At 65.1% G+C, this 57,671-nt stretch carries 41 protein-coding genes (1 of these 41 running past the window's edge); 20 read left to right on the top strand and 21 right to left on the bottom strand.

Translation table 11 applies throughout. The features are described 5' to 3' along the window. Positions 1 to 462 carry the 3' portion of a hypothetical protein gene (locus PVZ78_RS25690; protein WP_273829487.1) on the top strand. The gene continues 126 nt to the left of window position 1, outside the view, so only the last 462 of its 588 coding nucleotides appear in the window; its start codon lies beyond the left edge, outside the window; the stop codon is at positions 460 to 462. Here PVZ78_RS25690 and PVZ78_RS25685 read toward each other — a convergent pair. Beyond that, on the bottom strand, positions 459 to 1,304 hold the full coding sequence (locus PVZ78_RS25685; protein ID WP_273829486.1) for an HNH endonuclease: 846 nt from the start codon (positions 1,302 to 1,304) through the stop codon (positions 459 to 461). The genes PVZ78_RS25690 and PVZ78_RS25685 overlap by 4 nt on opposite strands. A gap of 275 nt (positions 1,305 to 1,579) precedes the next feature. On the opposite strand from PVZ78_RS25685, the gene PVZ78_RS25680 reads away from it, so the two are divergent. Continuing rightward, on the top strand, positions 1,580 to 2,401 hold the full coding sequence (locus PVZ78_RS25680; protein WP_273829485.1) for a metal-binding protein: 822 nt from the start codon (positions 1,580 to 1,582) through the stop codon (positions 2,399 to 2,401). A gap of 296 nt (positions 2,402 to 2,697) precedes the next feature. On the opposite strand, the gene PVZ78_RS25675 is transcribed toward PVZ78_RS25680, so the two are convergent. The 13 genes from PVZ78_RS25675 to PVZ78_RS25615 form a co-directional block, all read right to left on the bottom strand. Then, the gene (locus tag PVZ78_RS25675) at positions 2,698 to 3,423 is read right to left on the bottom strand and encodes a hypothetical protein (protein ID WP_273829484.1); all 726 of its coding nucleotides are present in this window, start codon (positions 3,421 to 3,423) and stop codon (positions 2,698 to 2,700) included. Positions 3,424 to 3,571: 148 nt separating this feature from the next. Then, positions 3,572 to 3,994: a hypothetical protein gene (locus PVZ78_RS25670; RefSeq protein ID WP_273829483.1), complete on the bottom strand. Its 423-nt coding sequence runs from the start codon at positions 3,992 to 3,994 to the stop codon at positions 3,572 to 3,574. Positions 3,995 to 4,118: 124 nt separating this feature from the next. Beyond that, positions 4,119 to 5,768 carry a BatD family protein gene (locus PVZ78_RS25665; RefSeq protein WP_273829482.1) on the bottom strand — a complete coding sequence of 550 codons (1,650 nt, stop codon included), beginning with the start codon at positions 5,766 to 5,768 and terminating at the stop codon, positions 4,119 to 4,121. Continuing rightward, positions 5,765 to 7,525: a vWA domain-containing protein gene (locus tag PVZ78_RS25660; protein WP_273829481.1), complete on the bottom strand. Its 1,761-nt coding sequence runs from the start codon at positions 7,523 to 7,525 to the stop codon at positions 5,765 to 5,767. Before PVZ78_RS25660 ends, PVZ78_RS25665 begins: the two co-directional genes overlap by 4 nt. Further along, positions 7,522 to 8,598, bottom strand: a complete 1,077-nt coding sequence (locus PVZ78_RS25655) for a vWA domain-containing protein (RefSeq protein WP_038579445.1) — start codon at positions 8,596 to 8,598, stop codon at positions 7,522 to 7,524. Before PVZ78_RS25655 ends, PVZ78_RS25660 begins: the two co-directional genes overlap by 4 nt. Continuing rightward, positions 8,591 to 9,085 (bottom strand): DUF4381 domain-containing protein, encoded by a 495-nt coding sequence (locus PVZ78_RS25650; RefSeq protein WP_025809167.1) that lies wholly within the window; start codon positions 9,083 to 9,085, stop codon positions 8,591 to 8,593. The genes PVZ78_RS25655 and PVZ78_RS25650 overlap by 8 nt, the downstream gene beginning before the upstream one ends. Continuing rightward, the gene (locus tag PVZ78_RS25645) at positions 9,082 to 10,026 is read right to left on the bottom strand and encodes a DUF58 domain-containing protein (RefSeq protein ID WP_273829480.1); all 945 of its coding nucleotides are present in this window, start codon (positions 10,024 to 10,026) and stop codon (positions 9,082 to 9,084) included. The genes PVZ78_RS25650 and PVZ78_RS25645 overlap by 4 nt, the downstream gene beginning before the upstream one ends. A 5-nt stretch (positions 10,027 to 10,031) precedes the next feature. Continuing rightward, positions 10,032 to 10,991 carry an AAA family ATPase gene (locus PVZ78_RS25640; protein ID WP_009048745.1) on the bottom strand — a complete coding sequence of 320 codons (960 nt, stop codon included), beginning with the start codon at positions 10,989 to 10,991 and terminating at the stop codon, positions 10,032 to 10,034. A 160-nt stretch (positions 10,992 to 11,151) separates the two neighbouring features. Continuing rightward, positions 11,152 to 11,844: a formyl transferase gene (locus PVZ78_RS25635; RefSeq protein WP_273829479.1), complete on the bottom strand. Its 693-nt coding sequence runs from the start codon at positions 11,842 to 11,844 to the stop codon at positions 11,152 to 11,154. 556 nt (positions 11,845 to 12,400) lie between these two features. Continuing rightward, positions 12,401 to 13,741 (bottom strand): MFS transporter, encoded by a 1,341-nt coding sequence (locus PVZ78_RS25630; RefSeq protein ID WP_273829478.1) that lies wholly within the window; start codon positions 13,739 to 13,741, stop codon positions 12,401 to 12,403. Positions 13,742 to 13,804: 63 nt separating this feature from the next. Then, positions 13,805 to 14,998: an L-2-hydroxyglutarate oxidase gene (lhgO, locus tag PVZ78_RS25625; protein WP_124299282.1), complete on the bottom strand. Its 1,194-nt coding sequence runs from the start codon at positions 14,996 to 14,998 to the stop codon at positions 13,805 to 13,807. 113 nt (positions 14,999 to 15,111) lie between these two features. Next, positions 15,112 to 15,822: a FadR/GntR family transcriptional regulator gene (locus PVZ78_RS25620; protein WP_016704681.1), complete on the bottom strand. Its 711-nt coding sequence runs from the start codon at positions 15,820 to 15,822 to the stop codon at positions 15,112 to 15,114. Positions 15,823 to 15,947: 125 nt separating this feature from the next. Then, entirely contained in the window at positions 15,948 to 16,301 is a 354-nt protein-coding gene (locus PVZ78_RS25615; protein WP_273829477.1) for a hypothetical protein, read from the bottom strand. Between the two features lie 507 nt (positions 16,302 to 16,808). On the opposite strand from PVZ78_RS25615, the gene PVZ78_RS25610 reads away from it, so the two are divergent. After that, on the top strand, positions 16,809 to 21,680 hold the full coding sequence (locus tag PVZ78_RS25610; protein WP_273829476.1) for an NAD-glutamate dehydrogenase: 4,872 nt from the start codon (positions 16,809 to 16,811) through the stop codon (positions 21,678 to 21,680). Positions 21,681 to 21,975: 295 nt separating this feature from the next. On the opposite strand, the gene PVZ78_RS25605 is transcribed toward PVZ78_RS25610, so the two are convergent. The 3 genes from PVZ78_RS25605 to pdxR all read right to left on the bottom strand — a co-directional run bounded on the left by PVZ78_RS25605 (position 21,976) and on the right by pdxR (position 24,392). Further along, positions 21,976 to 22,398, bottom strand: coding sequence for a cupin domain-containing protein (locus PVZ78_RS25605; protein ID WP_016704684.1), 423 nt, complete (start codon positions 22,396 to 22,398; stop codon positions 21,976 to 21,978). Between the two features lie 97 nt (positions 22,399 to 22,495). Next, positions 22,496 to 22,777, bottom strand: a complete 282-nt coding sequence (locus PVZ78_RS25600) for a putative quinol monooxygenase (RefSeq protein WP_038632105.1) — start codon at positions 22,775 to 22,777, stop codon at positions 22,496 to 22,498. Between the two features lie 181 nt (positions 22,778 to 22,958). After that, entirely contained in the window at positions 22,959 to 24,392 is a 1,434-nt protein-coding gene (gene pdxR / locus PVZ78_RS25595) for a MocR-like pyridoxine biosynthesis transcription factor PdxR (protein ID WP_273829475.1), read from the bottom strand. Positions 24,393 to 24,720: 328 nt separating this feature from the next. On the opposite strand from pdxR, the gene PVZ78_RS25590 reads away from it, so the two are divergent. Beyond that, positions 24,721 to 25,161, top strand: a complete 441-nt coding sequence (locus tag PVZ78_RS25590; RefSeq protein WP_273829474.1) for a carboxymuconolactone decarboxylase family protein — start codon at positions 24,721 to 24,723, stop codon at positions 25,159 to 25,161. A gap of 36 nt (positions 25,162 to 25,197) precedes the next feature. Beyond that, the gene (locus PVZ78_RS25585; RefSeq protein WP_009048755.1) at positions 25,198 to 25,827 is read left to right on the top strand and encodes an FMN-dependent NADH-azoreductase; all 630 of its coding nucleotides are present in this window, start codon (positions 25,198 to 25,200) and stop codon (positions 25,825 to 25,827) included. Between the two features lie 119 nt (positions 25,828 to 25,946). Here the strand turns inward: PVZ78_RS25585 and PVZ78_RS25580 are convergent, their stop codons facing one another. Continuing rightward, positions 25,947 to 26,294 (bottom strand): hypothetical protein, encoded by a 348-nt coding sequence (locus PVZ78_RS25580; RefSeq protein WP_273829473.1) that lies wholly within the window; start codon positions 26,292 to 26,294, stop codon positions 25,947 to 25,949. Positions 26,295 to 26,574: 280 nt separating this feature from the next. On the opposite strand from PVZ78_RS25580, the gene PVZ78_RS25575 reads away from it, so the two are divergent. Genes PVZ78_RS25575 through PVZ78_RS25565 form a run of 3 tightly spaced genes read left to right on the top strand, consistent with a single transcriptional unit; the run spans position 26,575 to position 28,721 of the window. Continuing rightward, the gene (locus PVZ78_RS25575) at positions 26,575 to 27,189 is read left to right on the top strand and encodes an STN domain-containing protein (protein ID WP_273829561.1); all 615 of its coding nucleotides are present in this window, start codon (positions 26,575 to 26,577) and stop codon (positions 27,187 to 27,189) included. Further along, complete coding sequence (locus PVZ78_RS25570) at positions 27,186 to 27,731, top strand: RNA polymerase sigma factor (RefSeq protein ID WP_009048758.1); 546 nt, start codon at positions 27,186 to 27,188, stop codon at positions 27,729 to 27,731. Before PVZ78_RS25575 ends, PVZ78_RS25570 begins: the two co-directional genes overlap by 4 nt. A gap of 39 nt (positions 27,732 to 27,770) precedes the next feature. Then, complete coding sequence (locus PVZ78_RS25565) at positions 27,771 to 28,721, top strand: FecR family protein (protein ID WP_038632115.1); 951 nt, start codon at positions 27,771 to 27,773, stop codon at positions 28,719 to 28,721. A gap of 327 nt (positions 28,722 to 29,048) precedes the next feature. Here PVZ78_RS25565 and PVZ78_RS25560 read toward each other — a convergent pair whose 3' ends face one another. Then, positions 29,049 to 29,672 carry a PulJ/GspJ family protein gene (locus PVZ78_RS25560; RefSeq protein WP_273829472.1) on the bottom strand — a complete coding sequence of 208 codons (624 nt, stop codon included), beginning with the start codon at positions 29,670 to 29,672 and terminating at the stop codon, positions 29,049 to 29,051. After that, positions 29,669 to 30,130 carry a type II secretion system minor pseudopilin GspH gene (gspH, locus tag PVZ78_RS25555; RefSeq protein WP_009048761.1) on the bottom strand — a complete coding sequence of 154 codons (462 nt, stop codon included), beginning with the start codon at positions 30,128 to 30,130 and terminating at the stop codon, positions 29,669 to 29,671. Before gspH ends, PVZ78_RS25560 begins: the two co-directional genes overlap by 4 nt. 108 nt (positions 30,131 to 30,238) lie before the next feature. Between gspH and PVZ78_RS25550 the strand changes: the two genes are divergently transcribed. Next, positions 30,239 to 30,670: a type II secretion system protein N gene (locus PVZ78_RS25550; protein ID WP_009048762.1), complete on the top strand. Its 432-nt coding sequence runs from the start codon at positions 30,239 to 30,241 to the stop codon at positions 30,668 to 30,670. Positions 30,671 to 30,847: 177 nt separating this feature from the next. Here the strand turns inward: PVZ78_RS25550 and gspI are convergent, their stop codons facing one another. Beyond that, a complete protein-coding gene (gspI, locus tag PVZ78_RS25545) occupies positions 30,848 to 31,276 on the bottom strand; it encodes a type II secretion system minor pseudopilin GspI (protein WP_273829471.1) in 429 nt (142 codons plus the stop codon). 148 nt (positions 31,277 to 31,424) lie between these two features. On the opposite strand from gspI, the gene gspG reads away from it, so the two are divergent. The 11 genes from gspG to PVZ78_RS25490 all read left to right on the top strand — a co-directional run bounded on the left by gspG (position 31,425) and on the right by PVZ78_RS25490 (position 57,531). After that, a complete protein-coding gene (gspG, locus tag PVZ78_RS25540) occupies positions 31,425 to 31,904 on the top strand; it encodes a type II secretion system major pseudopilin GspG (RefSeq protein WP_009048764.1) in 480 nt (159 codons plus the stop codon). Between the two features lie 8 nt (positions 31,905 to 31,912). Beyond that, on the top strand, positions 31,913 to 32,896 hold the full coding sequence (gspK, locus tag PVZ78_RS25535; RefSeq protein WP_273829470.1) for a type II secretion system minor pseudopilin GspK: 984 nt from the start codon (positions 31,913 to 31,915) through the stop codon (positions 32,894 to 32,896). Then, positions 32,893 to 34,086, top strand: a complete 1,194-nt coding sequence (gene gspL, locus PVZ78_RS25530; protein ID WP_101282361.1) for a type II secretion system protein GspL — start codon at positions 32,893 to 32,895, stop codon at positions 34,084 to 34,086. The genes gspK and gspL overlap by 4 nt, the downstream gene beginning before the upstream one ends. Next, a complete protein-coding gene (gspM, locus tag PVZ78_RS25525; protein WP_053268930.1) occupies positions 34,079 to 34,645 on the top strand; it encodes a type II secretion system protein GspM in 567 nt (188 codons plus the stop codon). The genes gspL and gspM overlap by 8 nt, the downstream gene beginning before the upstream one ends. Continuing rightward, positions 34,642 to 37,065, top strand: a complete 2,424-nt coding sequence (gene gspD / locus PVZ78_RS25520) for a type II secretion system secretin GspD (protein WP_273829469.1) — start codon at positions 34,642 to 34,644, stop codon at positions 37,063 to 37,065. Before gspM ends, gspD begins: the two co-directional genes overlap by 4 nt. Before the next feature lie 1,216 nt (positions 37,066 to 38,281). Next, positions 38,282 to 39,703 carry a type II secretion system ATPase GspE gene (gene gspE / locus PVZ78_RS25515; RefSeq protein ID WP_124336565.1) on the top strand — a complete coding sequence of 474 codons (1,422 nt, stop codon included), beginning with the start codon at positions 38,282 to 38,284 and terminating at the stop codon, positions 39,701 to 39,703. Further along, positions 39,703 to 40,914 (top strand): type II secretion system inner membrane protein GspF, encoded by a 1,212-nt coding sequence (gene gspF / locus PVZ78_RS25510; protein ID WP_009048771.1) that lies wholly within the window; start codon positions 39,703 to 39,705, stop codon positions 40,912 to 40,914. Before gspE ends, gspF begins: the two co-directional genes overlap by 1 nt. Before the next feature lie 595 nt (positions 40,915 to 41,509). Next, complete coding sequence (locus PVZ78_RS25505; RefSeq protein ID WP_096374070.1) at positions 41,510 to 42,661, top strand: substrate-binding domain-containing protein; 1,152 nt, start codon at positions 41,510 to 41,512, stop codon at positions 42,659 to 42,661. Between the two features lie 120 nt (positions 42,662 to 42,781). Further along, positions 42,782 to 43,942 (top strand): substrate-binding domain-containing protein, encoded by a 1,161-nt coding sequence (locus PVZ78_RS25500; RefSeq protein ID WP_101282364.1) that lies wholly within the window; start codon positions 42,782 to 42,784, stop codon positions 43,940 to 43,942. Positions 43,943 to 44,079: 137 nt separating this feature from the next. After that, positions 44,080 to 56,712, top strand: coding sequence for a filamentous hemagglutinin family protein (locus PVZ78_RS25495; protein ID WP_273829468.1), 12,633 nt, complete (start codon positions 44,080 to 44,082; stop codon positions 56,710 to 56,712). Positions 56,713 to 56,895: 183 nt separating this feature from the next. Next, on the top strand, positions 56,896 to 57,531 hold the full coding sequence (locus tag PVZ78_RS25490; protein ID WP_273829467.1) for a flagellar biosynthesis protein: 636 nt from the start codon (positions 56,896 to 56,898) through the stop codon (positions 57,529 to 57,531). The last annotated feature ends 140 nt before the right edge of the window (positions 57,532 to 57,671 follow it).

Below are 57,671 nucleotides of genomic sequence, written 5' to 3'. Positions count from 1 at the left end.
ATGGGGCCTCAAGACGCGTCAATCGCACAGGAGCTTGGTTACGGCAGCGGGTACAGCATGAAAGTGGCGTGCTGGCCGGCGTATCATATGCTCTGCGGACTCTCTCTAGAACTGATCATGAAAGCTGTTCTTGTTCAGCGAGTTACGCCGCAGAGACAGGTTGAAATTCACTTTTTGCACAAACTCCATCAGGCGCTCGGCCTGAGCCTCGATGATGAGCGTAAACAGCTACTCGACTTCTACGAAGCTTCGGTCGTTTGGGCCGGTCGCTACCCTACGCCACGCAATCCGACGGACGAAAAGCTTTTGAGCCATTACAGCCTTGAGAGTAGCGTACTCACCAAACCCATATTAATGGGGCCACCCGGCACCCTACAGTTCAGAGCATCCAGCGACACCACAGATTGGGACAACTTTTCAAAGCTGTGGTGCGAATACGCGAAGCTGTTCGATCATACCTAAAAGCGAACCTTACTCCGGCCAAACAGGTTGCCTCGGTGCCAGGCGAGGTATTCATGGTGCCTTGGTGACAGCTTCACTTTCAGCTCTGCCGAGCAATTCAGGATCTGCCTGTCGTGGTCAGAGACGTGAGGAGAAATCAGAATCCTTCCTCCCTCGTCGAACGAGACATATCCCTTATCAAACAAGGCATCGAGGCTGGGACTGAGAAGCAGGCCATTAAACACATCGAGCCGTTCAGCGTTGCTGGACTCGCTCCAAGGCTTGATGTGTGAAGCCTTGAGAATGTCGATCTGTGAACATCCCGTGGCCGCGCATGCTCCCCAGTGTTCGATCAGTTTCTTACGAAAAGCCCCCTGGCCGATCCGAGCCAATATGACCTGGCGCTTTTGCGTTTCAGTTAGCTTCGCGTCCGCCGTCACCTGCTCCTCTTGGTCCTTGATGATCACATCGGAAACTTCGTCCGTGATCCAGAATTTTCGCGGCGCGCCATAACCTCCGTCACGATTAGGTGTAACGCCGGTTGAAAAGCAAAATTTCTCAAAAGCCAGTTGCAAAATCTCATTCGGGGCCGGCGGAGACCCATAAATCCGGCTCAGGGCATCATTGGTGCGACTACCGTGCTTATCCTGGTTACTGCCATGTGCCTGGATTTCATTTCCTACATAACCAATAAACCTCGATGGGGCGAAAGCGATGCCCGCCCCGGTGAGGTAGGGAAGGTAGCATTTGCCATTTTTGATCAGGTCACGACAGATGTCCCCATCCCCGCCTGCAAGACGCCTTGTACGATCCAGGACATCAAGATTCTTTAAAACCTGCTCCTCGTTTACCACGAGTTCCATTACCACTCCCTACTCAGACAACGCTGAAGATAAACAACCAATGTATGGACAGGTTTTATCCTACGCCATAGCCGATAGATAGACCGGAGAGCCCCCTCAACAAGTGTCGCTAGGTGTCAGTTTTCAGAGCACGCTATAGGGCAGCCCCAAATCAACACGCACGCGAATTTCCGCTTTCGGCCAAGAGCAGGCGCTCACTGCGTCTACTCAACCAAGGGCAGTTCAGGGCCCGCCTGCTAAGATCAATGCGTCTATCTCGAGCAAAGTATGCGGTAATGGGAAACTACACGAAAGGACTCACAGAGCGCCGTCATCACACTCAGCTCAGGGAAGGCTACTGCCTGATCTGCGGGACCTTCGGCCCACTCAGTTGGGATCATGTTCCGCCCCAGGGCAGTATCACGATCACCAAGGTTGAGCAGGCTCACCTGACTGAGGTTATGGGAATCAATTCTGAGCCTGTCATTGGCGTGAAGTCGTCTAACGGAAGTAAGTTCAGAACCATCTGCAAGCATTGCAATAGCTCACATCTAGGTACTAATGACCAAGAGGTTGCGAGGGTCTATAAAGGCATATCAGAGAAGATCAAACACTATTTTTTGAGAGCCGACAGCCCAGTCAATCATGTGCATATGCCGTTTGATGGGATGAGATTTTGCCGTGCCATGGTTGGACACGTACTCTCAGCAACCACTGTAAAGGAGTGCCTGCAAGAGCCTTTGCCTGCTCCCTACTATGCCCCGTTACAAAAGTTTGTTACGGGAGACGATACCGCCACCGAGGACACCCATGATTTTTATGTCTGGTTCTACCCGCACCGTAGGCATATGAGCATAAAAATGTTTACTTGTAAAAACCACGGACACATTGCGACCCTCAGCCTCTTGTCATTTTTCCCGCTGGCATTTTTGATCACAGAAAAAGGGCAGGGAATTTATCCATCAGGTGCAATGCCTGTGAGACCCACTGACAAAACACTTTACGTGAAACTGGATTCAGGACATTTGCCTTACGCTGCCTTTCCCAATGCTGGGCTAGAGGGGGATCAGATGATTCTATTAGATAGTAGTCAGTCGATTGTGAGCTACCCCATCTGAATATCTATGCTTCTGCATTTCTGAGATAGCCTTTTCACTCACTTATACGAATGAAAAGCTGTTCGAAACTCTTTTTAAATTGAGCTAAATTCGTGGACGTCGGAAGGCAGCTTTTGGCCGACTCCTGCCGATCACTACGTGCACAAATCGACCGTCTCTAGTCTCGCGTGCCAGATCCAACGGACAGCGAGAGTTCAGGTCTATATGAGGCACGAACAACCTTAGAGGTGTGAAAAGTAGCAGTGTATCGGCTGAAACATCGCGCTAGTTCGATGTACTCACCAATCTAACGTTGCTCAACAGCCCCGCTTGGTGACACTCGGACGGGCAGCAATGCGTTTGCAACAGGCCACGGCCGATTGGTTTTGATCCACATTCGATTGCGCATCGCGCCAGGTAGGCTCAGGATCAATCGATATCAGGTGGCGATCTGTCGCAATAGCTTGCTGATCGCGCGGCTGTCCCCGCAGGCCGCTTTGCCCCAGTGATGACAGCCATGTAGTGAATACTGGTATACGCTCCGCATCATGAATGTATCCAAAGCCCTGTTGACCCTGAATAAGCCATGGAAACTGATCGGCAAATCCAAAGAGGTCAGGTAGAGGATTGGCTGCGCCAAAATACCAAAAGTGATTCTCGCCTTGCGCCAGATAAACACGGCGGCCCTGATCCTGCCGAAAGGACTCCACGCTATTGTGCTCAGCCGATGGCAAACGCAACCATCGACCATTCTCGCGAAAGTACATGTTGTCGCCGTACTGTTGCTCGATACTGCCGTAGGGATTGGGATGCTTCTCAGGGAATTGGCTGAAGTATTCGTCCATACCGAGCACCTTCGTCAGCTGCATGGCATACACCAGCCGATGACCAGTCGCCTTTGACGAATGACCAACAATCCAATCTCCCGGCAGCAGATTTGCGTTCATATGGTTAGGCGTGCAAAGCGCCAGCGAACATACGCCGAAGAACGGGTTGGGGGCCAAACCTGAGTCATTCGTTATTACATACTTGAGTAATTTCATGCGCAGGCTCTTTTTGAGTTTTGAGTCGACGTTGATTCCTAGACGCGTTCAATTGTCTTGCTTTTGCCAATTTCTGCCAGTGCTAAATCACAGAATGGGTAGGAAGCTACCTGGCTCGACCGGCGGCTTCTGGCCGAAAGCAGACACTTCAGCGAAGTGTCGATTTCCCATCGTCAGGCTTACCCGATATCGGGTAAGCCCGCGCCAGCCATCTCAGGTACATTTTTTCAACAAGACTCCCGCACCACAGCCAAGCAGCACCCAGCCCACGTTGTTCATATTGCTCAAACAGTTCAAAGCGCTCCAGACGCAACCCGGTAGTGCGCAGCGCTGGGGAGTCGGGCAGGGCCAGGCGGGACAGCCTGGCATCGATCTCCCGATAGGTCTGGCTCGACTGAATAAGCCATCCCAACTCCGTCTGCTCGGCATTGCAGAACAACAACTGGCAATCAGCCTTCAGTTCATGATCGAGAATTGAGTTCAGCCGCTCACGCAGATGGTTGGTTGGCTGGAGGGTGCCGCCACTCAAGTGGGTGACGAGCAGAAATCGGGCGCTGGAGGTGATGATCAAAATTCGTGGCCTGCCTCGGCGGGGGGAGAGTGGGGATTAGCTCACTCTCGGCCCGTGCTGAGGAATGGGAGAATTCTGAAATGGGGGGCAGAAACCGCAGCGCAAGGCTGTGCGGTTTCCTCGGTTATTTCGGGTACAGCGGCGGCAGGCTGCTGGTGTCGGCCAGCGGGGTCTGTACGTGTTCGGCGATCGGGATGGCGCGGATCGCGCGCCACAGTTCTTCGCCTTGCCAGTAGTGGCCGGTTTCGCTGTAGAGCGCGCCGTTGAGGCCGTCCAGGGCGTCGGACAGGGGCACGAAGCGCGCGGCCATGTCGGCCAGGGTTTCCGGTTGCTGGCGGGCCCAGGCGTCCAGGGCCTGGCGGGTGGCCTGCGGGTCGTTGGCCAGGCAGGCGCGCTTGAGGTCGTCGAGCAGGGTGCGTGGGCTGGGGCCGGTCTGCGCGGCGCGCAGGATCGCCGGTTGCCAGCGCGCCCGCCACCACAGGCCGAAGCCCAGCAGGGTGGTGCAGGCGAGGAGCAGGGTGCTGAGTTTCCAGGCCCAGAGCGTGGTGCTGTCGTCACTGACGCCGGCTGGCGTCGCGCCGGCCGGGGTGTCCACCACCAGGCTCGGGTTGTTCGCCACTTGCAGGGTACGCGCCGGCAGGCTGCTGCGTTCCAGGTGGTCCTCATGGGTGTTCCACCAGACCACTTCCAGCGCCGGCAGGTCGATGCTGCCGCTGCGGTTCGGCACCAGGGCCTGGCTGTCTTCGCGGCTGCCGATCAGCCCGCGGTCGCTGACCTGATTGCTCAGCTGCGGCTGGTCCGGGTAGCTGCGCAGGCCATTGGCCTCGGTCACCGGCAAGGGTGGCAGCTGCGAGCTGGACAGGCCTTCGGCCTTGAGGGTCAGGCTGCGGGTCAGCGAGTCGCCGACCTGGCTGTGGTCCGGCTCGGGGTTCCAGCTTTCGCTCAGGCTCAGGCTGCGGGCCGGCAGCCAGGGCGCGTTGGCCGGGTATTCGACCGGCTTGGCCTTGACTGTCAATGGCATCTGCGCCGAACTCACGTGCACCAGCTTGCCCGGTTTCAGGCCCTGGGGCGCCGGGGCCTGGGTGTTCGCGGCATCGGCCAGGGTGGCGCTGAAGATCAGCTCGGGAATATTCAGCACGCCGCTGTGCTGGGGAAAGATCGCGTAGCGGATCTCGATCACGCCGTGGCGCACGCCGTTGATGACCTTTTCATAGGTGCGCGACTCGCCGAGCTGTTCGACCCGGGCATCGTCGATCTGCAACGGCGTCAGGCTGCTGTCGTCGTACAGCGACACCGAGTGATAGATGTGCAGGGTCAGCACCGCCTGGGCCTGCACGTAGACGCTGTCCTGATCGAGGCTGGCGTCGATGAACACCGGCTCCAGCGGCGCGCTGTCGTTGCGGTTTTCGCTTTGCAGCACTTGCAGGGTGATCGGCTGGCTCTGTACTTCGCCCAGTTGCAGGGCCGGGATCACCACGGTGCCGGTGGTCTTGGGCAGCAGGGTGATGATCCAGCGGGTGATGGCGCGGTTGTCGCCATTGAGGCTGGTCAACTGGTTGACCTGGCGCGTGCCCTGGACCTCGAACTGCGCTTGCAGCGGCGTCAGGTCGGGTTTGCCGAACAGCGTGACATTGTTGGATTCCAGGGTCAGCTCGACGGTTTCCCCGGAGTTCACGCGGCTGCGGTCGACACTGGCGACCAGCCCCTCGGCCCGGGCAGCAAAGGCGCCGAGCGTCAACAGCAGCGTGAGTAAGAGGGTGGTGAAGCGGGTCATCGAATTTTTCCCTGATCCTGATGTTGTTGCTGTTCGTACCAGAACTTGCGGCGCAGCAGTTCGCCCGGATCGTCCGGAATCTGCCGCAGCCATTGTTCCAATGCCTGACGGTGTTCGCCGTCGAAATTGTCCTGGGCATCGCGCAGCGGCGGCGTGGTGGTCTGTTCGTCGCCCAGCTCGCTGCCGGGAATCGCATCGTTGCCCGGGGTGGCGACCTCGTCGTCCGTCGACTCGTCGGCGGTGGTCGGGTGGCTGTTCTCCGGTGGCTGCTGGCCCGGGGTGACCGGTGCCTGGGTCGCCGCGCCGGCTTGTGGCGGCTGATGGGTTTCGTCGTTGTCCTGGCTTTCGCCCTTGGCCGGTTCTTCCGGCGGCGCAGGCTCGGCTTCCTGCAGCAGGCGTTCGACCAGGGCCTTGTTCTTTTGTGCGGCCGAAAGCTCCGGTTGCAGCTCCAGGGCCTGCTCGTAGGCATCCAGCGCGGCTTCCAGCTCGCCGCTCTTGGCCAGGGCGTTGCCACGATTGTAGTGGGCGCGGGCGTCGTTGCCTTCGGCGAAGCGCTGAGCGGCAGCGGCGTAGTTGCCGGCCTCGTACAACGCCACCCCCTGCCACTGCGAGTCCTCGAAATGCTGCGCCGCCTCGCCGGGCCGCTTCTGCTCCAGCAGGCGCTGGCCCTGCTGGTCGGGGCGCAGCCACAGGTCGTTGAACTCGAAGGCGTAGCTGGGCTGCGGCACGGCGAACAGCAACAGCGGCAGGCAGAACAGCCAGCCGCGGCGCCCGGCGCAGGCGGCCAGCAGCAACAAGGGCAGCAGCAGCCAGTAACCCTGGTCGGCCCAGGTGTCCAGGCGCAGGGTCTGGCCGTCGCTGCGCAGGTTCTGCGGGCCGCTGAGCAGGCCCAGGCCGCGCAGGTCGTTATCGTCCAGGCGTGCCGGGCGATAACGGCCGCCGACCTCGCCGATAAAGCGCTTCAGGCTCGGGCTGTCGAGGCGCGACATGAGAATCGCCCCCTGTTCGTCCTTGAGAAAGCTGCCGTCTTCCTGGGCCACCGGCGAGCCCTGGCGGCTGCCGACCCCGAGCATCAACAGTTGCGGCGCCTGGCCGCCGAGGGCCTGGCGGATGCCTTGGCGTTCCTGCTCGCTCAGGGACGAGCCGATCAGCAGGATCCGGCCCTGGCCCAGCGCGCCCTGGTCCAGCAGCTTCAAGGCCTTGAGCAGCGCCAGGTCGGCGCGGTGCCCGGGCTGGGGCATGATCGATGGCTTGAGGGCTTCCAGCAGGTTGCGGCTGGTGGCCAGGTCATCCGACAGCGGCACCAGGGTGTGGGCGCTGCCGGCATAGACCACGATTGCCGTCTGCGCATCGCTGCGCACCTGCAACAGGTCCAGCAATTTGCGCCGGGCCTGCTCCAGGCGATTGGGCGGGACGTCGCCGGCGAGCATTTCCGGGGTCAGCTCCAGCAGCACCACCAACGGGTCGGCCGGCTTCTGGCTGGTTTGTTCGACCCGCTGCCAGCCGGGGCCGAGCAGGGCCAGTACGGCGAGGATCCAGGCCAGGCCGAGGGCGACCCACGGCAGCTTGCTTTCGCGGCCGTTGCCGCCGCTGAGCAGGGCGGCGTGAAAGGCCGGCGGCAGGATCATCTGCCAGCGGCCGGCGCGTTTCTGCCGGTGCCAGAGTTGCCACAGCAGCCAGCCGAGCAGCGGCAACAGCAGCAGCCACCAGGGGCGGAACCAGTGGGGCCAGAGTTCGGCCCAGAACGGCTCGCTCATCGACGTCTCCGCAGGCGCAGGCGTTTCAGCCGTTCGCGCCAGTCTGGCAAAGGTTGCAGAAAACGCTCGCGGGTGAAGAAGCGTTGCAGCGGATGGTCCGGCCAGCGCTCACGCACCACCAGCAGGATGCTCAGCAGCAGCGCCCCGGCCAGCGGCCAGCTGTACAGCGCCTGGGCCGAACGGGCCTGGGTCGGTTGCTGGGTCACGGGTTCCAGTTGGTCGAGGGTGTCCTTGATCGCTTGCAGTTCCTGGCCGTCGCGGGCGCGGAAGTAGCGCCCGCCGGTGGCTGCGGCGATGGCCTTGAGCGCCGGCTCGTCCAGGTCCAGGCTCGGGTTGAGGCCGAGCAAACCCAGGGTGCCGGTTTGTTCCGGGTCGGCGCCGATGCCGATCGGGTAGATCTTCACGCCTTCTTCGGCGGCCAGGCGGGCGGCGGTCAGCGGGTCGATTTCGCCGCCGTTGTTGGCGCCGTCGGTGACCAGGATCAGCACCCGGCTCTGCGCCGGCCGCTGGCGCAGGCGCTTGAGCGCCAGGCCGATGGCGTCGCCGATGGCGGTGTTCTTGCCGGCGATGCCGATCTTCGCTTCGTCCAGCCACACGCGCACGGTGTGCCGGTCGAAGGTCAGCGGCGCTTGCAGGTAGGCCTTGCTGCCGAACAGGATCAGCCCGACCCGGTCGCCTTCGCGGCGTTCCAGGAAGTCGCCGAGCAGGTGCTGGACCAGGTTCAGGCGGCTGACGTCTTCGTCCTGCCACTGCATGTCGGGGAAGTCCATGGAGCCGGAGACATCCACCGCCACCAGCAGGTCGCGGCCGCTGGCGGCCACGGGCAGCGGCTCGCCCAGCCATTGCGGGCGGGCGGCGGCGACCAGCAGCAACAGCCACAACAGGATGAAGGGGGCCTGCTGGCGCCAGGTCGGCAGATTGGCCCGGGCGCGGCGCTTGGCCAGGCCTTCCAGGTCGCTGAGGAAGCTGACCTTGAGCGCCGGTTCGCCGCTGTCGGCCACCGGCAGCAGCACCCGCAGCAGCCAGGGCAGCGGCAGCAGGGCGAAGATCCACGGCCAGGCGAACTCAAACATGCTTGCGAATCCAGATTTCCACCGCCTGGGTCAGGCCGGCGATGGCCTTGTCGTCGAGCTTGCACTCGGGCTTGTAGGCGCCTTCCACCAGGACCATCCAGCGCGTAAGGCCGGCCGCCGGGCAGCGGTTGTCGAGGAACGCCAGCCACTTGCGGCCGTTGAGGGTGTGGCTCTGGCTGTAGGGGTAATGGTTGCGGCACAGGCGCTTGAGCAGGCCGTTGAGCTGTTGCAACCAGGCGCCGGCGGGCGCGCCGTCGTAGGGCTTGGGCAGCAGCGCCAGTTCGGCGAGGGCGGCCAGGCGCACCGGGTCCAGCGGTTGTTCGGCGCGGGGCAGGGGCTGCTTGCGTGGCCAGAAGCGCTTGAGTTGCCACAGGCCGAAACCGAGCAGCGGCAGCAACACCAGCAACAGCCACCAGCCCGGCGCCGGCGGCCACAGGTCGATGGCGGGCGGGGCGATCAAGGGTTGCAGTTGGTCGAGGCTGCTCATCGGGTTTTCCCCGGGCGTTGCGGGTTCAGGTACTCGCGCAGTTGCTCGACCATTTCGCTCTGGGTGCTCAGGGGCATCAGCAGCACCCGCAGCTTCTGCGCCAGCAGTTCCCAACGGGTGATGCGCGCTTCGCCCTGCGCCCGATAGGCCTGGCGCAGTTCGTAGTTGAGGGTGTCCAGCTCCAGCTGTGCGCCACGCTCGGCAAAGCGCAGCAGGCCGGCGGCGGGCAGGGCGTGGTCCAGCGGGTCGGACAGCGGCATCAACAGCAGGTCGCAATGCCGCGACAGCAGGCTCAGTTGCTGCTCGGCGGCGTCGCTCAGGGCGCGCTCGTCGCAGATCACGATCACCAGGCTGCCCGGGCGCAGCACTTCGCGGCCACGGCGCAGGGCGGTGCCGAGGGCGTCGCGCTCGGGTTCGGTTTCGCTGTGCAGCGACTGGTTGACCCGCACCAGGCGGTTGAGCAGTTGCAGCAGGCTCTGTTTGCTGCGCCGTGGCTTGATCTCGTAGTGGTCGTCGTCGCCGAACACCAGGCCGCCGACCCGGTCGTTGTGGCCCAGGGCGGCCCAGCCGATCAGGCTCGCGGCCTGGGCGGCGAGCACCGACTTGAACATCAGCCCAGAGCCGAAGAACAGCCGCCGGCTCTGCTCGACCATGATGAAGATCGGCCGTTCGCGTTCTTCGTGGAACAGCTTGGTGTGCGGTTCCTGGGTGCGTGCGGTGACGCGCCAGTCGATGGTGCGCACGTCGTCGCCGGCCTGATAGACCCGCACCTGATCGAAGTCGACGCCACGGCCGCGCAGCTTGGAGTGGTGCAGGCCGACCAGCGGGCTGCGTTGGCTCGGCGTGGAAAACAGCTGCACTTCGCGCACGCGATGGCGCATCTCGATCAGCTCGGCGAGGCTGACGCGGATGCCCGGGGCATCGACTGAGCTGGCGTTCATCGGGGTCAAGCGACGGCTACGACGTCGAGAATCCGCTGGACTACCCGGTCCTGGTCGATGCCGGCGGCTTCTGCTTCGAAGGACAGAATGATGCGGTGGCGCAACACGTCGAACAGCACCGCCTGGATGTCCTCGGGGCTGACGAAGTCGCGCCCGGCCAGCCAGGCGTGGGCCCGGGCGCAGCGGTCGAGGGCGATGGAGCCCCGCGGGCTGGCGCCATAGGCGATCCATTCGGCCATCTCCGGGTCGAACTTGGCCGGGGTGCGGGTGGCCATCACCAGTTGCACCAGGTATTCCTCCACGGCGTCGGCCATGTACAGGCCGAGGATTTCCTTGCGCGCGGCGAAGATCGCCTGCTGGCTGATGCGGCGCTCTGGCTTGGTTTCGCCGTTCAGCGCTTCGCCACGGGCCTGTTGCAGGATGCGCCGTTCGACGGTGGCATCGGGGAAACCGATTTTCACGTGCATCAGGAAACGGTCGAGCTGGGCTTCGGGCAGCGGGTAGGTGCCTTCCTGCTCGATGGGGTTCTGCGTGGCCATCACCAGGAACAGCGGCGACAGCTCATAGGTGCTGCGACCGACGCTGACCTGGCGCTCGCCCATGGCTTCGAGCAAGGCCGACTGGACCTTGGCCGGGGCGCGGTTGATTTCGTCGGCCAGCACCAGGTTGTGGAAGATCGGCCCTTGCTGGAACACGAAGCTGCCGGTTTCCGGGCGATAGATTTCGGTGCCGGTGATGTCGGCCGGCAACAGGTCGGGGGTGAACTGGATGCGATGGAACTGTGCTTCGATGCCTTCCGCCAACTCTTTGATGGCCTTGGTCTTGGCCAGGCCCGGGGCGCCCTCGACCAGCATGTGGCCGTCGGCGAGCAGGGCGATGAGCAAGCGCTCGATGAGTTTTTCCTGGCCGAGAATCTGCGTTGAAAGAAAGGTTCGCAGCGCGAGTAGCGCTTCACGATGTTCCATCGATGACTGTTCCTGCAGAGGGTGACCGAGGGCGTTCGAATAACGCCAGGGCTGGGGGCGTTACTTTAATCTATCCGGGCCCCTGGCGACTAACGGCAGCTGGCAAATTTCTGTAAATAGTGGGTAATTGGCCTCAGTAAGCCTTGCCGCCGTTCAGCGCTCAAGGAGCGCTTATCCGCAACGGAAATCCGTACGATTCGAAAAGATCCCAAACGTCCTCGCGATCGAAGAGCCGCCACCCCAGTGTCGTGAACCGCATCAGCTCATCCTCGCCGGGAAAGGAGTAGTAGGCCCCGGCAGATGGATCTTGAGAGGTCCCCGTCATGGGCTCATCGCGCTCCAGGCGCCTGATTGCGTTCATGATGAGACGCGCGCCTGGTTGATAAAGTGAAAGGATGTGCCACAGCAAGGAGCGCTCCTTTTCGACCGCCACACGCGCAGTCTCAATGATGCGACCCACATCAATGCCGGGACTGTCGATCCAATGGAGCGTACAACCGATCTCCGGGTCCCCGTTCAGCAGCGCCCGAAAGGTCGCGAGAACACCTCGATATTGAGGCAAGAGGCCAGAGTGAAGATTGAGGACGCCGCGTGGCGCAATGGCCAAGGCTTCGCTCTTCAGGATTTGACCAAAGCGGATTGAGATGAACAGATCCGCTCCCGCATCCTGCAGCATTTGCAGGCCCGCAGGATCCCTCAAGCTGGGCAATACCCGCACAGGAACCCCAAAGCGTTGCTGCAGTTCTGCAAAACCGAATCGATGCCCGCTGCTGAGCTGGTCGCTCGATCCGCTTAACCCAGAGGGCAAGGCATTGAAGAGGTCCTGCTCGATCAATGCCAGTTGTCCGAGCATGCGTGGCACCTTCCTGCCCGATCCCACTCTCTCCGAGAGGAAGATTCCCACTGTGCTCTCGTGAATCTCGGGCAACAGGAAATTGAGCGTGAGATTGCTCTCCACGTCCCGGTTCACTAGAAAAGCGATTCGCAACTTCAGACCTCCTTCGGCAGACCTGCCTTGAGAGGCAGCAACGGCCAATTCAACACAAGTGGATCGATCCCATTTCCATTGTTTGGCCACGACATATGGACGCAAGGCTCGATCTGCTCGATCAATTCCGACATCAGGCCTAGCATAGTTGCTCTTTTGTCATTGCTATGTTCCCGGCAGCCCCTGGCCGTTCTCTGCCGATCATGGTTACAACGCGTGCGGGTGAAATCCGATGCAAGCGGTGGTCAGAACGAATGCAAATGACGGGTCAGGTCAAATGCAAACGGGTGGTCAAGTGGAGTGCAATTGCGCCAATAACCGGTAATGGTCCGCAACGCTGGGACCTGTTGTGAGGATCGGCGCAAGGGGATGGCGGCGGGTGCCTGACGCGCCGCCAGCACGGCGCGTCAGTGGTGGGTGCTCAGTTCTTGAAGCTGGAGTGCTTGCGGCCCTGGTCGCACAGGGCGAAGACCACCACCATCACCGCCGAGACCGCCAGGATCAGCGCCACGCCATCGGTCGAGTGAGTGGCCGAGTTGGCCACCAGGGCCAGCCCGCCGAGGGGCGCCAGGCCGCCGGCGATGGCAGTGCCGATTTCCCGGCCGGTACCGAAGCCGGAGGAGCGGGTCTGGGTCGGGAACTGGCGGCTGAGGAACGAGCCCTGGGGGGCGAACATCATCGGCGCCAATACCCCGGTGCCGATGGCGATGGCCAGGTAGATCATCAGCGGCTCGCCGGTATTGAGCAGGCTCAGGAAGGGATAGGCGAACAGCACCGAGCACAGCCCGCCGAGCATCAGCACCTTCTTGCTGCTCCACTTGTCGCAGAGCCAGCCGAAGCAAGGCACGGCGACGATCGCCACCAGGCTGGCAATGGTCACCGACAGCGAGGTGACATGGGCCTCGACACCTTTGTACTGGGTCAGGTAGGCCAGGGAGAAGGTCTTGAAGATGTAGCTCAGGGCGTTGTAGCCGATGGCCACGAACAACACCACGGCCAGGCCCTTGAGGTCGTTCTTGAACAGCAGCTTGAGGGGCGAGGCCTGGACCTTGGTGTTGTCTTTGTCGGGCGCTTTATCCAGCTTCTCGAACTGCGGGGTTTCCGGAATGCTGCGCCGCACCCATAAGCCGACGCCGACCAGGGCGATGCTGCAAACGAACGGAATGCGCCAGCCGCCGGAGAGCAGGAAGTCGTTGCCGTTCATGGTCAGCAGGTAGACGGTCAGCGACGACAGCAGCAGGCCCAGGTTCAGGCCCAGCGCCGGCCAGGCACCCTGGCTGCCGCGCTTGCCTTCGCTGGCGTGTTCGTAGGAGGTCACCGCTGCCCCGGACAGCTCGGCGCCGGCGCCCAGGCCCTGGATGATCCGCACCAGCACCAGGATGATCGGCGCCCAGATGCCGATCGAGGCATAGCTGGGAATCAGGCCGATCAGGGTGGTGCACACGCCCATCATGCAGAAGGTGATTACCAATACCTGTTTGCGCCCGAACCTGTCGCCCAGGTAGCCGAACAGGATGCCGCCGAAGGGCCGGGCGATAAAACCTATGGCAAAGGTGGAGAACGCCAGCAGCGAGGCGACTTTCGGGTTGCTGGGGTCGAAGAAGATTTTCGAGAAGACGATGGCCGCCATGGTGGCGTACAGATAGAAGTCGTACCACTCCAGCATCGAGCCGAAGATGGTCGCCGCCGCCACCTTGCGCAGGCGCTTTTGTTTTTGTTGCGGCGTTTCGCATGCGGCCGGGGCCGCCTCATGTACTGACATCTGAGGATTCCTTGTTGTTTGTAGTTATTTTCAAGCGGGCGCCAGGCACCCGTGCAGCGGGGATCAACGGGCTTTGCGGATTCTCTCGGCAATCATCTGGCCGATGGGGATGGCCGAGGTCGCGGCCGGCGAGGGGGCGTTGCAGACGTGAACCATGCGCGGGGTTTCGGCGAACAGGAAGTCGTGCACCAGGGTGCCGTCGCGCATCACCGCCTGGGCGCGAATCCCGGCCTCATAAGGCAGCAGGTCGTCGACTTCCAGGGACGGGCAGTATTTGCGGCACTGCTCCAGGTAGCCGCGCTTGAACAGCGAGTTCTTCATCTCCGTGGTGCCGGAACCGAGATTGTTCCAGATGGTTTTCCAGAAGCCGGGGAAGGTCGCGTACTCGGCCACGTCGCGCCAGTTGATGGAGAACTTGCGATAGTTCTCGCGGCCCAGGCCGAGCACGGCGTTGGGGCCGACGGTGACGCTGCCGTCGATCATCCGGGTCAGGTGCACGCCGAGAAACGGCAGCTCCGGATCGGGGATCGGGTAGATCAGGTGATTGACGATGTTGTTCTTCGCCGCCGGCAGGCGGAAGTACTCGCCACGGAACGGGACTATCTGGTGGTCGATTTTGACCCCGGCCAGGGCCGCCAGGCGATCCGATTGCAGGCCGGCGCAGGCCACCAGCTGGCGGGCGCTCCAGACCTGGTCGTCGCTGCTGATGGTGACTTTGTCGGCGGTTTCGACGATGGCGCGCACCGTGGTTTGCAGTTGCACTTCGCCGCCGGCCTTCTGGATGACCCGGGCCATGGCTTCGCACACCTGCTTGTAGTCGACGATGCCGGTGGCATCGAGGAACAGGCCGCCGAGGCCGACGATGTTCGGTTCGCGCCGCTGCAGTTCTTTCGCATCCAGCTGTTCGACCTTCAGGCCGTTCTGCTGCGAGCGCTCATACAAGGCATGCATGCGCTCGACTTCCAGCGGCGTGGAGGCCACCAGCAGCTTGCCGCAGACCTCGAACTTGATCTGGTGCTGGGTGCAGAAATCCTTGGTCGCCTGGGCGCCGCGCTTGCACAGGTCGGCCTTGAGGCTGCCCGGGGCATAGTAGATGCCGGCGTGGATCACCCCGCTGTTGTGGCCGGTCTGGTGCCGGGCCAGGACGTTTTCCTTTTCCAGGATCAGCAGCGAGGCGCCGGGCTGGCGTTCGAGCAGCGCCATGGCGGTGGCGAGGCCAACGATGCCGCCGCCGATGATGCAGTAGTCGTAGATCATGCAGATGTCACCTTGGTTATTCTTGTTTGAGTCTGATCATCAGGTTGTCAGACAAAGCTAGGCAAACAAAAGACGCCGCACGGCAGCGTCCGCCAGACAGTGGTTTCAGGGATTCAATCGATACTCGGCAGGTCGATTTTCAAGCGTTTGGCCGCGGCCCGCAGGTGCGCTTCGGCGCAGGCGGCGGCCTGCTGCCGGTCACCGGCGGCGATGGCTTCGTACAGTGCCTGGTGTTCGCGGCCGGCATCGGCGGAACCGCCGACCGAATGGGCCGCCGAGTTTTCCCAGGCGGTGCGCCGCGCTTCGGCCAACTGGCCACGGAGAAAATCATGGAAGGCGACGAAGTAGTGGTTCTTGCTGGCGTCGGCGATGGCCCGGTGGAACTCCACGTCGGCCAGGGCGGCCGCGGCCAGATCGCTGCGCTGGTCGTGCATCTCTTGCAGGGCCGTGCGCATACGCTTCAGGTCGGCGTCGTCGCGACGCTGGGCGGCGATGGACGCGGCTTGGGTCTCGATCCACAGCCGCATTTCGAACATCTGCACCAGGTCGGGCTTGCGTCCCTTCTGGCTGGGGAAACGGAACACGCTGCCGCTGGGGTTCTGCGAAATGAACGAGCCCAGCCCGCGGCGGCTGACCAGGATGCCATCGGCCTTGAGTTGCGCCACGGCCTCGCGCACCACCGAGCGGCTGACGTTCAGTTGCTCGGTCAATTGCTGTTCGGTCGGCAGGCGCGATTCGGCGGTCAGGCGACCGGCGTCGATTTCCTTGCGGATGGCGTTGACCACTCGTTCGACCAGGGTGTCGGGGCGCTGGAGCTGAAGCATGGAGGAGGTGGCTCGTAAGTCAGGTTGTCAGACAATGCCGGGGCGCCGGTTTCTTGTCAAGAAAGTAGATCCAAGCTCCAAGCTTCAAGCTTCAAGCTTCAAGCTTCAAGCTTCAAGCTTGCAGCTTATAGCTCGCTGATATAGGTGCCGGTGCCCTTGAGGATGTTGCGCAGGGTTTGCTCGACTTCCGCCAGGTCCGCCGCTGCGGTGTTGTGCTTGATCTCCAGGTGATCGCTGCCATTGAGCGCGTCGGCGTCGGTCGCGGCGATTTCGATCAGCAGGCGGGTCGGGCCCAGGGTGACTTTCACCCCGTCCAGGGTCGAGGGTTCGCCGTCCAGAGTGATCTCCAGTTCGTCCTCGTCCGGGTAGCGGGTCATCAGGAACATCTCGCCCTGGTTGCTGTGGCAGCAGAGCATGGCCATGTTGTCTTCTTCGTCGTCGCACGGGTTGGCGATCAGGTGGGCGGTGGTCATTTGCATGGGGCGAGTCCTGGGTCTGGCTCCGGTGGGGGAGCGGGGCGAACAAAGTGCAATTCTGCCAGCCCGGGGGAATTTCTGCTGCTTTGTGTGTCAGAGAACAGGTCACGCTGGCGTCGCTGCAACTGCCCGCTTCTGGTACGACAGTCCCGTAAAACCGCGCTGCGGCCGCTGTTTTGTCCAGTGGCTGCTAGTGTTGTTCAAGGCCTGGCCCGCCAGTTGCCTGCCAATGACCGAATATGTCGCAGCACCGCAAGCAGCGGGCTTGCCGCACTCGTTAAGCTGCGCAACGGATGAGCACCTGTAAAGGCATTGCCCGGCGCACCTGGGCAGTCGTTTTTGCAGATGCCCCTCCGGGAACGGTGAATGTGACCTGAGCGTCTCGTACAGCTTCACCACCCTGTCATCCTGCGACCTCTGCCCGAGATCCAGGAGCAGGATGACCGACACCCCCAAGGGGGATTGCATGCGACGCTTTCATCAATAACAAGCCCAAGCGGAGTACCACAGATGGCGTTCTTCACCGCAGCCAGCAAGGCCGACTTCCAGCACCAACTGCAAGCGGCACTGGCGCAGCACATCAGTGAACAGGCACTGCCACAAGTGGCGCTGTTCGCTGAACAATTCTTCGGCATCATTTCTCTGGACGAACTCACCCAGCGTCGGCTGTCCGACCTGGCGGGCTGCACCCTTTCTGCCTGGCGCCTGCTTGAGCGCTTCGACCACGCGCAATCGCAAGTGCGTGTCTACAACCCCGATTACGAACGTCATGGCTGGCAGTCGACCCACACCGCGGTCGAAGTGCTGCACCATGACCTGCCGTTCCTGGTGGACTCGGTCCGCACCGAACTGAACCGTCGCGGCTACAGCATCCACACCCTGCAGACCACCGTGCTGAGCGTGCGTCGCGGGAGCAAGAACGAGCTGCTGGAAATCCTGCCCAAAGGCACCCAGGGCGAAGGCATCCTGCAAGAATCGCTGATGTACCTGGAGATCGACCGCTGCGCCAACACCGCCGAGCTCAATGTGCTGAGCAAGGAACTGGAGCAGGTGCTCGGCGAAGTCCGCGTTGCTGTCGCCGATTTCGAGCCGATGAAAGCCAAGGTCCAGGAACTGATCGATGGCATCGGCAACAGCCAGTTCGAGATCGACGCCGATGAGAAGGGCGAGATCAAGAGCTTCCTGGAATGGCTGGTGGGCAACCACTTCACCTTCCTCGGCTATGAAGAGTTCGTGGTGCGCGAAGACCAGCACGGCGGCCATATCGAGTACGACCAGGACTCCTTCCTCGGCCTGACCAAGCTGCTGCGCGCCGGCCTCACCGTCGACGACCTGCGCATCGAAGACTACGCCGTGAACTACCTGCGCGAACCGACGCCGCTGTCGTTCGCCAAGGCCGCGCACCCAAGCCGCGTGCACCGCCCGGCCTACCCGGACTACGTGTCGATCCGCCAGATCGATGCCGACGGCAACGTGATCAAGGAATGCCGCTTCATGGGCCTGTACACCTCGTCGGTGTACGGCGAAAGCGTGCGGGTGATTCCTTATATCCGCCGCAAGGTGGAAATCATCGAACAGCGTTCCGGCTTCCAGGCCAAGGCGCACCTGGGCAAGGAACTGGCCCAGGTCCTCGAAGTACTGCCCCGCGACGACCTGTTCCAGACCCCGGTCGACGAGCTGTTCAACACCGTGATGTCGATCGTGCAGATCCAGGAACGCAACAAGATCCGCGTGTTCCTGCGCAAGGACCCGTACGGTCGTTTCTGCTACTGCCTGGCCTATGTGCCGCGCGACATCTATTCCACCGAAGTGCGGCAGAAGATCCAGCAGGTGCTGATGGATCGCCTGAAGGCCACCGACTGCGAGTTCTGGACCTTCTTCTCCGAGTCCGTGCTGGCGCGCGTGCAACTGATCCTGCGGGTCGACCCGAAGAACCGCATCGACATCGACCCGCTGCTGCTGGAAAAAGAAGTGGTGCAGGCCTGCCGCAGTTGGCAGGACGACTACGCCGCACTGACCGTCGAAAGCTTCGGCGAAGCCCACGGCACCAACGTCCTGGCCGACTTCCCGAAGGGTTTCCCGGCCGGCTACCGCGAGCGCTTCGCCGCGCATTCGGCGGTGGTCGACATGCAGCACCTGTTGAGCCTGTCCGAGGCCAACCCGCTGGTGATGAGCTTCTACCAGCCGCTGACCCAGTCCACCAGCCAGCCGCTGCTGCACTGCAAGCTGTACCACGCCGACACCCCGCTGGCGCTGTCCGACGTGCTGCCGATCCTGGAAAACCTCGGCCTGCGCGTGCTCGGCGAGTTCCCGTATCGCCTGCGTCACGCCAGCGGCCGTGAGTTCTGGATCCACGACTTCGCCTTCACCGCGGCCGAAGGCCTGAACCTGGATATCCAGCAGCTCAACGACACGCTGCAGGACGCCTTCGTCCACATCGTCCGTGGCGATGCCGAGAACGATGCGTTCAACCGTCTGGTGCTGACCGCCGGCTTGCCATGGCGCGACGTCGCGCTGCTGCGTGCCTACGCCCGTTACCTGAAGCAGATCCGCCTGGGCTTCGACCTGGGTTACATCGCCAGCACCCTGAACAACCACACCGATATCGCCCGCGAGCTGACCCGGTTGTTCAAGACCCGCTTCTACCTGGCGCGCAAGCTCACCGGCGACGACCTGGAAGACAAGCAGCAACGCCTGGAGCACGCGATCCTCACCGCCCTGGACGACGTCCAGGTGCTCAACGAAGACCGCATCCTGCGTCGCTACCTGGACCTGATCAAGGCCACCCTGCGGACCAACTTCTACCAGACCGACGCCAACGGCCATAACAAGTCGTACTTCAGCTTCAAGTTCAACCCGCACTTGATTCCCGAGCTGCCCAAGCCGGTGCCGAAGTTCGAGATCTTCGTCTACTCGCCGCGTGTCGAAGGCGTGCACCTGCGCTTCGGCAACGTCGCTCGCGGCGGCCTGCGTTGGTCCGACCGTGAAGAAGACTTCCGTACCGAAGTCCTGGGCCTGGTAAAAGCCCAGCAAGTGAAGAACTCGGTGATCGTGCCGGTGGGCGCCAAGGGCGGCTTCCTGCCGCGTCGCCTGCCGCTGGGCGGCAGCCGGGACGAGATCGCGGCCGAGGGTATCGCCTGCTACCGCATCTTCATCTCCGGCCTGCTGGACATCACCGACAACCTGAAGGACGGCGCCTTGGTGCCGCCGGCCAACGTGGTGCGTCACGACGACGATGACCCGTACCTGGTGGTGGCGGCGGACAAGGGCACCGCGACCTTCTCCGACATCGCCAACGGCATCGCCATCGACTACGGCTTCTGGCTGGGCGACGCGTTCGCTTCCGGCGGTTCCGCCGGCTACGACCACAAGAAGATGGGTATCACCGCCAAGGGCGCGTGGGTCGGCGTGCAGCGCCACTTCCGCGAGCGCGGCATCAATGTCCAGCAAGACAGCATCACCGTGGTAGGCGTCGGCGACATGGCCGGCGACGTGTTCGGCAACGGCTTGCTGATGTCCGACAAGCTGCAACTGGTCGCGGCCTTCAACCACATGCACATCTTCATCGACCCGAACCCGGATCCGGCCACCAGCTTCGCTGAACGCCAGCGCCTGTTCGACCTGCCGCGCTCGGCCTGGAGCGACTACGACACCAGCATCATGTCCGAAGGCGGCGGCATCTTCTCGCGCAGCGCGAAGAGCATCGCCATCTCGGCGCAGATGAAAGAACGCTTCGACATCCAGGCCGACAAGCTGACCCCGACCGAGCTGCTCAACGCCTTGCTCAAGGCGCCGGTGGACCTGTTGTGGAACGGCGGTATCGGTACTTATGTGAAAGCCAGCAGCGAAAGCCACGCCGATGTCGGCGACAAGGCCAACGATGCACTGCGGGTCAACGGCAACGAGCTGCGCTGCAAGGTGGTGGGCGAGGGCGGCAACCTCGGCATGACCCAGCTGGGTCGTGTGGAGTTCGGCCTCAATGGCGGCGGTTCCAACACCGACTTCATCGACAACGCCGGTGGCGTGGACTGCTCCGACCACGAAGTGAACATCAAGATCCTGCTCAACGAAGTGGTGCATGCCGGCGACATGACCGACAAGCAACGCAACCAGTTGCTGGCGAGCATGACCGACGAAGTCGGTGGCCTGGTGTTGGGCAACAACTACAAGCAGACCCAGGCCCTGTCCCTGGCGGCCCGTCGCGCCTTTGCGCGGATCGCCGAGTACAAGCGCCTGATGAGCGACCTGGAAGGCCGTGGCAAGCTGGATCGCGCCATCGAGTTCCTGCCGTCGGAAGAGCAGCTCAACGAGCGCGTCGCCGCCGGCCACGGGTTGACCCGTCCGGAACTGTCGGTGCTGATCTCCTACAGCAAGATCGACCTCAAGGAACAGCTGCTCAACTCCCTGGTACCGGACGACGACTACCTGACCCGCGACATGGAAACCGCGTTCCCGCCGACCCTGGTCAGCAAGTTCGCCGAAGCCATGCGTCGTCACCGCCTGAAGCGCGAGATCGTCAGCACCCAGATCGCCAACGACCTGGTCAACCACATGGGCATCACCTTCGTGCAACGCCTGAAGGAGTCCACTGGCATGAGCCCGGCTAACGTGGCCGGTGCTTATGTGATTGTGCGTGACATCTTCCATCTCCCGCACTGGTTCCGCCAGATCGAGGCCCTGGACCACCAGGTCTCGGCCCAGGTGCAGCTGGAGCTGATGGACGAGCTGATGCGCCTTGGTCGTCGTGCCACCCGCTGGTTCCTGCGCAGTCGCCGCAACGAGCAGGATGCCGCGCGTGACGTCGCGCACTTCGGTCCGCACCTGGCGGCGTTGGGCCTCAAGCTCGACGAACTGCTGGAAGGCCCGACCCGCGAAGGCTGGCAGACCCGCTACACCGCCTACGTCGAAGCCGGCGTGCCCGAGCTGTTGGCGCGCATGGTGGCAGGTACCACTCACCTGTACACCCTGTTGCCGATCATCGAGGCCGCGGATGTCACCGGGCACGACGCCGCCGATGTGGCCAAGGCCTACTTCGCCGTGGGCAGCGCCCTGGACCTGCCGTGGTACCTGCAGCAGATCAGCGATCTGCCGGTGGCCAACAACTGGCAGGCCCAGGCACGCGAAGCCTTCCGCGACGACGTGGACTGGCAGCAGCGGGCGATCACCATCTCGGTCCTGCAAATGGCCGACGCGCCAGAAGACATGGAAGCCCGCGTGGCCCTGTGGCTGGAGCAGAACCAGAGCATGGTCGAGCGCTGGCGCGCGATGCTGGTGGAAATCCGTGCCGCCAGCGGCACCGACTACGCCATGTACGCAGTGGCCAACCGCGAATTGCTGGACCTGGCCATGAGCGGTCAATCGGGCCTTGTAGCGGCGGCCTGATCGAGCGCTAAATGAAAAAGCCCCGTATCGCGAGATACGGGGCTTTTTTATGGTCTCGCGAAATGTTGTAGCCGCTGCCGCAGGCTAGGATCGAGCGGAACGCTCGCAAGGGGCTCAAGGTCCTGCAGCAGCGGCTACAAAAAAACGCGGCTTCTGTAGGAGCGAAGCTTGCTCGCGATCCGCGCAGCGGCCAGACGCCTTTTTATCGGCTTGGCCTTGTGCTGTTTGTACTGACGTCATCGCGGGCAAGCCTCGCTCCTACAGAAAAAATGTACTCCGCGCAGCGGCCAGGCGCTTACTGCTTCAACGGCGTCAGCACCTCATCCTTGGTGTCCTTGAGCACGAACACCAGCAGCCTGGCTGGTTTGCTGGTGCTGGCGTTGGCCGACACCGGGTGCTGCGAGCCGGCCGGTTCGTACCAGGATTCGCCCGCCTTGTAGGTGATGGCCGGCTCGTCGTTGACCCGCGAGGTGATCTCGCCTTCGAGCACATAGGCCAGGGCCGCGCCCTTGTGCATGTGTGGCACCGTGGCCTGGCCCGGCGCGTAGTCGACAGTGAGCATCAGCGCGGTCTTGCCCGGCAGGTTGCTCAGAGCATGTTCCTGGAGGATCTTGAGTTTCTCCTGGCCGTACTCCGGGTCATGGGCGGCGGCGCCCAGGGAGGTGAGCAGGGTCAGGCCGGCGAGGGCGCAGGTCAGGGCAGCGAGGGTCTTCTTCATGGTCGGTTTCTCCGGTGCGAAAGGGGCCGACTCAAGGTAAGCCCGCTGGCGCGACCGGCCTATAACCAATCCCGGCAAAGAAGCGCAGACCAATGCCTCAGTGTTCGAAGTCGAGGGCGCAGGCCAGGCGGCTGGCCAGCAGGTCGATGAAGCCCTGGGCCGCCGGCAGATGGAAATGCGCCTGCATCTCGGCCGCCGAGCGCCACTGGCCGCGCACGGTCCAATGCCGGGGATCCTCGACGCTGCGGCGAGCGGTGTACTCCAGGCAACCCGGGGCCTCGCGCAGGGCGGCGAGGAGTGTTGTCAAATGCTGGTCAAGTTCATCCGAACGGCCTTGGGCGGCTCGGATCTGCACGATATTGATGGCTGGACTGGACATCTCGAACCCTCCACGACCTGTAGCCGCTGCCGCAGGCTGCGATCGGCTTGGGCGGCACTGCGACGTAGCAGGTGCAGGGTCTCAAGATCGCAGTTGCAGTCACGGCGTTTGCTGGAGGCTCAGAATAAGGCCAGGAGATTGCAACGAAAATAACCAATCCCCGGGAAAAGCCCGGGGCCAATCAGGCAATCTGTTGCAGGATGTCACGGACCTTGTCCAGGGCCGGGTCGATGTCCAGGGTCTCGATGGCGCCAAAGCCGATGAACAGCCCGTCCCTGGCCGGCTCCTGATCATAGAAGCCGTGCAGCGGGTAGAGCCCGACCTCGACCTTCTTCGCCAGCTCCAGCAGCAGCGGGATGTTCACCGGCACCTTGCACAGTGCCGCCATGTGGAAGCCGGCGGTGGACGGCACCGCTTGCAGCCAGGGCGAGAGGTCGCCGTTCAGGCGCCGCAGGATGCGCTCGCGGCGCCCGGCGTACACCGTGTGGCAGCGGCGGATGTGCTTGAGCAGGTAACCCTCGGCGATGAACTTGGCCAGCGCCCATTGCGGCAGGGTCGAGGTGTGGCAGTCGGTGAGGCGCTTGGCCTTGATCACCGCGCCGAGAATCGCCGGCGGCAGTACCGCGTAGCCCAGGCGCAGCTGCGGCAGCATGGTCTTGGAGAAGGTCCCGACATAGGCCACCACGCCACGCTTATCCAGGCTTTGCAGGGAGTCGGTGGGCCGCCCCTCGTAGCGGAACTCGCTGTCGTAATCGTCCTCGATGACGATCGCCCCCAGCTGCCGCGCCCGCTCCAGCAGGGCCTCGCGGCGCGCCTGGCTCATGGGCATGCCCAGCGGGAACTGGTGGGACGGGGTGACGTAGATCAGCCGCACGCCGTCGGGAATCCGCTCGACCTGGATGCCTTCATCATCCACCGGCACGCCGATCACCGTCGCGCCCTGGGCGCTGAACAGCAGGCGTGCCGGGGTGTAGCCGGGGTCTTCCATGGCCACCAGGCTGCCGGGTTCCAGCACCACCCGGGCAATCAGGTCCAGGGCCTGTTGCGCACCGTTGCAGACCAGGATGTCGGCGTCGCTGCAGACCACGCCGCGGGAGAACGACACATGTCCGGCAATCGCGCTGCGCAGCGCCGGCAGGCCTTCCGGCTGGCTGTAGAAGCCGCCGCTCTGGGCGATCCGCCGCAAAGCGTCCTGGGTGCAGCGCCGCCATTCTTCCTGGGGGAACTGATTGCGGCTGGTGGCGCCGCCGATGAACTCGTAGCGCGAGGTGCCTTCCAGGGTCGGATGGCGCAGGGGCGAGGGCAGCTCGCGCCATTTTTCCAGGCTCTGCGCGCAGGCCAGGTCGGCGGCGCTCTGCTTGGCTTCGGCTTTCACCGGCCGGGCATTGACGAAGGTGCCGCGGCCGATCCTGCCGATCAGGAAGTTCTCGTAGGTCAGCAGGCTGTAGGTGTCCGACACCGTCTTGCGCGAGATTCCCAGTTGCTCGGCCAGCAGGCGGCTCGGCGGCAACTGGGCGCCCGCCGCCAGTCGCCCGGATTCGATGGCGTCGCGCAGTTGCCGATACAGCTGGTCGGCCAGGTCCTTGCGCCCGTTGATGACGACATGCAGTTCCATCGATGACATTCCAAAACGATCAGTGCCCGCCAGATTACCCGCCCGGCCGGGTTTGGTGTAGCAGCCTGGTATCGGGATTGGCCTGAGATCCTGGCGCGTACTGCGTACGCGATCGCAGCCTTCGGCAGCGGCTACAGGGTGCGACGCTGCCTTCGGACCGGGCGGTGTAGCCGCTGCCGCAGGCTGCGATAAGCCCGCAGGGCTTCGGCGGGATCAAGTCCGACACAGGTCCGGTGGACTGCCGATAAACCCGCGGATTGGCTATAGGGACAGCCCAGCACGGCCCTTAGGCTAGGAAGAACACAAACGCACGCTTACGGTGACCCCGATGGAACCCCGCCTGGACTACTACAGCGCCTCGCCGGAAGCCCTCAAGGGCCTGTTGATGCTCGAGGCAGAAACCTTCGGCCTGTCCATCGAGAAGCCGCTGCTGGAGCTGATCAAGATCCGCGTCTCGCAACTCAATCACTGCGCGTTCTGCACCGACATGCACGCGGTGCAGGCGCGCCAGAACGGCGAGAGCGAGCGGCGCCTGTACGCCCTGAGCGTATGGCGCGACTCGGGGTTGTTCAGCCCGCGGGAACGCTCGGCCCTGGCCTGGAGCGAGTCGGTGACCCTGTTGACCGACGCCGCGGTGCCGGATGAGTTGTTCCAGGCGGTGCGTGGCCAGTTCAGCGAGCGCGAGCTGGTCGACCTGACCGTCGCGGTGGCCGCCATCAACTGCTGGAACCGCCTCGCCGTGGCGTTCCGCCAACAGCCCAGCGTTTAGCCCAGATATCTTTCAACCCAAGCAAGGTAATGCTCAATGAAACTGCTGCACGTCGATGCCAGCTCCAAAGGTGAACGCTCCAACTCCCGGGCCCTGGGCCGCTACTTCATCGAACGGCTGCAAGGCCAGGGCGTCGACCTGGAGATCGACTACCTGGACCTGGCGGTGGATACGCCGCCCCACGTCAGCGAGGCCTTCGCCATCGCCACCTACACCGCTCCCAATGCCCGCACGCCGCAGATGCGCCAGACCCTGGCGGCCTCGGATGCCTTGTGCCAGCGGGTGATGGACGCCGATGCCTGCCTGTTCGCCATGCCGATGTACAACTGGTCGATGCCTTCGACATTCAAGGCCTTTATCGACAGCATCACCCGCACCGAGCTGACCTACCTCAATACCCCGGACGGCATCGTCGGCCAGCTGACCCGGCAGAAGGTGCTGTTCCTCACCAGCCGTGGCGCCGACCTGCGCCCGGGCAATCCCATGGCCTGGATGGACGCGCTGACCCCGGCGCTGAAGGCCGCCTTTGCCTTTATCGGTGTGCAGAACCCGCTGTTCGTCGATGCCCAGCCGCTGCAATTCGCCAACCCCGAAGCCCGCGAGCAAGCCCTGGAACGGGCAAGAGCGGAGCTGGAGATGGTGGCGCGGCAGTGGGCGGGGGTGTAACCGCAGCAACGACGGCTGCGCCGTCTATCGCGAGCAAGCTTCGCTCCTACAGAGGCTGATGGTGCCCCCGTAGGAGCGAGGCTTGCCCGCGATAGGGCCCGAACAGACAACACGCAACCTCAAGGCCGCTGCGGCTTCACCGAAGTGCCGAAGGTATTGCCCATCCGCGTGCTGGTGGCCGCCGGGGTGGACAGGCCCATCTGGTTTGGCGGGCGCTTGTGGATCGGCACCTGCATGGCTTTCTGGTTCTTCTGCTCGGCCCTGGCGCCGTCGGGGTTGTTGCCCATCTGCTTGCTCAGGCAGCCGTAGTCCGGGGCCTTGTAGCCACCCACGCTGACATCGACACAACCCTCTGTGGGCGCTTTGCCAGGAGCCGTGGCGGGCGCCTCGACCGGCGTGGCGGCGTGGCCGGCCAGCGGCAGGGCGCCGAGCATCAGGCTGGCGACAAGGGTGCAAAGCTGTTTCATCGGGGCCTCCTGGCGGGCCCGGGAGGGGCCGTTGCGGTCCTTGAGTGTAGAGCAAGGCGGGTGGCGAAAAAGTGATGGTTTTTTTGCGGGTGCCGTAACACCAGATTCATAAACTGGCCTCAGGATGACGGTTTTCAGGGACAGGTCAGCCGTGCAGCGACGCCGAGCAAAGGTCGGGTATCGGTCTTTCTTTCACGTGGGGTTCGCGCGCTGGGGGCTTGCGCTGCTGTTGGCGCTGGCTGCCTGCGGCGGGTTGTGGGCGGCGCCATCTGCGCCGCCGATGGTGGATTCGCACCGGCTGCTGGACCTGGACATCGCCGCGCAAGACCTGGCCGAAGCGCTGGAACTGTTCAGCCGCTCGACCGGGATGGCGGTGCTGGTGGATCGCGAGCTGACCCGAGGGCGCCGCTCGGTACGGGTCCAGGGGCGCTACAGCGCCCGGGATGCCCTGAGTCGCCTGCTGACAGGAAGTGGTTTGATGGCCCGTTACGCCCGTTCCGATGCCTTTACCCTGCAAGTCGCCCAGCTCAGCGATGCGCCTGCCCCCAAGGGCGCGGGCGGCAACGCCGGGGCCTGGGCCAGCGACAGTTTCGCCAGTGCCCTGCAACGCGCGGTGGAGGCCGGCCTGTGCCGTTCGGAACTGACCCGGCCGGGTCGCTATCGGGCGGTGCTGCAACTGTGGATCGACCGTGGCGGGCATATCGAGCACAGCCGCCTGGTTACCACCACCGGCGATCTGCGGCGCGACGAGGCGCTGGTGCAGAGCCTGAGCGAGACCTGGGTCGAGCGGCCCGCACCGAGTTCGCTGCGCCAGCCAGTGACCTTGCTCCTGATACCCGACAGCGCAGGAAAACGCATGGATTGCAGACAACGCCAAGGAGCCTCCGGGGGATGAAGAATACCGGGCACAGTGCGATGGTCAGGCTGTTCCTGACCTCCTACGACGACTTCAAGGTGCGTCTGCGCCGGCGCCTGGGCTCGGAAGACCTGGCCAACGATGTGCTGCACGAAACCTACCTGCGGGTCGACCGCATGGAAGAGCCGCCGAACCTGGCCCAGCCCAATGCCTACCTCTACCGCATGGCCCTGAACATCGCCGCCGACCGCCGCCAGGCCGATGCCCGGCTGCTCACCGGCAGCGAGGTCGAGGAACTGCTGCAGATCAGCGACGAGGCCCTGGATCCGTCGCGGGTGGTGGGCGGGCAGAAGGAAATCCAGTCGCTGCTCAAGGCGCTCTACGAACTGCCGGCGCGCCGGCGCAAGATCTTTATCGCCGCGCGCCTGGAGGAGGCGCCGCACCTGGAAATCTCCCAGCGCTTCGGCATTTCGACACGGATGGTCGAGAAGGAAATCAAGGCGGCCCTGGGCCACTGCGCCTCGCGCCTTGAAAGAAAAGTGATTCAGCGGTTCGGTCCCGGCGCCGGAAAACCGTCCTAGTCACTAAAGGCCCCGATTAATCCGTGAGTACCCGCACGCTTGAACATCTTTAGCATCTCCACTTCTCGGGCGACACCGGACCACCGGCTGCGCAACGAGGCCCAGGACTGGCTGCTCCTGTTGACCTCGGGGCGGGCCACCGCGGCCGACGCCCGGGCCTTGCAGCAGTGGTGCGCGCAGAGCCCGCAGCATGCCGAGGCCTTCGAGCAGGCCAAGTTGCTGTGGCACAGCCTGAAACCGGCCGCCGAACAATGCCAGCAGCAGACCCAACCGCGGCGCTTCGGGCGTCGGGCCTTTCTCGGCGGGGCGCTGGCGGCCTCGGTGGCGCTGGTGGCGGTGCGGGTCTCGGTGCCCGGCGGTTTTGCCGGGCTGAGCGCCGACTACCGCACCGAGGTCGGCGAGCAACGCCGGGTCGAACTGGAGGACGGGTTGAGCCTGGAGCTCAACACCCAGACCCGCATCAGCCGGCGCGAGCTGGCGCAAGGCGGGCAGGGCATCGAACTGCTCGAAGGCGAGGTCGAGGTGTCGAGCCAGGGCGCGCTGCCGGTGCGGGTCCAGGCCGGCAACGGCTGGCTGAGCGCATCACAGGCGCGCTTCAACGTGCGCAATATCAATCACAGCGTCTGCGTGACCTGCATCGATGGCGCGCTGCAGGTCGAGGTCGCGGGCCGGTTGATCCGTCTGGACAGCGGCCGCCAGCTGACCTACGACAGCCGCCAGGTCGGCGAGCCGACGGCCGTGGACCCGACGGCGGTGATCGCCTGGCGCGAGCAGGTGCTGGTGTTCGACAACGCCACCCTCAACACGGTGATCGACGAGATCAACCGCTACCGCCCGGGCATGCTGGTACTGCTCAATGCCGAGCTGGGCAAGCGCAAGGTGCAGGCGCGTTTCAACCTCAACCAGCTGGCCGGCGTGGCCCTGCTGATCCGCGACGCCTACGGGGCCAAATGCACTGAGTTGCCGGGCGGTGTGGTGCTGTTGAGCTGAAGCACAAAACCCGTAGGAGCGAGGCTTGCCCGCGATCCAGGCAACGCGGGTTGCCTGAACGAACGCTATCGCGGGCAAGCCTCGCTCCTACAGAATCGCCGTCGACCCAAATGCCCCGTTGCCGCTGCGTAGCTGTTGCGTAGCCGCTGCCGAGCGTAGCGAGGCTGCGATCGAGGTGGGCGGCATTCCGACGAAGTCCTCGCAAAACCTGAGGACTGAATCTGCCTGAAACACCGCGTCGCCTGATTAGCGGCCGCTGCGCGGCCGATCGCAGCCTCGCTGCGCTCGGCAGCGGCTACAGGTCCGGCATCCAGCCCGATGCGGCAATTACTCCAACGGCCCCAGCACCTGGCGATAACGCTCCTCACCCTGGGGCGTCTGGCGCACCAGGCGGATTTCCAGGCCCGGTGGGTTTTCCTTGCGGTTGCCGCTGAGCTGGCGCCAGCCCTTGTCCCGATCCCAGACCCGCAGCTGCAAGTCGCTGACGTGCTCCAGCACCGCCACGCCGTTTTTCGGCGCGGGCAGCGGGTAACGGTCGCGGGCCGGCGCCGCCGCGCGGTACAGGGTGTCGCCCTTGAGCCACCAGCGCACCCGTTGCAGGCCCTCGCCGGGCGTCGCCGCGGTGCGGATCACATCCAGGCGGAAGGTGCCGCTGTCGGCGCTGCGCACGGTCAGGGCCGCCGGCACATCGCTGGCTTCGGCGTCGCTTCCCGCCGGCACCGGCTCCATCAATTCCACGCTGGCCCGCAGCGCCACGTCCCGTTCCAGCTGGTGCAGGGTGCGCAGCAGCTCCTCGGTCTGCTCGCTGCTGGCCTGCAAATGGCTGTCGGCCCGGCTGACGCTGTCCAGCCCGCGCCAGGCGATCACGCTGACCACCGCCATCAGCAGGATCGCCACCATCACCTCGATCAGGGTAAAGCCGCCTTGCCGCTGGTTGATCCGGGTCCTCATGGCAGCGCCACCACCCGCACCACGCCGGTGGCGGTGCGTTGCACCGTCAGGCTGTGCCGGCCGTCGGACAGTTGCACCTGCAGCGGTGTGTCTATCCATTCGGCGTTGAGCACCAGCCGCGGGCCGGGCTCGATGCGCACTTTGATCGACGAACTTTCCCAGGGCCGCGGGCGCAGCTGCGGGTCGTCCTTGAACTGGTCGAGGCCGCGGCCGTCGTCGCTGGGCCGGCTGAAGGCGAAGCCCTTGGCATCCGCCCGCCAGCTGATGGGGCGGCCATCCACCCGCGCCTCGGCCTGGGCCACCTGGAGCAACTGGGCCAGGCGCTCGGCGTCCTTGCGCAGGCCCTGCAGCGGGTCGGGGCGGATGCTCAGGCTGATGGCGGCGCTGGCGATCCCGATGATCACCAGCACCACCATCAGCTCGATCAGGGTGAAGCCCTGTTGTCGGGACGGGGTCATGGGGCACGCCTCCTGTGCGTCGCTTTTCATCCTGCCGGGTGAATGTGAAATAAAAACGTGACCATTGCGCGCTAGGCTGCGAAGACGGACAAACAGGAGGTCTTTGCCATGGCATTCGTCCATCGATTTTCCCCGCCGCAGCTGGTGCAGTCCGTGGCCCTGCTGGCGATCGTGGCCGGGGTGGCGACCTGGTCGTCGCTGCTGCTGACCCCCGCCGAGTCGCGCACCCCGCAGGCGCCGCCGCAAGCCCTGGCCGCCCAGGCCCAGAGCCCGGCGCAGCAGTGGTTTTCCAACCAGCCGCTGGCGCTGGACATCAAGGTCACCGGGCTGATGGCCAGCCCCCGCGGCGCGGTGGCGATTCTCAGCCTCAACGACGCGCCGCCGCGCAGCTTCCTGGTGGGCGAGCGCCTGGCCCAGGGCGTGCAGCTGGTGGCCATCGAGGGCGACGGGGTGGTGATCGAACGCGGCGGCGAGCGCTCGCGGCTGGATGTCAGCAAGTTGCCGGAGAGCCCGGCGTTGCCGGTGCTGATCCGCCAGTGACGACCCTGTCGAAAAGTGCCTGGTTAAACAGATTCCTGATAGTAGCGGGGCCCTTGTAGGAGCGAGCTTGCTCGCGATGGACGTTAACGATAACGCGTGTGGATTGGATGAACGCGGCGCTCTCAGGTCCATCGCGAGCAATCGAGCGTCGACCGGCTGCTCCTACAGGGTTACGCCTTAACGATTGGAATTCTTCGGCACCCGCGCGACCAGGGTGTCCAGGCGCGCCAGGGGCGGGGCCTCGCGGCTGCGGTCGAGGACCAGCACGCTGACCCTGGACAGTCGCGGATCGGGGCTGGGGGCGATGTTCTGCTCGCAACGCAGCTTGAGCCGGCCCTGGTCGCACTCGATGTTCTTGGTCCCAGGCGGCAGGCGGCCTTCCAGGCGCAGTTCCGCCAGGCGCGACTGGGCCGCCAGCAGGGCGATGGATTTATCCCGCAGCAAACCGTTGCTCTGGGTCATCAACCCGGCCACGCGGATCGCCGCCGACATGGCCACGGCAATGATCGCCAGCGCCACCAGCACCTCGATCAGGGTGAAACCCCGTTGTCGGGTGGCTGGCCGTCTGGCGGGTCGTTGGGGGAGTGGCTGGCGTGGCCGCGGCATGGACGTCTCGTGGCGCAAAGGAAGGCTTGCAGCCTAACCGGCAAATTTGACCGATTGGCTACGGTCACTCCCGAGCAACGTCAATATCACTGACATATTTTCTTGCAACACTGCGCGACGAATCGAAATCAAGCCAAGGAACGTCGAGATGGATGTCGTGCGCTTCACGTCACACCCCCAGCCTCATCTTCAGCCCCGCCGCCAGCCCCGTCGCCCGCGCGGCCAGGGCGGTTTCACCCTGATCGAGATCATGGTGGTGGTGGTCATTCTCGGGATCCTGGCCGCGATGGTGGTGCCCAAGGTGCTCGACCGTCCGGACCAGGCCCGGGCCACTGCGGCCAAGCAGGATATCGGTGGGCTGATGCAGGCCCTCAAGCTCTATCGCCTCGACCACGGCACCTACCCGAGCATGAACCAGGGCCTGAAAGTGCTGGTGGAGCGCCCGGCGGATGCCAAGAACAGCAACTGGCGCTCCTACCTGGAACGCCTGCCCAACGACCCCTGGGGCCGTCCTTACCATTACCTGAACCCGGGGGCCAACGGCGAAGTGGATGTGTTCTCCCTGGGGGCCGACGGCCAGCCAGACGGTGACGGCGTGAATGCCGATATCGGCTCCTGGCAGTTGTAAGCGCCGCCATGACAGCCCGTTCGCCGACAGCGGCGAAACAGCGTGGCATGGCCATTATCAGCGCCTTGTTGATCGCCGCCGTGGTGGCGGTGATCGCCGGCGGCATGCTGACCCGCCAGACCCTGTTCACCCGCGGGCTGGAAAGCGAGCAACTGCGGGTCCAGGGCAGCTGGCAGCTGCAGGGCGGCATGGAGGTCAGCCGCCAGCGCCTGTGGGAAGACCGCCAGCGCGACGTGCTGACCCGCCTCGACCAGAACTGGGCGCGGCCGATCCAGCTCGCGGCCCTGGGCCCGGGCGCCGGACCGTTCGAAGGCCGGCTGGAGGACGAACAGAGCAAGTTCAACCTGCGCAACCTGCTGGCCAACGACCGCCTCGACCCGTTGCAGATAGAGAATTTCCAGCGCCTGTGCGAGCTGCTGGGGGTCAACGCGACCTTGGGTCAGCGTATCAGCCAGCGGGTGATCGCCTCCTACCCACGGCTGTTGAGCCCGGAAGGCACGGCGTCGCAGGCTAATAGCGGTTTCCACAGCGGTCGCGATACCTCGCCCGAGGCCGCGCGCAAGCCGCTGCTGGCCAAGCAGCCGATGCTGCGCAGCCTCGACGACCTGCTGGGGGTGAACGGCGTCGATGAAAAGCTGCTGGCGCGCCTGGAACCCTTTGTCACCATCCTGCCGGCCAATACCTGGGTCAACGGCAATACCGCCAGCGCCGAAGTGCTCGCCGCGACCGTGCCAGGGCTGGCGCTGCCGCGGGCCAAGGCGCTGATCGCCGAGCGCGACAGCGGCCAGTGGTTCATCAATCAGGGCGACTTTATCAACCGCCTGCGCATGCCGCAGGTACCGGCGGACGCGGTGCGGGTCGGCATCACCAGCGAGTGGTTCCGCCTGCAAGGCCAGGCCCGCGGCGAGCGGCGCCGGGTCAAGCTGCTGGCCTTGCTGCACCGCAGCGAAGACAACATGCCGCGGGTGATCTGGTCGCGGGTGGGCGTATGAGCCGCTTGCGCGTCAGCCTGCCGCCCTTGCACACACTGACGGCCGAGAGCCGGGTGAGCTTTGCCCGGCTCCAGGTTAAGGAAGGCCAGGTCCAGGAAGCCGGCGAAGCCAGCCTGATGCAGTTGGGGCAGGTGCCCAAGGCGCCGGCCGTGGAGTGTTTCCTGCACCCCGAGGACAGCCTGCTGGCGAGCATCGAGCTGCCGGCCCTGGCCCCGGCCAAGGTCAGCGCGGCGGTGGCCTGCGCCGCCCAGGCGCTGATTCTCGGCCACAGTGACAGCCTGTACGTGGCCCACAGCCCGCGCGACAGCGACGGCCAGGTGCACATCAGCTGGTTGCCACGCGAAGCGCTGGCGCGGCTGGGCCAGGTGCTGGAGCAGGCCGGCCTGAAACTGCGCGGCCTGTACCCGGCGCCCTATGCCTTGCCGGTGCCGGCGGCGGGCCAGTTGACCGCCTGCCTGCAGGACCAGCACCTGTTGCTGCGCCACAGCCCGCAGCAGGGCAGCGTGCAACCGCTGCCGGAAGACGCCTTGCAGGCCCTGCTGGCCAATGGCGCCGGGTTGCAATGGGTGGGCGAGGCGGCCCCGCAAGGGGCGCTGGAGCAACTGCCGGACAGCTGTCGCTGGACCGGCCAGGCACCCGCCTGGGGCCTGCATGGTGGGGTGCAGAACAACAGCGCTCGCCAACAGGGCTGGGGCCGTGCCGCGGCGCTGTGCGCGGTGGCGCTGATGGTCTGGACCCTGGGCCTGAACCTCTACGCCGCGCGCCAGGCGGCCCAGGGCCAGCAGCTCAAGGCGCAGATGAGCCAACGGGTGCAGCAGGTGTTCCCGGAATTGCCGGTGATCCTCAACCCCCTGCAACAGGCGCGTCAGCAACTGGCGGCGCGCCAGAGCGGGGCCAGCGGCGACGCCCCGCAAAGCTTCAACAGCCTGGTGCAGCAGGCGAGCAACGCCATGCCTTTCGTGATTGGCGGGGTCGAGCAACTGAATTACCAGAACGGCGAGTTGCAGCTGAGCCTGCTCAGCGACACCCGCGTCCCCGCACCCGACAGCGGCTGGCAGGGCCTGCTGACCCAGGCCGGGCTCGAAGCCAGCCCCGGCGACCAGGGCTGGACCCTGCGTGCGGCCACAGGCATGGCGACCGGCGCGGTGCCGATGGAAGCCGACGACAGCGAGGAAGACGAGGATGAATAAGCTGAACCTCAGCCATTACCGCCAGCGCTGGCAGCGCCAGGCCGCCCAGGCACAGCTGTACTGGAACGGCCTGGCCCTGCGCGAGAAACGCCTGCTGGCCGGCGCGGCGGCGGTACTGGGCGGCCTGCTGGTGTGGCTGGTGCTGATCGAGCCGGCGCTGAAAAAGATCGATTACTGGCAGGCCGAGATCCCCAAGCTGCGCTCCCAGTCCGAAGCCCTGGAACTGGTGCTGCACCAGGCCGGCGGGCCCCGTGGCGGCGAGGCGGGGCAGAGCCTGGAGCAGTCCTTGCGCCAGACCCTGGATGCCGCCGGCCTGCAGGGGCTGTACCAGTTGCAGCTGGCGGGCGAGGGCGAGTCCCAGGCCTGGCACTTGAGTTTTCAAGAGGCCCCGGCGGATGCCGTGGTCGGTTGGCTGCTGGGCAATCCCCGGCAGTTTTCCCTGGAAGTGGTAGAGGCCCGCCTGCAACGCGCAGGGGCGGCCGACATCGATGGCACGGCAGGCAAACTGTCCGGAACCGTTCGCATGGATCAGGCGCTTGGCGCTAAGGAAGCTTCATGAAGTGGTCAGGTTCTTTTTACGCCCGCCAATCGCGCAAGGCGCTGCCCTTGCTCCTGCTGGGGCCGCTGGCCCTGGCGCTGGCGGCGTGCAGTAACAACAAGGAGCCACAGCCACCGTTGCTGGTGGACAGCGAACTGGGGCGGCCCCTGGGCGAGACCAATCGCAGTGGCGGCGACGTGGTGGCCGAGCGGGAGAGGGCCCAGGCGCAACAGACCCAGCGTCCCAAATACCAGCATCCGATCAGCCGTGCGGGACGCGCGCCCGGTGCTCCCGCGGCCAGCAGCACGGTGGTGCGCAATCCCCTGGGCGACCAGCCGGTGCGCCTGAACTTCGTCGACGTCGATATCCAGGCCGTGGTCCGGGCCCTGGCGCGCTCCACCGGCCAGCAGTTCCTGGTGGACCCGCGGGTCAAGGGCAACCTGACCCTGGTCAGCGAAGGCGAAGTGCCGGCCCACCAGGCCTACGACATGCTGCTGGCGGCCCTGCGCATGCAGGGCTTCAGCGTGGTGGATGTCGGCGGCGTGGCCCAGGTGGTGCCGGAAGCCGACGCCAAGCTGCTCGGCGGGCCGATCTACAACGCCGGCAAGCCGTCGGCCAACGGCATGCTGACCCGCACCTTCCGGCTGCAGTACGAAAACGCGGTGAACCTGATCCCGGTGCTGCGCCCGATCGTGTCGCCGAACAACCCGATCAACGCCTACCCGGGCAACAACAGCATCGTCATCACCGACTACGCCGAGAACCTCACCCGGGTGGCGCAGATCATCGAAGGCATCGACATCCCCAGTGCCCTGGACACCGACGTGGTGCCGGTGCAGAACGGCATCGCCGTGGACATCGCCGGCATGGTCTCCGAACTGCTGGAAACCCAGGGCGCCGACCCGACCCAGAAGGTCAGCGTGGTCGGCGACCCGCGTTCCAACTCGATCATCATCCGTACCGGCAGCCCCGAGCGCACCGAGCTGGCGCGCAACCTGATCTACAAGCTGGACAATGCCCAGAGCAACCCGAGCAACCTGCACGTGGTGTACCTGCGCAACGCCCAGGCCGGCAAGCTGGCCCAGGCCCTGCGCGGCCTGCTCACCGGCGAGAGCGACAGCGGCACCGGCGACAACGCACGGGCCATGCTCGGCAGCATGGGCGGCATGAGCCAGGGCGGCAGTTCCAGCAGCGGCCAGAGCGGCAGCACCAGCTCCACCAGTGGCAGCTCCAGCCTCAGCGGCGGCAGCTCCGGCAGCGGTTATGCCCAGGGCGGCAGTTCCAGCAGTAGCCAGGGCGGCACCCAGGCGTCCGACCAGAACACCGCCTTCAGCGCCGGCGGCGTGACCATCCAGGCCGATGCCACCACCAACACCTTGCTGATTTCCGCGCCGGAACCGCTGTACCGCAACCTGCGGGAAGTCATCGACATGCTCGACCAGCGCCGCGCCCAGGTGGTGATCGAAAGCCTGATCGTCGAGGTCAACGAAGACGACGCCGCCGAATTCGGCGTGCAGTGGCAGACCGGCAACCTGGGGGGCAGCGGCGTCATCGGCGGCGCCAACCTGGGCGGCAGCGGCCTCAACCTCAATGGCAAGACCAGCGTCGACGTGCTGCCCCAGGGCCTCAACGTCGGCCTGGTCAACGGCACCGTGGACATCCCCGGGATCGGCAAGATCCTCGACCTCAAGGTGCTGGCCCGGGCCCTGAGGAGCAAGGGCGGGAACAACGTGCTGTCGACCCCGAACCTGCTGACCCTGGACAACGAAGCGGCGAGCATCTTCGTCGGCCAGACCATTCCCTTCGTCACCGGCAGCTACGTTACCGGCGGTGGCGGCAACAGCAATAACCCGTTCCAGACCGTACAGCGCGAAGAGGTGGGCCTGAAGCTGAATGTGCGGCCACAGATTTCCGAAGGTGGCACGGTCAAGCTCGACATCTATCAGGAGGTCAGCAGCGTCGACCAGCGCGCCTCGGTGCAGGCCGGCACCGTGACCAACAAACGGGCGATCGACACCAGCATCTTGCTCGACGACGGCCAGATCATGGTCCTCGGCGGCCTGTTGCAGGATGGCTACAGCCAGAGCAACAACGCGGTGCCGTGGCTGTCGACCCTCCCCGGGATCGGCGCGCTGTTTCGCAACGAAAGCCGCTCGACCAACAAGACCAACCTGATGGTGTTCCTGCGGCCCTACATCATTCGCGACAGCGCCGCGGGGCGCAGCATCACCCTCAACCGCTACGACTTCATGCGCCGCGCCCAGGGCGGCCTGCAGCCGGACCGCAGTTGGGCCATGCCGGATATGCAGGCGCCGCAATTGCCGACGGCGGAGCAGGGGGTGCCGGGTGGGCCGGGGGTTGTGCCGGTGTCGGCGCCAGCGCCGGGGGCGGGTTCGGGGCAGGTGCCGAGGGCGAGGATCAGGGCGGTGCCGGTGCAATGAGTTCGTTTGTTGCGTTTACACGCCCGGCGTCTGGTGCGCTGGGTGATGGGGTACATATCCGTTGCTGCGGTCACGGCGGCTTAGGGTTCCGCCCTTACGGCGGGTCACTTTGGAAGAGCGCCAAAGTAACCAAAGCGCTTCGCCCCTCCATTCGGTGCCTCGCTAAGGCTCGGCATGCCCTCACTCCGGCATTGCTCCGGGGGCCCGCCGCCACAGGCCATCCATGGCCTGGGGCGGCTAGCGCGGCATCCCTGCCGCGCTACCCCCTACGCAACGCCTGCGTTCGGCCTCTGGGAAAGGGGCGGGTAGATCAAGAGCGAGAGCCACAGCAAAAGCAAGAGCTAAGCGCGTTTTACGCGCTTCTTGTAGCCGCTGCCGAAGGCTGCGATCGGGCGCGCAGCGCACGCCAAACCAGACGGCGCGGTGTATCAGGCAGATCGAGGCGCATGGTTTTGCGTCTGCTTCGCAGCCGATCGCAGCCTTCGGCAGCGGCTACAGGGATCAGCGCCAAATTCAGGCCGGCCGGTAGACCACCTCGCATTGCTTTTGATTTTCTTGCCCCGTCGGAAGGTGAAGTAGAGGTTCTGCGCAATGGGCAACTCGACAAGGATGCCGAATTAGCCACCCCAGGCCGTGGATGGCCTGCAGCAGCTACAGGGATCAGCGCCAAATCCAGGCCGGCCGGTAGGCCGCCTCGCATTGCTTTTGGTTTTCTTGCCCCGTCGGGAGGCCGAGTGGAGGTTCTGCGCAGTGGGCAACTCGGCAGGGATGCCGAGTTAGTCACCCCAGGCCGCGGATGGCCTACGGCGGCTACAGGGAACGTGTTCTCAGACAGGCCGACCGGCAGGTCGCCTCGCGTTGCTTTTGATTTTCTTGCCCCGTCGGGAGGCCGAGTGGAGGTTCTGCGCAGTGGGCAACTCGGCAGGGATGCCGAGTTAGCCGCCCCAGGCCATGGATGGCCTGTGGCGGCGGCCCACGGAGCAGGACCGGAGCGAGGGAATCCGAGCCTTAGCGAGGACCGGACGCTTGGGGCTAGAGCCCTTTGGTTACTTTGGGGCTTTTCCAAAGTGACCCGCCGTAAGGGCGGAACCCTAAGTGGCCGTTACCGCAGTAACGGATATGTACACCTACCCCGCTGTAAGAGCGGAACCCTAGGTGGCCGTGACCACAGCAACGGATATGCACACGGCCAAGGCCAAGGCCCGGAGATACTCCCATGAACCCACAACTCCCTTATGCCTGGGCCAAATCCCACCGCATCCTCCTGCGCCACAGCGAGGAGGGCGCCGTACTCCTGGTCTGCCCCTCGACCCCCGGCTGGTCGATCAGCGAAGCACGCCGCCAGTTCGGCCCGGCGCGCCTGGAGCGGGTGCGCGACGAAGAACTCGACGGCCTGCTGGCCAGCGCCTATTCCGACACCGGCAGTGCCGCCGCCGTGGTTGGCGCCGCCGAGAACGAAGTCGACCTTGATCGCCTGATGCAGGACATCCCGGAAATCACCGACCTGCTGGACACCCAGGACGGCGCGCCGGTGATCCGCATGATCAACGCCTTGCTGACCCAGGCCGCGCGGGACGAGGCCAGCGATATCCATATCGAGCCTTATGAAAGCCATTCGGTGGTGCGCTACCGGGTCGACGGCACGTTGCGTGACGTAGTCTCGCCGCGCAAGGCCCTGCACGGCGCGCTGGTGTCGCGGATCAAGATCATGGCCCAGCTCGACATCGCCGAAAAACGCCTGCCCCAGGACGGCCGCATCGCCTTGCGCGTGGCCGGGCGGCCCATCGATATCCGCGTGTCCACGGTGCCCACCGGGCACGGCGAACGGGTGGTGATGCGTCTGCTGGATAAACAGGCCGGGCGCCTGCAACTGGAAACCTTAGGGATGGACCCCCAGGTGCTGGGCAAGCTCGACAACCTGATCCGCCAGCCCCACGGCATCGTGCTGGTCACCGGCCCCACCGGCAGCGGCAAGACCACCAGCCTCTACGCCGCTCTGGCGCGGCTGGACGCCAGCACCAGCAATATCCTCACCGTCGAAGACCCGGTGGAATATGACTTGCCGGGCATCAGCCAGATCCAGGTCAACGCCAAGATCGACATGACTTTCGCCCTGGCCCTGCGCGCGATCCTGCGCCAGGACCCGGACATCATCATGATTGGCGAGATCCGCGACCTGGAAACCGCGCAGATCGCCGTGCAGGCTTCGCTCACCGGCCACCTGGTACTGGCGACCCTGCACACCAACGACGCGGTGTCGGCGGTCAACCGCCTGATCGACATGGGCGTCGAGCCGTTCCTGCTGGCCTCGTCGATGCTCGGGGTGCTGGCCCAGCGCCTGGTGCGCCGGCTGTGCCCGCACTGCAAGGAAGAAGACCCGACCGCCCCCGGCACCTGGCGCCCGGTGGGCTGCCCGGCCTGCAATCAGGTCGGCTACAGCGGGCGCACCGGCATCCACGAGCTGTTCTGCATCGACGACGACATTCGCAGCCTGATCCACCAGGGCGCCGACGAACAGGCGCTGCGCGCCGCCGCGCGCCGCGCCGGGATGTTCAGCATGCGCGAGGACGGCGAGCGCTGGGTGCGCAGCGGCGCCACCGCCCCTGAAGAAATCCTTCGCGTAACCCGGGACGCCTGATGAACCGTTATCGCTACGAAGCCGCCGACGCCCTCGGCAAGATCGAGTCCGGGCACCTGGAAGCCGACAGCCAGAGCGCCGCCTTCGGCGTGCTGCGCAGCCGCGGGCTGACGGCCCTGATGGTGCAGGTGGAGAGCAACACGCCCAAAACCGGTGGCGGCGGCCTGTTCAGCGCCAAGCTGTCGGACAACGACCTGGCCTGGGCCACCCGCCAGCTGGCCAGCCTGCTGGGCGCCAGCCTGCCCTTGGAAGCGGCGCTCAGCGCCACGGTGGAGCAGGCCGAACGCAAGCACATCGCCCACACCCTGAGCGCAGTGCGCGCCGACGTGCGCAGCGGCATGCGCCTGGCCGAAGCCCTGGCGGCGCGGCCACGGGATTTCCCGGACATCTACCGGGCGCTGATCGCCGCCGGCGAAGAGTCGGGCGACCTGGCCCAGGTCATGGAGCGCCTGGCCGACTACATCGAAGAGCGCAACACCCTGCGCGGCAAGATCCTCACCGCCTTTATCTACCCCGGCGTGGTCGGGCTGGTCTCGGTGGGCATCGTGATCTTCCTGCTCAGCTACGTGGTGCCCCAGGTGGTCAGCGCCTTCTCCCAGGCGCGCCAGGACCTGCCGGGGCTGACCCTGGCGATGCTCAACGCCAGCGATTTCATTCGCGCCTGGGGCTGGTTGTGTTTCGGTGTGCTGGCCGGCGGTTTCTGGAGCTGGCGCCTGTACCTGCGCAACCCCCAGGCCCGCTTGAACTGGCACAGCCGGGTGCTGCGCCTGCCGCTGATCGGGCGCTTCGTGCTGGGCCTGAACACCGCGCGCTTCGCCTCGACCCTGGCGATCCTCGGCGGAGCCGGGGTGCCGCTGCTACGCGCCCTCGAAGCGGCGCGCCAGACCCTGTCCAACGACCGCCTGAGCCAGAGCGTCAGCGACGCCACCGCCAAGGTCCGCGAAGGCGTCAACCTGGCCGCCGCGCTGCGGGTGGAAAAAGTCTTCCCGCCGGTGCTGATCCACCTGATCGCCAGCGGCGAAAAAACCGGCGCCCTGCCACCCATGCTCGAACGCGCCGCGCAAACCCTGTCCCGCGACATCGAACGCCGCGCCATGGGCATGACCGCCTTGCTCGAACCACTGATGATCGTGGTCATGGGCGGAGTGGTGCTGGTGATCGTCATGGCGGTGCTGCTGCCGATCATCGAGATCAACCAGTTGGTGCAATAAAAGGGGGGCTTCTGTAGGAGCGAAGCTTGCTCGCGATGACGTCCGTCCAGACGACTCGCGTCGCCTGGATCGCGGGCAAGCCTCGCTCCTACGGTCATGGCGCCGAACTGCTGTCGACGCGAATGCCTGTAGCCGCTGCCGAGCGCAGCGAGGCTGCGTCGCCAAACCTGAACACGCGGTTCGCCAGGAACAACAGCAGGGATTGTCTCAATTTTTTTCTGCTCCGAGGCCTGCCACCCGAGCGGCAATCCCGCCGAACTCGGGTTCCTCGTTCTGTCATGCACAACCACCCCCATCGCCCCCAGCCCAAGACCCACGCCGCGTCGGCCCGTGAGCTGGCAAAAGGCCCCGCGAAACCTCGCTGTCACCTGCGCTGAAAAGCCCGTGCCAAGCCCCCCGAACACCCGAGAAAGTTTTTGAAAATCAAGGTCTTTCTCCCGAGGTTTTTTCCTTTATCTGTCACCGGAAACTGCGAACTTCTTACCCATGGCCTCACCCCGCACAACGCTCTTAGAGCAGGGCAGAGGATCTGAGCGCCATGGCGTCATGCAAGAACCATTGACCTCCGTATACACACGACGAAAGGAGATTCTTCATGTTTAAGCGCACTATGATCGCAGCTTCCCTGGCCGTAGCGGCTCTGGCTTCGGCCCAATCGATGGCGGCTGTTGTGGGTGGCGGTGCCACTCTGCCTGAGCAGCTGTACAACACTCCGGGTGTTCTGAACTCCGGTTTCAGTCCCTACTTCGGCGTGGGCAGCGGCGCCGGCAAGACTGCCGTGCTGACCAACAACATCGGTTCGCTGACCACCACCCTGCCAGCTGGTACCACTGTGGACTATGCAGGCAGCGACTCGATTCTCAACGCCACTGAAATCAGCAACTACAAAACCGCCCACCAGGACGTACCGGCTACCTCTCCTGACAACTGGGGCCCGCTGCTGCAATTCCCGTCGGCCGCCACCTCGGTGACCATTCCTTACAACAAGACTGGCACCACCAACCTGAACCTGACCAGCGAGCAACTGTGCCTGGCCTTGTCGGCCAACAACGGCGTCGCCCGTACCTGGGGTGAAGTGCTCGGCACCTCCGATACCACTCCGGTTCGCGTGGTATACCGCTCCGGCAGCAGCGGTACCTCGGAAATCCTCACCCGTCACCTGAACAACCGTTGCCCGTCGGTGTTCACCTCCGTCAGCAGCACTTTCGCCAATGCCCACCCAGGTGCCGAGCCAGCTTCCTGGATCGGTGTCAGCGGCAGCGCCGCCGTGGCCAGCACCGTGGCTTCCACCGCCGGCGCCATCGGTTATGTCGGGCCTGAGGATGTCGACGCCACCAACAACGCTGTAGTGGCTCGTGTCAACGGCCTGCTGCCAACCGTGGGCAACGTGCAGACCGCCCTGAGCACCATAGCGCCTCCGTCCACCGCCGCCGATCGTGCCGACCTGACCAAGTGGGCACCGGTATTGCCTAACCCGGATTCCGGCTACTCGATCGTTGGCTACACCAACTTCATCTTCGGCCAGTGCTACAAGGACACCGCGGATGTCAACTCGATCCGCAGCTTCCTGAGCAAGCACTACAACGCCACCTTCGCCAGCAGCAACGATCAGGCAATCATCGACAAGAAACTGATCCCGCTGACCGCAAACTGGAAGACCGCTATTCGCAGCGCCTTCATTCCAGCAACCAGTGCACAGGGCCTGAACAACGCCAGCGTGTGCAACGGTATCGGCCGTCCAGCCTGATCCAGGCCGAGGCTTAGTACCTGCAACACCGATCGGCAACGGCGCCAGCCGTTGCCGATTTTTTCGTCCAGCGAATTTCCAGCTGCCACGGGCCAGCGCCGGGCAGGAGAGGGAGTTGCCATGTCCAGATATCTGTTGATCACCCTGGCCGGGGCCTTGACCGGCCTGTGTGCCGCACCGGCCTCGGCCGCCCTCGACGGCGGCGGTTCGTACCTGATGCAGGGTTTCTACACCACCCCCGGGGTATTGCCGCCAGCGGCGGGTGTCTACCGTGCGGCAGGCAGCGGAGCGGGCAAGCAGGCGCTGCTGAACAACGACAGCCTGGCACTGGCTCCAGGCTCCCCCCAGCGGTTCTCCGTGGATTACGCCAGCAGCGAATCCCGGCTGGGCGCCACCGAGTTCGACAACTACCGTAGCGTCCACCAGGCGCCGGGGGCCATGCCCGGCTCGGCGGCAGACTGGGGCCCGCTGATCCAGGTCCCGGTGGCTATCACCTCGGTGGCGATTCCCTACCGGGTACGCTTGGCCAGCGGTCAGCCGGTGACCGACCTGGACCTGAACGGTGGCATGCTCTGCGGCTTGTTCGCCGGCACCATCACCAGTTGGAACCAGATCAACCCGGGTTATTCAAACGCGCCGGTGAAGGTCTTCTACCGCGCGGACCGCAGCGGTACCAGCGAGTTACTCACCCGCCATCTCAACAGCCTCTGCCCCCAGACGTTCAGCATCAGCAGCCTGTTCGCTTCGGCTCACCAGGGGCCGCTGCCCGCGCACTGGCAGGCGGTGAGCAGCGAACAGGCCCTGCTGGCCGCGGTCGCCGCCAGCGACGGCGCCATCGGTTACTCGGGGCCCGCGGCCCTGGATATCACCAGCAACGCCCAGGTGGCGCGGATCAACGGCCTGTTGCCGCCGACTGCGAGCGACCAGGTTGGCCTGGCGCAGCTTACCCCGCCGACCAGCCCCGCCGATCGCGCCGACCCGCACAAATGGGCGCCGGGCATCGCCAACCCGGCCTATGGATACGCCATCGTCGGCTACAGCTACCTGCTGTTCGGCCAGTGCTATCGCGACCCACAGGACGCCGTTGCCCTACGGGTTTTCCTGGTGCGCCACTTCAATTCCAACCCCCAGACGAGCAATGACGCCCAACTGAGCGCGCAGCATCTGATCCCGCTGCCTGCAATCTGGAAAACCGCCATTCGCAACGCCTTCATCCCACCCACTAGTGCGCAAGGCCTGAACAACCCTAGCGTCTGCAACAGCATCGGCCGTCCGTTCTGAACCCACACGCGGATGAAGTTTTCATGACAAAGGTTCGGTGCCGGCCGGCGCCAACCGCCTATTACCTGAGCGTTCCGTCCGTGACAGCGGGCGGGTCGCCGACCTATTTCGCGACTGTGTAAAAGGATAAGTGAGCGATGCGCCTCGGTAAGCCCAACCCTGTTCTGAAGTCTGCAAGCCGCTGCGAGGCGTTGCCTGTCCTGCGTCTCAATCCGCTGGCCCATGCCATCGCGCTGTTGCTGGTGGCGGGCAGTGCCCAGGCCGAGACAGCGTTCAGCGCCGGCTGGTTCGCCAGCAAGGGAGCGGCGCAGCAGGCGGCGGGCGTCGGCGGGGTCGCGGGGAGCCTGCCCAAGCCTGGTTCGCCACCGCCCCTGGCCCAGCAGCTGAAGGCCAACCAGCAGTTGCAGCAGTCCTTGAGCAACGTCAATAACACGGTGGCGGCCATCGCCGCGCAGCAGGCGGCCCAGGCGGCCGGGCGGCGTTCGGCGCTGGTGGCGGCCTCGAGCATTCCCGATGGCTTGGGCGAGGGCGGGCTCAAGGTCGACGAGAATGCCCTGACCAAAGGCTGGACCAATGCCAGGAACCCGGTGCAGACCCAGGCCGACGGCAAGACCACGGTGAGCATCGGCCAGACCGCGGACAAGGCCATTCTCAACTGGGAGACCTTCAACGTCGGGCGCAACACCACGGTGGATTTCCAGCAGCAGGCCGACTGGGCGGTGCTTAACCGGGTCAACGACCCGCAGGCGCGGCCGAGCGAGATCCAGGGCCAGATCAAGGCGGCCGGCACGGTGATGCTGGTCAACCGCAACGGGGTGATTTTCAGCGGCAGCAGCCAGGTTGATACCCGTAACCTGGTGGCCGCCGCCGCGACCATCAGCGACAGCCAGTTCCGCGAGCGCGGGCTGTATGTCGACAGCGTCGGCTCGCAACCAACCTTCACCGATGCCGCCGGCAAGGTCCAGGTGCAACAAGGCGCACTGATCCAGACCCGGGCGCCAGGAGTGTCCACCGGGTCCGGCGGCTATGTGCTGCTGCTGGGCAGCGAAGTGGACAACGCCGGCAGCCTGGTCACGTCCAAGGGCCAGGCGACCCTGGCCGCCGGCGACAGCTTCTATATCCGCAAGGGCGCCGGCACCGCCGGCAATACCACCTCGACCACCCGCGGCAATGAGGTGGCCAGCACCCGCAAGGCCGGCAGCCAGGCCGGCAAGGTCAGCAACAACGGCCTGATCCAGGCCGCCACCGGCGATATCACCCTGACCGGCCACCAGGTGCAGCAGAACGGCGTAGTCCTGGCCACCACCTCGGTGGACAGCCGCGGCACCGTGCACCTGCTCAATTCGGCCAGCGATAGCAGTTCCAGCGTGACCCTGGGCCAGGGCAGCCATACGGCGATCCTGCTGGACGCCGCCAGTGGCACTGCCCTGGACAGCCAGCGCGCTGATGGCCTGGCCGGGCTGGGTGGCCTTGGTAACAACATCGGTGGCGCCTTCGACAACCTCAGCAGCGTGGCCGACCGTACCGACCAGTCGCGGGTGGAGATCGTCAGCGGCGGCACCGTGGATTTCCAGGCCGGCTCCAGCACCCTGGCCATCGGTGGCCAGGTGGCGGTCAGCGCCGGCCAGCGCAGCCTGGTGCGCGACGGCGCGGTGATCGATGTGGCGGGTGCGGTCGGGGTCAAGGTGGCCATGGAAGCCAACAGCGTCAAGGTCAATATCCAGGGCAACGAGCAGCGCGATGCCGCCGGCAACCGCGACCAGGGCAGCCTGAACAACAACGATGTGTGGGTCGATGTGCGCGAACTGGTCTATGTGCCGGCCGGGACCAATGGCTACGCCACGGACCGCTGGTACACCGGCGGCGGCCTGCTGGAGGTCGGTGGCTACCTGGGTACCCAGGCCCACGGGGTGGGCGAGTGGATGGCCCAGGGCGGCAGCGTGACGTTCACCGGACGCGATGTGGTGACCCAGGCCGGGTCAAGCATCAACCTGTCCGGCGGCACCCTCGATGTCCAGGGCGGCCAGGTGCGCCAGACCTGGCTCAAGGGCCAGGACGGGCGCCTCTACGAGTTGTCCCGGGCGCCGGGCGACATTCTCTACAGAGGTATCTACAAGGGTTATGAGGACAACAGCCCGCGCTGGGACCAGACCGATTACTACTACAGCCCGCTGATCGCGCCGCAGCAGCGCTACGAAGATGGCTATAGCGTTGGCCGCGATGCCGGCAAGCTGGTGATTGGCACCGGCAGCGCGGTGCTCGAGGGCCAGTTGCTCGGCAACACCTACCAGGGCGAGCGCCAGGCCCAGGCTGCCCAGGCCGGGCTCGATGGCTACGACCAGGCACAGAATGCCGTGGCCCGTGGCGCGCAATTGATAGTTGGCGACTATCGCCCGTTCTGGCAGAACGACAGCGGCACCCTGCAAAGCGGCCTGCAGGCCAGCGACAGGACCCTCAAACAAGTGATCCTCGCCCCGGGACAGGCCGCCGAGGCCCTGGCCATCGAACTGGACTCGGCCTTGGGCGAGCGCCAGGGGCAACTGCGCCTGGACACCGAGCAGCTCAACGGCTTCGCCCTGGGTGCGGTGCGGATCGCCGCCTATGAGAGCGTGACGCTAGACGGCGACCTGCAGGTCGGGCCGGCGGGGGAGATCGCCCTGCACGCTCCGCAGGTACGGGTCAATGCCGGGCTGACCAGCCATGGTGGGCGCATTGCCCTGGGCAATGTACTGCTGCAGAAGGCCACGCCAGGAGCAACCCTGGAGGACACACTAATCGGTTCGACCGGCGGCCCCCTGGCCAGCCTGGTACTGAGCGAGGGCGCGCGCCTGGACGCCAGCGGGCTGTGGAGCAACCTGTTGCTGGCGCCGCAGGACAACAGTGGCCTGGCCTTTGTCAATGGCGGCAGTGTGTCCCTGCGCAGCCGTGGCGACCTGACCCTGGCCGCCGGCAGCCAGGTGGATGTCAGCAGCGGCGCGGCGCTGCAGGTGAACGGTAGCCTGCGTGGCGGCAAGGGTGGCGACCTGATCCTGGCGGCCAATGCCGGTACCAGCGTCGGCAATGGCGTCCTGACCCTGGATGGCCAGCTCAAGGGCCATGGGGTGAGTGGCGGTGGCAACCTGAGCCTGCAAGCGGGCAAGGTGCAGATCGGCGGCGGTACGTCGCCCGACGCCTCGACCCTGGTCCTGGCCAACGACTTTTTCGACAAGGGCTTCGGCGCCTACGACATCACCGGCAACCAGGGACTGAAAGTCGCCGAGGGCGCCCAGGTGGATGTGCGGGTACCGGTCTACGCCCTGGCCGCCGGGATGGCCAGTGTCGCCACTGGCGAGCCGGTCGCCAGCGCCCTGCAGCTGTGGCTGCCGGAGCCTTATCAGGAGGACCCGGCCAAGGGCCGCCTGAGTCAGCGCGCCGGTGCCAGCCTGACCCTGCAGGCGGGGGGGCTCGGTCCCAGTGCTGCCGATATCGCCAGCGTGGCCCTGGATATAGGAGAGGGCGCCACCGTGCGGGTGGACAATGGCCAGTCTATCGCCCTGCGCGGGATCGGCCAGATCAGCGTCGATGGCCACTTGATCGCCCATGGCGGCAAGGTCTCGATCGGCGCGGTACAGCCGCTACGGCTGGAAAGCGAGCCGCTGATCAATACTCATCAGCGCTCGATCCTGCTGGGGCACAATGCCCTGGTGGATGTTTCCGGTTATGTGGTCAGTGCCCTGGATGCCCAGGGCCGGCGCTACGGCAAGGTCAGTGACGGTGGCAGCATCGTCATTGGCGGCGCCCTGGATCTGGCCACTGGCCGCGCGGTGGCACCGGATCTGTTCGTGCAGCTCGAGGCCGGTTCGCGCCTCGAGGCCTCTGGCGCCCAGGCTGCCCTGGATATCAAGGGCGCCGGTCCTATGACCCTGGCCAGCAATGGCGGCAGTATCAGCCTCAGCTCGATCAATGGCCTGTACCTGGACGGCGACCTGCGCGCCGCTGCCGGTGGCCAGGGGGCGGCGGGCGGCAGCCTGGCGGTTGCTCTGGAGACCGGGACCTATGATCGCAACTTGCTGGACAGCGATATGCCCCTGGTGCCGCGGGAACTGCTGCTCAGCCAGCGCCGCCAGGCCCTCGATGGTACAACCTCGGGGCCGTTGGCCTATGGGCAGGGCCATCTCAGCGTGGAGCAGGTCGACGCCGGTGGCTTTGGTAGCCTGGCCTTGCTGAGCAACGGCCAGATCAGTTTCGACGGCGATGTCGATCTGGCCCTGGGCCAGAGCCTGCAGCTGTATTCGGCTTCCCTGGGCCTGGCTCAAGGCGCGGCGGCCGATACCCGGATCAGGCTCAGTGCGCCTTATGTGCGACTGGCGGGTGTCTCCCCGATCGCTGCCCTTAACAACAGTGTGACGATACCTGTGGTACGCGGTGGCAGTTCGACCCAGACGACCCAGGCGCAGTTGGTCGTGACCAGCCAACTGCTGGATATCCGCGATGAGGTCAACCTCGGTGCCCATGGCGACATTACCCTGCTCAGTGGCCAGTTGCAGTTGGACCAGCGCGGCTTCGCCATGATGGATGTGCGCAGCGCCGGGGACATGCGCATGCTGCGCCCCACTGGCAATATCTCCGTTACCCGCCTGAACACCCCGGGCGACCTGAACCTGACGGTGGCGCAGCTTTACCCGGAGACTCTGGCCCGTGCCGAGATCCGCGCTCGTCACCTGAGCATCGGTCGCAGCAGCGCCCAGGACCCCGGCGTGCCCTATTCGGCCTATGGCTACCTGCAGCTGTCCGCCCAGAGCATCGACCAGGGCGGGGTGGTTCGCGCGCCCCAGGGCAGCCTGGTGCTGGGCTTCAACGGCGGCCCGCAAGATCGCAGCTCGATCATTCACCTGCTGCCCGGCAGCCTGACCTCCCTGAGCGCGGCGGGGCTGGTGATGCCCTTTGGCGGTACGGTGGACGGCCAGACCTGGACCCAGGACGGCAAGCCGCTGGACGAGAACGTACTCAATGCCAGCCCGTCCCTGATGCTGGTCGGCCAGTCGATCGATGTCCAGAGTGGCGCCGTGGTGGACCTGTCGGGCGGTGGCGAGCTGACTGGTGCGGGTTTCGTCTCCGGACGTGGCGGTTCCACCGATGCCCGTTTCAACCCCTTGGTGCAGATCGGCGCCGACGGTCGTTTCAGTCTGCCGGGGCTGGCCAGCAATCCGGTCTACGCCATTGTGCCCGGCAGCCAGGCCGGTTATGCCCCTGGCGCCGGGCAGAGCGGCGCCCTGGACCCGCTGATCGGCCAGCAGATCACCCTGGAGGCCGGAGTGCCGGGACTGGCGCCGGGGGTCTATACCCTGTTGCCGGCGAACTATGCGCTGTTGCCGGGGGCGTTCCGGGTCGAGCTCAACGGTGGCGCCGGCCTGGCCGCCCAGCAACCGGGCCTGGCCATGGCCAATGGTTCCTGGAGTACCTCGGGGCGCTTGTCGGTCCTCGGCACCGGGATCCAGGACAGCCTGTCGCGCCAGGTGATCCTGACCTCGGCCGATGTGCTGCGCCGCTATTCCCAATACAACGAAACTTCCCTGGCTCGATTCCTCGTCAGCGACGCGGCACGCCTGGGCATTCCCCGCGCCGCCCTGACTGCCGACGCCAAGGGCCTGACCCTGAATCTGCTGCAGAACCAGACCGGGCAACCGTCCTTCACCTATGCCGGCACCAGTCGCTTCAGCCCGGACAAGGACGGCTACGGCACCGTTGCCAACGTACTGGGCCAGAGCTCACAAATGGAGATCGTCGCGGGCGGCCCCAGCGCGGGCTTTACCGGCATTTCGATCGATGCGGCGCAGCTCAATGCCCTGGGCGTGGCCAGTCTGCTTATCGGCGGTACCAGTGAGCGCAAGTATGGCCAGGGTGGCAATTACATCGTCTTCAGCTCCAACCTGGCCGACCTGATCTTACGCTCGGGGGCAGCGTTGTCGGCGCCCGAAGTGATGCTCCTCAGTGGCCGGACCAATGGCGGCATCGTGGTGGAGCAGGGCGCCCGGATCGATACCCTGGGGCATGGCGCCAGTGCCTACGATTCCCGCGATGGCTTTATCTACGACCCCGGCAGGACCAGCCTGCTGGCGGTGTCCAATGGCTGGCTCGACCTGCTGCCGCCGACCCCGGCGCAGAACGGTCAGGCGGGCCCGGGCAGCATTCGCATCGGCAGCTGTGCTGGCAACTGCAGCGGCGTGACCCAGTTGTATTCCGAAGGCACCCTGGCCGCGGCCACCAATAACCTGTTCGAACTGGGGGACGAGGTGCGTTATGGCACCCGTAACCTGACCCTGGCGGTGGGTGGGGTCAATGTCGGCAGCAGCCAGAGCCTGGCCGAGGCCGCCGCGGGCAATACCCTGGCACCGGGCCTGACCCTCAACCAGCAGGTGCTCGACCGCCTGCTGCGTGGTGACCGTGAGCGCGGTGCGCCGGCCCTGGAGACGCTGACCCTGAATGCCCGGGATTCGCTGAACCTCTATGGCTCGACGCAGTTGAGCACCCTGGACCCGGTTACCGGCAAGTCCAGCCTGAGCAACCTGATCCTGGGCACACCGGCGATCTACGGCCATGGCGGCGCCGAGGACGTGGCCAGCATTCGCACCGGCAACCTGGTCTGGAACGGCACGGCCGGGCTGCCAGGCACGGTGATCAACCAGGGCGCCGGTACCGGCAGCGGCCGCCTGGAGCTGGCCGCCGAGCGCATCGAGTTCGGCTACGGCCCGCAATCGCAGCCCGACAGCCTGGCCTCCTTCGATCGCCTGGCCCTGGGTTTTGCCACGGTCGACCTGCGCGCCAGCCAGCGCCTGACCGCCAACCACAAGGGCAGCCTGGCGGTCTACCAGAGTCAGGGGGCCTATGAGAGCGGCAAGGGCTACAGCTACAGCGGCGGCGATCTGAATATCGTCACCCCGTTGCTGACCGGTGAGGCCGGCTCGGTGAACCGGATCAAGGCCGGCGGCGATATCCGTATCTCCGGTGGTGGCGCTGCACCTGGGCCGATCAACACCCTGGGTGGCGAACTGGCGCTGCAGGGGCGCAGCATCAGCCTGGACACCGCGGTGGTGCTGCCCAGTGGCAAGTTGAGCCTGCTGGCCGAGCGCGACCTGGTGCTGGCGGGCAATGCCCAGCTGGACCTGGCCGGACGCACCGTGCCCTTCAATGACCTGAACAAGTACAGCTGGGGCGGCGACGTGATCCTGGAAAGCCGCGGCGGCGATATTCGCCAGGCTGCCGGCTCGCGGATCGACCTGTCGGCGCAGAACAACAAGGCCGGGATCCTGAGCGCCATCGCCCTGGATCCGGGGGCCGGCCAGGTCGCGCTTTTGGGGGCGATCCTCGGCGGCACCTCCGGTCATTACGATGCCGGCGGCACACGGGTGCCGTACAAGGCCGGCGGGGTGGATATCCGCGCCCAGGGCGTGGGCGATTTCGCGGCCCTCAACCAACGCCTCAACGAGGGTCAGGTCTATGGTTCGCGCAGCTTCCAGCTCAAACAGGGCGACCTGCAGCTGGGCAGCGAGCTCAAGGCGGGGGAGATCAACCTGTCCCTGGACAATGGCCACCTGACGGTGCTCGGCACCGTGGATGCCAGCGGCGAGCAGGTCGGCAGCATCCGCCTGGCGGCGCGTAACGGCTTGACCCTGGGTGATGCGGCGCTGCTCGATGCCCATGGCACGCAACTGCGGGTGGACAGCTACGGCAAGATCATCGATGCGCCGAACCGCGCGGTGGTCGAATTGACGTCGGGCGAGGGCCGGCTGGTGCTGGCCGAGGGCAGTCGCATCGACCTGCGCCACGGCACCGCTACGGCTCCGGGCAGCCAGCCCGGGCAGCACGACGGCCAGGCTCGAGGCACTCTGGAGCTCAATGCGCCTCGGCTGGGCGGGGTCAGTGGCGGCGATATCGATATCGATGCCAGCGGCCGCCAGCAGATCAGCGGGGCCAAGTCGATCGCGGTCAATGGCATCTGGCGTTATGACGACAGCGACAGTGACGCTGTGCTCAAGGACGGCAGCGACGCCGCCAGCGGTAAGCCGTACCGGGTGATCGACCAGGCCTACATGAACCTCAAGCACGACCAGAGCACCGCCTTTATCGACGCAGCGTTGGCCAACGCCACGCTGCTCGACGGCAAGCTGGCCGGCCTGACCGCCGGCGGTTATGGCGATGTCCTGCACCTGCGCCCCGGGGTGCAGATCAGCAGCGAGCGGGACGTGGTGATCCAGGGCGACCTGGACCTGTCCGGCTATCGTTATGCCAGCCTCAATCCACGCTTTGCCAGGACCGCGGTCTACGGCTCCGGCGAGACCGGTAGCCTGGCGATCCGTGCCGCCGGCAACCTCGAAGTGCGCGGCAGCGTCACCGATGGCTTTACCCCGCCGCCCGCCACCCCGGACGACGCCGGTTGGGTATTGCTGCCCGGCATGCAGCCGTTCGGCGGCGAGCTGGTGGTACCGGGCCTGGGCGTGACCCTGGCCGATGGCACGCTGTTCCTGGGCGGCAAGACCCTCAACTATGACTTGCCGATCAAGGCCACCACCTTCGCCAGTGGCGTGGTGCTGCCCACCGAGGGCCGCCTGGCGCAAGCGCTGACCCTGGGTGCTGGCAGCGTTGCGCGCGCGGACGTGCGCGCCGCCGACGGCAGCCTGCTGTACGCCGCCGGCACCTTGCTGGAGCAGGCCGTGACCCTGCCCGTGGGTACCCGGCTCGGCGCCGGGACCCTGTTGACCACGCGTACCGCCTTGCAGGCCATGCTCTGGCCTAAGGGTGTGGCGCTGCCGGCGACCCTCACTTCGGGCGGCCAGCAGGACACTTATGCTCTCAATGGCGACCTGGCGCTGAAAGCGGGCGCGCTGATCCCGTCCCAGACCGACGTCAAGCTGCCCAACGGTGCCTTGTCGGTGGCCTTGCGCCCGACCGATGGCGAAAGCCAGGGGCGTAACTGGGCAATCGCCGGGTTGCTGCCCGAGGGCTCACAGTCCTGGTCGCTGCGCCTGGTCAGCGGCGCCGACACCTCGGCGGCCGACACCCGCAGCGTCAAGCCCCGGGTGGTCGATGGCCAGTTGATCCTGGCCGATACCCATTATTCGCTGTTCCGGGACCGCGAGATCGTTCCCGGCAAGCCGGGAGGCAACTGGGTCTGGGGACCTGAGGTAGAGGGTCCGGACTGGAGCTGGTTGGGTGGGGTGGTAGGGCAACCGCTGTCGCCGGAAGATCTGGCTAACGGTTATTGCGACTGGGCTCCGGGACTCTGTGAATTCAAGCCCAGTGTCGATAGCTGGGTCTGGGGGCCTGAAGTGGAAAGCCCGGACTGGAGTTGGTTGGGTGGCGTAGTGGGACAGCCGCTGTCACCGGAAGATCTGGCTAATGGTTATTGCGACTGGGCACCGGGACTTTGCGTCTTCAAACCGGGGGAGCCAGGCGAACCCGACAAGCCTGGAGAAGTGATCGCGGTGCGCGCCATGGCGCCGATCTTCAGCGTGCTGCGCACCGGCACCGGTGACCTGGACCTGATCTCTGGCGGAGATCTGAGCATGCAATCGGTGTTTGGCGTCTACACCGCTGGCACCCAGTCCCAGGCCATGGGCGCAGGTTATACGGCGCCGCGCGGCGTGGGCCGCGCAGGCACGGTGCTGGGTGGTTACGACAAGGACAACCTCCAACTGTACAGCGACGCCAACTACAAAGCCGGTTTCGACGAGCAGGTGGCGTCCTACGAAAAACTGGTGGAAGGCAATAGCCTCTACCAGGCCTGGTACCCGGAGCAGGGCGGCAACCTGTTGCTGTCGACGGCGGGCAGCCTGCGCGGCGATGCCTTGGGCAGTACCTTCGGCGAGTTCGGAGCCAGCCCTGCTCTGTCGAGTGTCGGCGTAGGCGACTGGCTGTGGCGCCAGGGTACTGGCTCGGCGGCGGTGGACCAGGCCGTTCCGACCGCCTGGTGGATCAACTTCGGTACCTATGTCACCCCGTCCGTAGGCACGCCCATGCCTCAGGTCACCGGTTTTACCGGGGTCGGCACCTTGGGCGGCGGCAATCTCGAGGTGCGGGTCGGCACCGATGCCGGCACTCTGTTACGCCGTGGCAACCGTACGGCCCTGGGTTCGCCGCGCAGCGAGGCGCTGATCCTGGCGGTGGGCAGCACCGGGCGGGTGGCCGCCGATGGCAGCCTGACCCTGACCGGGGGCGGCGACCTCAAGCTGAATATCGGTGGCGGCCTCAATCCTTCCCTGGACGCCCGAGCTTCCAGTGTTCTCAGCGGGCCCGCGCAGGGGCAGAACCATGACTTGAACGGTGCCCTGATCAACCTGCGGGGCCATGTGCAAGCCAATGCCGGGGCCATGGGTGGCATCCAGCAGAATTTTGGCCGCTTCAGCTTCAACCAGGACGCCCGCGAAGTGCGGGCCTTTGATCCGTATTCGGCCTCGGTGGCCAGTGCCACCGGTGGCCTGGTGATCATTCCCGGCGATGCCACGGTCAGCCTCACCACCCGTGGCGACCTGGTGCTGGGCGGTGCGGTCGACCCGGGCCGTACGCGGCAGCACAATACGTCGGTGTTCAGCCTGGACGGCACCGCCTACCTGGGCGGCGGTAGTAGCTGGTTTTCGCTCTGGACCGAGCATACCGCCATTGACTTGTTCGCGGCGGGGGGCAACCTGACACCTTCGACCCAGGCCGGTGAATTGACTCGGGGTGAAAACACGCCACGGGTCCAACTCGATACCTCGCCGACCGATGGGCGCTTTATCTATCCCTCGATCCTGCGGGCCGTGGCCCCGGGCGGCAACCTGTACTACGGCTCTTCGGCGCTCTACACCGGCAACCAGCAGAACTCGCCTTATTCCCTGGTACTGGCACCTTCGCCCAACGGTCAGTTGCAGATGCTGGCCGGCGGTTCGATCTTCGCCGGCGGTTATGCGCTCAACCAGTCCGGGGCCGACAGCCGCCTGTTGCCGACGCCGTTCATGCCGGCCTTCGAGGGGCGCGGTGACGGGCGTTTACTGGTGAGCAATCTCAGCCCCGATGGCCTGTCTTCCGCGCAAGGCATGGGCGGCTTCCCGCTCTTCGCCTTTGGCGGCGACACCCTGACCACCCTCGACGGCCGACGTGAGCCGGCGCGCTTCTACGCCATGGCCGGCGACCTGGTAGGCATACGCTCGGGCGAGCAACTGAACTTCCGCGCTTCAGGCTCGCGCCCGGGCCGGACCTGGTACGACGCGGCCGCGCCGGTCTGGATGCTGGCCGGCCGGGACATCGTCAACAGCGGCACCCAGTTGGGGCAGGCGACAGCCATTGTGCCTTTGCTGGGCGAAGGGGTGAGCAGCGGCAATCTGTTCGTGCACAACGATCCGCTGGATATCTCCCTGGTCTCGGCCGGGCGCGACATCCTCTATAGCAGTTTCAATGTCGCGGGGCCCGGGCTGCTGCAAGTCAATGCCGGGCGCAATATCCGCATGGAAGACAAGGCTTCGATCACCAGCCTCGGCGCCCTGGTACCAGGCGACAGCCGACCGGGGGCGAGCATCGTCCTGCAGGCGGGGGCCGGGGCCAGTGGCCCGAACTACACGGCCTTTGTCTCGCGCTACCTGGACCCGGCCAACCTGGCCAGCGACAGCGCTTCCCTGGCCGCGCAACCGGGCAAGGTAGCCAAGACCTACGAGACGGAACTGGCCAGCTGGCTGAAGCTGCGCTACGGCTTCAGCGGCAGCGACGAGCAGGCCCGGGCCTATTTCGCCGGCTTGCCAGCGGTGGAGCAGGGGCTGTTCGCGCGCCAGGTGTATTTTGCCGAACTGCGCGCCGGCGGCCTGGAGTACAACCAGATCGATGGTCCGCGCCAGGGCAGCTACCTGCGTGGGCGCAATGCCATTGCCGCGTTGTTCCCGGACACCGATGTGGCCGGCAACCCGATCGTCTACCAGGGCAATATCACCCTGTATGGCGGCGCCGGGGTGCACACCAATGTCGGCGGCGATATCCAGATGCTCACCCCGGGCGGGCAGCAGGTGTTTGGCATCGAGGGCGAGGCGCCACCGTCCACGGCGGGGGTGATCACCCAGGGCCAGGGCAATATCCAGCTGTATTCCCAAGGCAGCATCCTGCTGGGCCAGAGCCGGATCATGACCACCTTCGGCGGCTCGATCCTCGGCTGGTCGGCCGAGGGCGATATCAACGCCGGGCGTGGCTCCAAGACCACTGTGGTCTATACCCCGCCCAGAAGGGTTTATGACAACTGGGGCAACGTGACCCTGTCGCCGTCGGTGCCAAGCACCGGGGCCGGTATCGCTACGCTGAACCCGATTGCCGAGGTGCCGCCCGGGGATATCGACCTGATCGCGCCATTGGGCACCATCGATGCCGGCGAGGCGGGGATCAGGGTCTCGGGCAACGTCAACATCGCCGCCTTGCAGGTAGTCAACGCGGCAAATATCCAGACCCAGGGCAAGTCATCCGGGATACCGGTAGTGGCGTCGGTCAATACCGGGGCCCTGACGTCGGCCAGTTCGGCGGCGTCGTCGGCGACCCAGGCTGCCGAGGATGTGGCGCGTCAGCAACAGGCGGCGGCGCGGCAGAATATGCCGTCGGTGTTTAGCGTGCAGGTGCTGAGTTTCGGCCAGGAACGCCTGGCGCCGACCCAGGATGGCGCCAGCCGGGCCAACCCCGGCTACAACCCGGACAGCCCGGTGCAGGTGCTGGGCGCCGGGCCGCTGAGCGATCAGGCGCGTCAGCAGTTGACCGAGGAGGAGCGGCGGCAACTGACCTTGTAGGTTCTCTCGTGGTACCAAGCCTCGGGGTGATCGTTGATCACCCCTTTTTTTGCCTGCCCTTTGCGATGATTCATGGCTTGAGTGACGGCAATTCAGTGGCTATGCGCATTGTTCTGCGCTGCCCGAATACGCCTCGTTGCGTCGGGCGACCTTGTTTACTGAATCGGGACTGGATGGATGCCAATGACTGAAATTGCCATGAAATACCTGAAACTCGCTGGTTTGCTGCTGGTGACCACGACCTTGTTCGGCTGCGCCACCAGCCGTTCGGTGGTAGATATCGACGGGCCCGAAGTGGCCAGTGGCAACGGCCAGAAGGTGGTGACCAACGTGCTCGACGAGCGTCGTTTTGAAGCCGACCCGCGCATTGCCGATATTCCTTCGCTGAAGAATGGCGAGATCAACGACAAGGCGATCACCGAGCGCGCGATTGCGCGCAAGCGCAATGGCTATGGCATGGGGCTGGGCGATGTGCTGTTGCCGGAGGGCGTCAAGGTCAGCACGCTGATTGCCAAGAGCATCGGCGCAGCCTACGGCAAAGCCGGTTATCAAGTGGTGCCGAGCGCCGAGCAGGCGCCGGATGCCAGGACCATCACCGTGCATGTGGTCGAGTTCTGGTCATGGATGTCGCCGGGTGCCTTCTCCGTTGCGGTGAACAACAAATCGCATCTGAAGGTGGACACCGGTAGCGCGTCCTCGCCTGTCGAGGTCAAGACCTTGAAACGCGAAGGCATGCAGATGATTACCGAGGATGACTGGAAACTGATCACCGAGGCTGGCTTGCAGGCCATCAGTGAGTCCATGGCCAAGCAGCTCTGAATCCAGGGCTGTTCAACTGCCGGGCGCCCGCATGCTGATGGGGCCCCGAGCGCTTACTTCCCTGACGCTTGCTCTGTAGCCGCTGCCGCAGGCTGCGATAAGGTCCGAAGGACCTTCAGCGGTCTTGAAACCGTCACGGC

It is taken from the genome of Pseudomonas sp. SBT1-2 (assembly GCF_028640875.1).
GTDB classification, from domain to species: domain Bacteria; phylum Pseudomonadota; class Gammaproteobacteria; order Pseudomonadales; family Pseudomonadaceae; genus Aquipseudomonas; species Aquipseudomonas chlororaphis_I.
The sequence above is the reverse complement of the archived record's forward strand: the minus strand, read 5'-3'. Positions and strand labels throughout refer to the sequence as shown.

What these genes read in the sequence shown, in the direction of transcription:
- PVZ78_RS25685 (WP_273829486.1), bottom strand. Translation starts at nt 1,304, where the DNA reads ATGGAACTCGTGGTAAACGAGGAGCAGGTTTTAAAGAATCTTGATGTC.
- PVZ78_RS25680 (WP_273829485.1), top strand. Translation starts at nt 1,580, where the DNA reads ATGGGAAACTACACGAAAGGACTCACAGAGCGCCGTCATCACACTCAG.
- PVZ78_RS25675 (WP_273829484.1), bottom strand. Translation starts at nt 3,423, where the DNA reads ATGAAATTACTCAAGTATGTAATAACGAATGACTCAGGTTTGGCCCCC.
- PVZ78_RS25665 (WP_273829482.1), bottom strand. Translation starts at nt 5,768, where the DNA reads ATGACCCGCTTCACCACCCTCTTACTCACGCTGCTGTTGACGCTCGGC.
- PVZ78_RS25660 (WP_273829481.1), bottom strand. Translation starts at nt 7,525, where the DNA reads ATGAGCGAGCCGTTCTGGGCCGAACTCTGGCCCCACTGGTTCCGCCCC.
- PVZ78_RS25655 (WP_038579445.1), bottom strand. Translation starts at nt 8,598, where the DNA reads ATGTTTGAGTTCGCCTGGCCGTGGATCTTCGCCCTGCTGCCGCTGCCC.
- PVZ78_RS25650 (WP_025809167.1), bottom strand. Translation starts at nt 9,085, where the DNA reads ATGAGCAGCCTCGACCAACTGCAACCCTTGATCGCCCCGCCCGCCATC.
- PVZ78_RS25645 (WP_273829480.1), bottom strand. Translation starts at nt 10,026, where the DNA reads ATGAACGCCAGCTCAGTCGATGCCCCGGGCATCCGCGTCAGCCTCGCC.
- PVZ78_RS25640 (WP_009048745.1), bottom strand. Translation starts at nt 10,991, where the DNA reads ATGGAACATCGTGAAGCGCTACTCGCGCTGCGAACCTTTCTTTCAACG.
- PVZ78_RS25635 (WP_273829479.1), bottom strand. Translation starts at nt 11,844, where the DNA reads ATGCTCGGACAACTGGCATTGATCGAGCAGGACCTCTTCAATGCCTTG.
- PVZ78_RS25630 (WP_273829478.1), bottom strand. Translation starts at nt 13,741, where the DNA reads ATGTCAGTACATGAGGCGGCCCCGGCCGCATGCGAAACGCCGCAACAA.
- lhgO (WP_124299282.1), bottom strand. Translation starts at nt 14,998, where the DNA reads ATGATCTACGACTACTGCATCATCGGCGGCGGCATCGTTGGCCTCGCC.
- PVZ78_RS25620 (WP_016704681.1), bottom strand. Translation starts at nt 15,822, where the DNA reads ATGCTTCAGCTCCAGCGCCCCGACACCCTGGTCGAACGAGTGGTCAAC.
- PVZ78_RS25615 (WP_273829477.1), bottom strand. Translation starts at nt 16,301, where the DNA reads ATGCAAATGACCACCGCCCACCTGATCGCCAACCCGTGCGACGACGAA.
- PVZ78_RS25610 (WP_273829476.1), top strand. Translation starts at nt 16,809, where the DNA reads ATGGCGTTCTTCACCGCAGCCAGCAAGGCCGACTTCCAGCACCAACTG.
- PVZ78_RS25605 (WP_016704684.1), bottom strand. Translation starts at nt 22,398, where the DNA reads ATGAAGAAGACCCTCGCTGCCCTGACCTGCGCCCTCGCCGGCCTGACC.
- PVZ78_RS25600 (WP_038632105.1), bottom strand. Translation starts at nt 22,777, where the DNA reads ATGTCCAGTCCAGCCATCAATATCGTGCAGATCCGAGCCGCCCAAGGC.
- pdxR (WP_273829475.1), bottom strand. Translation starts at nt 24,392, where the DNA reads ATGGAACTGCATGTCGTCATCAACGGGCGCAAGGACCTGGCCGACCAG.
- PVZ78_RS25590 (WP_273829474.1), top strand. Translation starts at nt 24,721, where the DNA reads ATGGAACCCCGCCTGGACTACTACAGCGCCTCGCCGGAAGCCCTCAAG.
- PVZ78_RS25585 (WP_009048755.1), top strand. Translation starts at nt 25,198, where the DNA reads ATGAAACTGCTGCACGTCGATGCCAGCTCCAAAGGTGAACGCTCCAAC.
- PVZ78_RS25580 (WP_273829473.1), bottom strand. Translation starts at nt 26,294, where the DNA reads ATGAAACAGCTTTGCACCCTTGTCGCCAGCCTGATGCTCGGCGCCCTG.
- PVZ78_RS25575 (WP_273829561.1), top strand. Translation starts at nt 26,575, where the DNA reads ATGGTGGATTCGCACCGGCTGCTGGACCTGGACATCGCCGCGCAAGAC.
- PVZ78_RS25570 (WP_009048758.1), top strand. Translation starts at nt 27,186, where the DNA reads ATGAAGAATACCGGGCACAGTGCGATGGTCAGGCTGTTCCTGACCTCC.
- PVZ78_RS25560 (WP_273829472.1), bottom strand. Translation starts at nt 29,672, where the DNA reads ATGAGGACCCGGATCAACCAGCGGCAAGGCGGCTTTACCCTGATCGAG.
- gspH (WP_009048761.1), bottom strand. Translation starts at nt 30,130, where the DNA reads ATGACCCCGTCCCGACAACAGGGCTTCACCCTGATCGAGCTGATGGTG.
- PVZ78_RS25550 (WP_009048762.1), top strand. Translation starts at nt 30,239, where the DNA reads ATGGCATTCGTCCATCGATTTTCCCCGCCGCAGCTGGTGCAGTCCGTG.
- gspI (WP_273829471.1), bottom strand. Translation starts at nt 31,276, where the DNA reads ATGCCGCGGCCACGCCAGCCACTCCCCCAACGACCCGCCAGACGGCCA.
- gspG (WP_009048764.1), top strand. Translation starts at nt 31,425, where the DNA reads ATGGATGTCGTGCGCTTCACGTCACACCCCCAGCCTCATCTTCAGCCC.
- gspK (WP_273829470.1), top strand. Translation starts at nt 31,913, where the DNA reads ATGACAGCCCGTTCGCCGACAGCGGCGAAACAGCGTGGCATGGCCATT.
- gspL (WP_101282361.1), top strand. Translation starts at nt 32,893, where the DNA reads ATGAGCCGCTTGCGCGTCAGCCTGCCGCCCTTGCACACACTGACGGCC.
- gspM (WP_053268930.1), top strand. Translation starts at nt 34,079, where the DNA reads ATGAATAAGCTGAACCTCAGCCATTACCGCCAGCGCTGGCAGCGCCAG.
- gspD (WP_273829469.1), top strand. Translation starts at nt 34,642, where the DNA reads ATGAAGTGGTCAGGTTCTTTTTACGCCCGCCAATCGCGCAAGGCGCTG.
- gspE (WP_124336565.1), top strand. Translation starts at nt 38,282, where the DNA reads ATGAACCCACAACTCCCTTATGCCTGGGCCAAATCCCACCGCATCCTC.
- gspF (WP_009048771.1), top strand. Translation starts at nt 39,703, where the DNA reads ATGAACCGTTATCGCTACGAAGCCGCCGACGCCCTCGGCAAGATCGAG.
- PVZ78_RS25505 (WP_096374070.1), top strand. Translation starts at nt 41,510, where the DNA reads ATGTTTAAGCGCACTATGATCGCAGCTTCCCTGGCCGTAGCGGCTCTG.
- PVZ78_RS25500 (WP_101282364.1), top strand. Translation starts at nt 42,782, where the DNA reads ATGTCCAGATATCTGTTGATCACCCTGGCCGGGGCCTTGACCGGCCTG.
- PVZ78_RS25495 (WP_273829468.1), top strand. Translation starts at nt 44,080, where the DNA reads ATGCGCCTCGGTAAGCCCAACCCTGTTCTGAAGTCTGCAAGCCGCTGC.
- PVZ78_RS25490 (WP_273829467.1), top strand. Translation starts at nt 56,896, where the DNA reads ATGACTGAAATTGCCATGAAATACCTGAAACTCGCTGGTTTGCTGCTG.